At 72.5% G+C, this 57,253-nt stretch carries 46 protein-coding genes (2 of these 46 cut by a window edge); 27 read left to right on the top strand and 19 right to left on the bottom strand.

Annotated features, from left to right (window positions below):
* Both ACGWYJ_RS11345 and ACGWYJ_RS11350 read right to left on the bottom strand, forming a co-directional pair.
* On the bottom strand, positions 1 to 101 hold the start of the coding sequence (locus tag ACGWYJ_RS11345) for a GntR family transcriptional regulator (RefSeq protein WP_395105846.1). The gene continues 676 nt to the left of window position 1, outside the view; 101 of the gene's 777 nt are visible here — the first part of the coding sequence; the start codon lies at positions 99 to 101; the stop codon falls past the left edge of the window.
* Positions 98 to 673, bottom strand: coding sequence for a VOC family protein (locus ACGWYJ_RS11350; protein WP_395105847.1), 576 nt, complete (start codon positions 671 to 673; stop codon positions 98 to 100). The genes ACGWYJ_RS11345 and ACGWYJ_RS11350 overlap by 4 nt, the downstream gene beginning before the upstream one ends.
* Before the next feature lie 166 nt (positions 674 to 839).
* Between ACGWYJ_RS11350 and ACGWYJ_RS11355 the strand changes: the two genes are divergently transcribed.
* On the top strand, positions 840 to 3,011 hold the full coding sequence (locus ACGWYJ_RS11355) for a thiamine pyrophosphate-dependent enzyme (protein ID WP_395105848.1): 2,172 nt from the start codon (positions 840 to 842) through the stop codon (positions 3,009 to 3,011).
* A 1-nt stretch (position 3,012) separates the two neighbouring features.
* Positions 3,013 to 3,795 (top strand): 2-oxo acid dehydrogenase subunit E2, encoded by a 783-nt coding sequence (locus tag ACGWYJ_RS11360; RefSeq protein ID WP_395105849.1) that lies wholly within the window; start codon positions 3,013 to 3,015, stop codon positions 3,793 to 3,795.
* A gap of 59 nt (positions 3,796 to 3,854) precedes the next feature.
* Here ACGWYJ_RS11360 and ACGWYJ_RS11365 read toward each other — a convergent pair whose 3' ends face one another.
* From ACGWYJ_RS11365 to ACGWYJ_RS11375, 3 genes are read right to left on the bottom strand one after another with little or no spacing between them, the layout of a single operon-like run.
* Positions 3,855 to 5,288 carry an SLC13 family permease gene (locus ACGWYJ_RS11365; RefSeq protein WP_395105850.1) on the bottom strand — a complete coding sequence of 478 codons (1,434 nt, stop codon included), beginning with the start codon at positions 5,286 to 5,288 and terminating at the stop codon, positions 3,855 to 3,857.
* Between the two features lie 42 nt (positions 5,289 to 5,330).
* Positions 5,331 to 8,240: an FAD-binding and (Fe-S)-binding domain-containing protein gene (locus ACGWYJ_RS11370; RefSeq protein WP_395105851.1), complete on the bottom strand. Its 2,910-nt coding sequence runs from the start codon at positions 8,238 to 8,240 to the stop codon at positions 5,331 to 5,333.
* Positions 8,237 to 9,397, bottom strand: coding sequence for a pyridoxal-phosphate-dependent aminotransferase family protein (locus ACGWYJ_RS11375; protein ID WP_395105852.1), 1,161 nt, complete (start codon positions 9,395 to 9,397; stop codon positions 8,237 to 8,239). Before ACGWYJ_RS11375 ends, ACGWYJ_RS11370 begins: the two co-directional genes overlap by 4 nt.
* 138 nt (positions 9,398 to 9,535) lie before the next feature.
* Here ACGWYJ_RS11375 and ACGWYJ_RS11380 point away from each other — a divergent pair, with 138 nt between their 5' ends.
* The gene (locus ACGWYJ_RS11380; RefSeq protein ID WP_395105853.1) at positions 9,536 to 10,279 is read left to right on the top strand and encodes an IclR family transcriptional regulator; all 744 of its coding nucleotides are present in this window, start codon (positions 9,536 to 9,538) and stop codon (positions 10,277 to 10,279) included.
* Between the two features lie 87 nt (positions 10,280 to 10,366).
* Positions 10,367 to 11,338 (top strand): substrate-binding periplasmic protein, encoded by a 972-nt coding sequence (locus ACGWYJ_RS11385; RefSeq protein WP_395105854.1) that lies wholly within the window; start codon positions 10,367 to 10,369, stop codon positions 11,336 to 11,338.
* 33 nt (positions 11,339 to 11,371) lie between these two features.
* On the opposite strand, the gene ACGWYJ_RS11390 is transcribed toward ACGWYJ_RS11385, so the two are convergent.
* The 5 genes from ACGWYJ_RS11390 to ACGWYJ_RS11410 are packed head-to-tail and all read right to left on the bottom strand — an operon-like array spanning position 11,372 to position 18,328.
* Complete coding sequence (locus tag ACGWYJ_RS11390; protein ID WP_395105855.1) at positions 11,372 to 12,235, bottom strand: glutamate ABC transporter substrate-binding protein; 864 nt, start codon at positions 12,233 to 12,235, stop codon at positions 11,372 to 11,374.
* Position 12,236: 1 nt separating this feature from the next.
* Positions 12,237 to 13,772: a hypothetical protein gene (locus ACGWYJ_RS11395; protein WP_395105856.1), complete on the bottom strand. Its 1,536-nt coding sequence runs from the start codon at positions 13,770 to 13,772 to the stop codon at positions 12,237 to 12,239.
* A 2-nt stretch (positions 13,773 to 13,774) separates the two neighbouring features.
* Positions 13,775 to 15,127 (bottom strand): VWA domain-containing protein, encoded by a 1,353-nt coding sequence (locus ACGWYJ_RS11400; protein WP_395105857.1) that lies wholly within the window; start codon positions 15,125 to 15,127, stop codon positions 13,775 to 13,777.
* A gap of 7 nt (positions 15,128 to 15,134) precedes the next feature.
* Positions 15,135 to 17,258 carry a tetratricopeptide repeat protein gene (locus tag ACGWYJ_RS11405; protein WP_395105858.1) on the bottom strand — a complete coding sequence of 708 codons (2,124 nt, stop codon included), beginning with the start codon at positions 17,256 to 17,258 and terminating at the stop codon, positions 15,135 to 15,137.
* Positions 17,255 to 18,328, bottom strand: coding sequence for a hypothetical protein (locus tag ACGWYJ_RS11410; RefSeq protein ID WP_395105859.1), 1,074 nt, complete (start codon positions 18,326 to 18,328; stop codon positions 17,255 to 17,257). The genes ACGWYJ_RS11405 and ACGWYJ_RS11410 overlap by 4 nt, the downstream gene beginning before the upstream one ends.
* A gap of 179 nt (positions 18,329 to 18,507) precedes the next feature.
* On the opposite strand from ACGWYJ_RS11410, the gene polA reads away from it, so the two are divergent.
* The gene (gene polA, locus ACGWYJ_RS11415) at positions 18,508 to 21,180 is read left to right on the top strand and encodes a DNA polymerase I (RefSeq protein ID WP_395105860.1); all 2,673 of its coding nucleotides are present in this window, start codon (positions 18,508 to 18,510) and stop codon (positions 21,178 to 21,180) included.
* Positions 21,181 to 21,187: 7 nt separating this feature from the next.
* On the opposite strand, the gene ACGWYJ_RS11420 is transcribed toward polA, so the two are convergent.
* Positions 21,188 to 21,820, bottom strand: a complete 633-nt coding sequence (locus ACGWYJ_RS11420) for a uridine kinase (protein ID WP_395105861.1) — start codon at positions 21,818 to 21,820, stop codon at positions 21,188 to 21,190.
* 80 nt (positions 21,821 to 21,900) lie between these two features.
* A complete protein-coding gene (locus ACGWYJ_RS11425) occupies positions 21,901 to 23,475 on the bottom strand; it encodes a sulfatase (protein WP_395105862.1) in 1,575 nt (524 codons plus the stop codon).
* A gap of 423 nt (positions 23,476 to 23,898) precedes the next feature.
* Here ACGWYJ_RS11425 and fdhA point away from each other — a divergent pair, with 423 nt between their 5' ends.
* The 4 genes from fdhA (at position 23,899) to ACGWYJ_RS11445 (ending at position 28,655) form a co-directional block, all read left to right on the top strand.
* On the top strand, positions 23,899 to 25,107 hold the full coding sequence (gene fdhA, locus ACGWYJ_RS11430; protein ID WP_395105863.1) for a formaldehyde dehydrogenase, glutathione-independent: 1,209 nt from the start codon (positions 23,899 to 23,901) through the stop codon (positions 25,105 to 25,107).
* Positions 25,108 to 25,189: 82 nt separating this feature from the next.
* Entirely contained in the window at positions 25,190 to 25,609 is a 420-nt protein-coding gene (locus ACGWYJ_RS11435; RefSeq protein ID WP_395105864.1) for a hypothetical protein, read from the top strand.
* A 91-nt stretch (positions 25,610 to 25,700) separates the two neighbouring features.
* Positions 25,701 to 27,332: an ABC transporter permease gene (locus ACGWYJ_RS11440; protein WP_395105865.1), complete on the top strand. Its 1,632-nt coding sequence runs from the start codon at positions 25,701 to 25,703 to the stop codon at positions 27,330 to 27,332.
* A 105-nt stretch (positions 27,333 to 27,437) separates the two neighbouring features.
* The gene (locus ACGWYJ_RS11445) at positions 27,438 to 28,655 is read left to right on the top strand and encodes a zinc-dependent alcohol dehydrogenase (protein ID WP_395105866.1); all 1,218 of its coding nucleotides are present in this window, start codon (positions 27,438 to 27,440) and stop codon (positions 28,653 to 28,655) included.
* Positions 28,656 to 28,663: 8 nt separating this feature from the next.
* On the opposite strand, the gene ACGWYJ_RS11450 is transcribed toward ACGWYJ_RS11445, so the two are convergent.
* Positions 28,664 to 29,410: an SDR family NAD(P)-dependent oxidoreductase gene (locus ACGWYJ_RS11450; protein ID WP_395105867.1), complete on the bottom strand. Its 747-nt coding sequence runs from the start codon at positions 29,408 to 29,410 to the stop codon at positions 28,664 to 28,666.
* 700 nt (positions 29,411 to 30,110) lie between these two features.
* Here ACGWYJ_RS11450 and ACGWYJ_RS11455 point away from each other — a divergent pair.
* The 3 genes from ACGWYJ_RS11455 to ACGWYJ_RS11465 all read left to right on the top strand — a co-directional run bounded on the left by ACGWYJ_RS11455 (position 30,111) and on the right by ACGWYJ_RS11465 (position 33,913).
* Positions 30,111 to 31,337, top strand: a complete 1,227-nt coding sequence (locus tag ACGWYJ_RS11455) for a DegT/DnrJ/EryC1/StrS family aminotransferase (RefSeq protein ID WP_395105868.1) — start codon at positions 30,111 to 30,113, stop codon at positions 31,335 to 31,337.
* 145 nt (positions 31,338 to 31,482) lie between these two features.
* Positions 31,483 to 32,484, top strand: coding sequence for an NAD-dependent epimerase/dehydratase family protein (locus ACGWYJ_RS11460; protein ID WP_395105869.1), 1,002 nt, complete (start codon positions 31,483 to 31,485; stop codon positions 32,482 to 32,484).
* A gap of 154 nt (positions 32,485 to 32,638) precedes the next feature.
* On the top strand, positions 32,639 to 33,913 hold the full coding sequence (locus tag ACGWYJ_RS11465) for an MFS transporter (RefSeq protein WP_395105870.1): 1,275 nt from the start codon (positions 32,639 to 32,641) through the stop codon (positions 33,911 to 33,913).
* A 25-nt stretch (positions 33,914 to 33,938) separates the two neighbouring features.
* Here the strand turns inward: ACGWYJ_RS11465 and ACGWYJ_RS11470 are convergent, their stop codons facing one another.
* Together ACGWYJ_RS11470 and ACGWYJ_RS11475 are read right to left on the bottom strand one after the other, a co-directional pair.
* A complete protein-coding gene (locus ACGWYJ_RS11470; protein WP_395105871.1) occupies positions 33,939 to 34,943 on the bottom strand; it encodes an amidohydrolase family protein in 1,005 nt (334 codons plus the stop codon).
* Between the two features lie 13 nt (positions 34,944 to 34,956).
* Positions 34,957 to 36,063 carry a zinc-binding dehydrogenase gene (locus ACGWYJ_RS11475; protein WP_395105872.1) on the bottom strand — a complete coding sequence of 369 codons (1,107 nt, stop codon included), beginning with the start codon at positions 36,061 to 36,063 and terminating at the stop codon, positions 34,957 to 34,959.
* 360 nt (positions 36,064 to 36,423) lie between these two features.
* On the opposite strand from ACGWYJ_RS11475, the gene ACGWYJ_RS11480 reads away from it, so the two are divergent.
* The 11 genes from ACGWYJ_RS11480 (at position 36,424) to ACGWYJ_RS11530 (ending at position 49,433) form a co-directional block, all read left to right on the top strand.
* Positions 36,424 to 38,028: an ABC transporter substrate-binding protein gene (locus ACGWYJ_RS11480; protein ID WP_395105873.1), complete on the top strand. Its 1,605-nt coding sequence runs from the start codon at positions 36,424 to 36,426 to the stop codon at positions 38,026 to 38,028.
* A gap of 40 nt (positions 38,029 to 38,068) precedes the next feature.
* Positions 38,069 to 39,091, top strand: a complete 1,023-nt coding sequence (locus ACGWYJ_RS11485; RefSeq protein WP_395105874.1) for an ABC transporter permease — start codon at positions 38,069 to 38,071, stop codon at positions 39,089 to 39,091.
* Positions 39,078 to 39,947 carry an ABC transporter permease gene (locus tag ACGWYJ_RS11490; RefSeq protein WP_395105875.1) on the top strand — a complete coding sequence of 290 codons (870 nt, stop codon included), beginning with the start codon at positions 39,078 to 39,080 and terminating at the stop codon, positions 39,945 to 39,947. Before ACGWYJ_RS11485 ends, ACGWYJ_RS11490 begins: the two co-directional genes overlap by 14 nt.
* 16 nt (positions 39,948 to 39,963) lie before the next feature.
* A complete protein-coding gene (locus ACGWYJ_RS11495) occupies positions 39,964 to 41,118 on the top strand; it encodes an ABC transporter ATP-binding protein (protein WP_395105876.1) in 1,155 nt (384 codons plus the stop codon).
* A complete protein-coding gene (locus ACGWYJ_RS11500; RefSeq protein WP_395105877.1) occupies positions 41,115 to 42,230 on the top strand; it encodes an ABC transporter ATP-binding protein in 1,116 nt (371 codons plus the stop codon). Before ACGWYJ_RS11495 ends, ACGWYJ_RS11500 begins: the two co-directional genes overlap by 4 nt.
* Positions 42,231 to 42,321: 91 nt before the next feature.
* Positions 42,322 to 43,431 carry an NDMA-dependent alcohol dehydrogenase gene (locus ACGWYJ_RS11505; RefSeq protein WP_395105878.1) on the top strand — a complete coding sequence of 370 codons (1,110 nt, stop codon included), beginning with the start codon at positions 42,322 to 42,324 and terminating at the stop codon, positions 43,429 to 43,431.
* A gap of 184 nt (positions 43,432 to 43,615) precedes the next feature.
* Complete coding sequence (locus ACGWYJ_RS11510; protein WP_395105879.1) at positions 43,616 to 45,091, top strand: aldehyde dehydrogenase family protein; 1,476 nt, start codon at positions 43,616 to 43,618, stop codon at positions 45,089 to 45,091.
* Positions 45,075 to 46,094, top strand: a complete 1,020-nt coding sequence (locus ACGWYJ_RS11515; protein WP_395105880.1) for an LLM class F420-dependent oxidoreductase — start codon at positions 45,075 to 45,077, stop codon at positions 46,092 to 46,094. Before ACGWYJ_RS11510 ends, ACGWYJ_RS11515 begins: the two co-directional genes overlap by 17 nt.
* Before the next feature lie 31 nt (positions 46,095 to 46,125).
* Positions 46,126 to 47,247 (top strand): NDMA-dependent alcohol dehydrogenase, encoded by a 1,122-nt coding sequence (locus tag ACGWYJ_RS11520; RefSeq protein ID WP_395105881.1) that lies wholly within the window; start codon positions 46,126 to 46,128, stop codon positions 47,245 to 47,247.
* Between the two features lie 34 nt (positions 47,248 to 47,281).
* Positions 47,282 to 48,574, top strand: coding sequence for a phenylacetate--CoA ligase family protein (locus tag ACGWYJ_RS11525; RefSeq protein ID WP_395105882.1), 1,293 nt, complete (start codon positions 47,282 to 47,284; stop codon positions 48,572 to 48,574).
* 25 nt (positions 48,575 to 48,599) lie between these two features.
* Entirely contained in the window at positions 48,600 to 49,433 is an 834-nt protein-coding gene (locus ACGWYJ_RS11530) for an SDR family NAD(P)-dependent oxidoreductase (RefSeq protein WP_395105883.1), read from the top strand.
* Positions 49,434 to 49,555: 122 nt separating this feature from the next.
* Here the strand turns inward: ACGWYJ_RS11530 and ACGWYJ_RS11535 are convergent, their stop codons facing one another.
* Positions 49,556 to 50,479, bottom strand: a complete 924-nt coding sequence (locus ACGWYJ_RS11535; RefSeq protein WP_395105884.1) for an IclR family transcriptional regulator — start codon at positions 50,477 to 50,479, stop codon at positions 49,556 to 49,558.
* Between the two features lie 315 nt (positions 50,480 to 50,794).
* On the opposite strand from ACGWYJ_RS11535, the gene ACGWYJ_RS11540 reads away from it, so the two are divergent.
* Both ACGWYJ_RS11540 and ACGWYJ_RS11545 read left to right on the top strand, forming a co-directional pair.
* Positions 50,795 to 51,340 (top strand): UGSC family (seleno)protein, encoded by a 546-nt coding sequence (locus ACGWYJ_RS11540; protein ID WP_395105885.1) that lies wholly within the window; start codon positions 50,795 to 50,797, stop codon positions 51,338 to 51,340.
* Complete coding sequence (locus tag ACGWYJ_RS11545; RefSeq protein WP_395105886.1) at positions 51,337 to 52,419, top strand: hypothetical protein; 1,083 nt, start codon at positions 51,337 to 51,339, stop codon at positions 52,417 to 52,419. Before ACGWYJ_RS11540 ends, ACGWYJ_RS11545 begins: the two co-directional genes overlap by 4 nt.
* Here the strand turns inward: ACGWYJ_RS11545 and ACGWYJ_RS11550 are convergent.
* From ACGWYJ_RS11550 to ACGWYJ_RS11560, 3 genes are read right to left on the bottom strand one after another with little or no spacing between them, the layout of a single operon-like run.
* Complete coding sequence (locus ACGWYJ_RS11550; RefSeq protein ID WP_395105887.1) at positions 52,416 to 53,093, bottom strand: DUF305 domain-containing protein; 678 nt, start codon at positions 53,091 to 53,093, stop codon at positions 52,416 to 52,418. The genes ACGWYJ_RS11545 and ACGWYJ_RS11550 overlap by 4 nt on opposite strands.
* Positions 53,090 to 54,397 (bottom strand): copper amine oxidase, encoded by a 1,308-nt coding sequence (locus tag ACGWYJ_RS11555; protein WP_395105888.1) that lies wholly within the window; start codon positions 54,395 to 54,397, stop codon positions 53,090 to 53,092. Before ACGWYJ_RS11555 ends, ACGWYJ_RS11550 begins: the two co-directional genes overlap by 4 nt.
* Positions 54,398 to 54,404: 7 nt before the next feature.
* Entirely contained in the window at positions 54,405 to 55,199 is a 795-nt protein-coding gene (locus ACGWYJ_RS11560; RefSeq protein ID WP_395105889.1) for a hypothetical protein, read from the bottom strand.
* Between the two features lie 210 nt (positions 55,200 to 55,409).
* Between ACGWYJ_RS11560 and ACGWYJ_RS11565 the strand changes: the two genes are divergently transcribed.
* Positions 55,410 to 56,891: an APC family permease gene (locus tag ACGWYJ_RS11565; RefSeq protein ID WP_395105890.1), complete on the top strand. Its 1,482-nt coding sequence runs from the start codon at positions 55,410 to 55,412 to the stop codon at positions 56,889 to 56,891.
* Positions 56,878 to 57,253 carry the 5' portion of an IclR family transcriptional regulator gene (locus ACGWYJ_RS11570; RefSeq protein ID WP_395105891.1) on the top strand. It continues 380 nt past the right edge of the window, so 376 of the gene's 756 nt are visible here — the first part of the coding sequence; it begins with the start codon at positions 56,878 to 56,880; its stop codon lies beyond the right edge, outside the window. Before ACGWYJ_RS11565 ends, ACGWYJ_RS11570 begins: the two co-directional genes overlap by 14 nt.

Consider the following 57,253-nt stretch of genomic DNA (forward strand, 5'->3'; position numbering starts at 1 on the left):
GCCTGCTTCGGGGACGCCGGTCTCCGCGCGGCCTGCTTCTGCGCGCTCTGCTTCTGCGCCGGCTCCCGGTCCGGCGTCTCGCGGGCCGCGTCCGGCGTCATGACCCGCCCGCCCGATCCCGGCCGGGGGCGCCGCGCGTCCAGGCGGCCGGGCGGTCCCGCGCGGGCAGGCGGTCGAACGCCTTGCCGCCCGGGTAGGAGACGAGCTCGAACTGCATCCCCCACGGGGCGAGGAAGTACACCCAGCGCTGCCCCTCGCTCGGCCCCTTGCTGACGGTCGGCTCGCCCAGGATCGTGACGTCCCGCTCACGCAGGTACGCGACGGCGGCGTCCAGGTCCTCCACGTACAGCGCGACGTGGTGCCCGCCGATGTCGCTGTTCCTGGGGACGGCGGTCCGCTGGTCCGGCGAGGCGTACTCGAACACCTCGAAGATCGCCTGGCCGCCGCAGCGGAAGAAGTGCAGCTCCCGCATCACCGCCCGGGGATGGACGCCCAGACGCTCGGCCATCCACTCGCCCTCGTCGTCGCGGAACGGCCCGAGCGTGTACAGGTACTCGCAGCCCAGGACGTCGACCAGGAACCGGGTGGCCTCCTCCAGGTCGGGCACGGTGAACCCGATGTGGTCGAGGCCGGTCAGTCCGGGCAGCCCCGGCGCCCCGGAACCAGCGTCCATCACGCACCCCTCCCCGCCCTGCCACGGTAACCGTATTGGATCCAGGTATCGTATGCAGCCGCTCACCACCGGTCCAGGCTCCCGATCGGTCTGGATTTTGGATCCAGCGCATGTCACGCTGAAAGCACTACAAACGATTGCACCACAGCGAAACGCGGGAGCGGCCATGCCCCGGCATCAGCGGCTCGATCCTCACGCGCCCTGGGTGGAGATCGGCGCGACCGACTCCGACTGGGACGTGGCCGATCCGTCACTGCTCACCTCGATGCTCGCGCACCTGGTCCTCATCAGGACGTTCGAGGAGTACGTCCTCGACCTCGCCAAGAACGGGCTCGTCCACGGCCCGGCGCACTCCAGCATCGGGCAGGAGGGCGGGGCGGTCGGCTCGATCCTTCCCCTCACCAGCCAGGACACCGTGAACGGCTCGCACCGGGGGCATCACCAGTTCCTCGCCAAGGCCCTCGCCCATGTCGAGCCCAAGGGCATCGACCCGGCACGCGAGTTCTCCCCCGAGGTGCGCGCCGTCCTGCTGAGGACGCTCGCCGAGATCTGCGGGCTGGACCGCGGGTTCTCGCACGGGCGCGGCGGCTCCATGCATCTGCGGTGGCCGGAGGCGGGCGCGATCGGCACCAACGCCATCGTCGGCGGCGGGGTGCCGCTGGCAGCCGGTTCGGCCTGGGCGCACCAACGGGCCGGGACCGACAACGTGGCGGTCACCTACTTCGGGGACGGCGCCGCCAACATCGGGTCGACGCTGGAGACGTTCAACCTCGCCGCCGCCTGGCGGCTGCCGCTGTGCTTCTTCATCGAGAACAACCAGTACGCCGTCTCCACCAGCGTCCGGGAGGCCACGGGCGAGCCGCGGCTGTCCGGGCGCGGCCCGGGCTTCGGCATCCCCAGCTGGAAGGTGGACGGGATGGACCCCCTGGCCGTCCACCTGGCCATGGAGGAGGCCCTGGCGCACCTGCGCGGCGGCCACGGCCCGGCGGTGATCGAGGCGGACGTGTACCGCTACTTCCACCAGAACGGCCCCTTCCCCGGCAGCGCGTTCGGCTACCGCAGCAAGGAGGAGGAGCGCGAGTGGCGGGCGCGCGACCCGATCGAGCGGGTGCGCGGGCACCTGGCCCGGCGCGGCGTCCTGGCGCGCGAGGACGGCGAGGCGTTCATCGGACGGGCGCGGGCGCTGATGGCGGAGATCGGCGACGAGCTGGTCGAACAGATCCCGGGCGAGCGCCCGGGACGCCGCCGGATCAAGGCCGCGGAGTGGCCCTCGCCGGACTTCGCGCATGTCGGCGTGCGCGGCGACCTGAGCGAGTTCGAGGGGGCGCGGTTCGCCGAGCGCGAGACGTTCACCGGGGCGCTGGCCGAGCAGAAGTTCATCGACGCCGTGTCGGGCGTGATGGCGCGGCGGATGGCCACCGACGACCGGATCATCGTGCTGGGCGAGGACGTGCACCGGCTCAACGGCGGCACCAACGGCGCCACCCGCGGCCTCGCCGCCGCCCACCCCGACCGCGTCCTGGGCACGCCCATCAGCGAGAACGCGTTCACCGGGCTCGCCGGAGGCATGGCGCTGGACGGCCGGTACCGGCCCGTCGTGGAGCTGATGTACGCCGACTTCATGTGGGTCGCGGCCGACCAGATCTTCAACCAGATCGGCAAGGCCCGGCACATGTTCGGCGGCGAGGACGGCGTGCCGCTCGTGCTGCGCAGCAAGGTCGCCATGGGCACCGGGTACGGCTCGCAGCACTCCATGGACCCGGCGGGGATCTTCGCCACCGCCCCCGGCTGGCGGATCGCCGCCCCCACCACGCCGTTCGACTACGTCGGGATGATGAACAGCGCGCTGCGCTGCGAGGACCCGGTGGTCGTCCTCGAACACGTGGACCTGTACACCTCCACGGGCCCCGGCCCCGTGGACGACCTGGACTACTGCATCCCCATCGGCCGCGCCGCCGTCAGACGGACGGGGTCACGGGTGACCGTCCTGACCTATCTGGCGATGACGCCCATCGTGCTGCAGGTCGCGGACGAGGTGGACGCCGAGGTGATCGACCTGCGCTGGCTGGACCGCGCCGGCGTGGACTGGGAGACGATCGGCGCCAGCGTCCGCAAGACCAACAACGTCCTGATCGCCGAGCAGGGGCCGGTGGGCGCCTCCTACGGCGGCTGGCTGGCCGACGAGCTCCAGCGCCGCCTCTTCGACTGGCTCGACCAGCCGGTGCAGCGGGTGACCGGGGGCGAGGCGTCCCCGAGCATCAGCAAGGTGCTGGAACGCGCGGCGATCGCCGGGGCCGAGGAGGTCAGGGCCAAGCTCGCCGAGATGACGGCGTACTGACATGGCCGCGCGCGTCTTCGCCAGCCCGAATGCCCGCCGCCTGGCGCGGGAGGCGGGCCTGCGCATCGACGACCTCACCGGGACGGGTCCGGGCGGCCGCATCATCGGCCGTGACGTGCGGGCCGCGCTCCGTGCCCCTGTGCCTACCTCTGTGCCCGCTGTGCCCGCCACCGCCCCTGCACGCACGGGCGGCCCGCAGATCTCCGTGCGGGCCACGGTGCGGGTCCGCCGGTTGCTGAAGTTGCGCGACCGGCTGAACGACGACGGCGAGCCGGAGCGGATCTCGCTGGACGATCTGCTGGTCAGGGCCGCCGCCCGCGCGCACCGCCTCACCCGTGCGATGAACCCGTCCGCCGAGCCGGACGTGAACATGGACATGGACGTGGCCGTCGCGATCCCCACCGCCCGCGGCCTGGTGACGCCCGTGCTGAAGGGCGCCGACGGGATGCCGCTGTCCGCCCTCGCCGCCGCGCTCCGCGACCTCTCGGCACGTGCGGACGAACTGCGCGCGGACGAGACGGGCGGCGGCTCCCTCACCGTGATCGATCTGGGCTCGTACGGGACGGAGGAGGTCGACGCGGCCGTGTCGCCCTCCCGTCCGGCGGTCCTGGCGGTCGGCGCCGTCCACGAGGAGCCGGTCGTGAGAAAGGGACGTGTGAAGCCGGCCCAGGTCATGAAGGTGACGCTCTCCGTCGATCCCCGTGTCATCGAGGTCACCGCCGCGGCCGACTGGATGCGGACGTTCGTCGGGCTCCTCCGCGATCCCGTCCGCGTCCTCCTCTGACCCCGTGGGGGCGGGAGGGCGCGCCGGCCCCGCATCGCGCGGGGCCGGCGCGCCCGGTCTCAGTCGAGCCAGCCGGGGGCGATGAGGAAGAGCCAGGCGGCGGTCGGGGCGAGGACGACGATCCCCGCGCCGTAGACCAGCAGCCTGCGGTAGAAGACCTCGCGCGCCATGCCGCGCACGTTGGCGACCAGCAGCGCGCCGGTGGTGGAGAACGGGCTGATGTCCACGATCGACGAGGAGATCGCCAGCGCCACGATCACGCCGACCACGCCGATCTCCCCGGTCTGCAGGAACGGCACGGCCAGCGGGATCAGCGCGCCCAGGATCCCGACCGTGGAGGCGAACGCCGACACCACGCCGCCGACGTAGCAGATCAGCAGCCCGGCCAGCAGCGGGGCGCCGATGCCCGCCACCGCGTCGCCGACGTAGTCGATGGTGCCCATCTCCTCCATCACCCCGACATAGGTGACCACCCCGCCGATCAGCAGCACGGTCGGCCAGGCGATCTTCTCCACCGCGCCCTTGTGCGCCTTCGGCGAGGTGATCGCCAGGACGACGGCGATGGTGATGGCGACCAGGCCCACGTCCAGCTCGAACGCCAGGGTGGCGACGCAGAGGACGAGGATCCCGGTGAGGGTGAGGATCTGGTGGGGCGTCAGCCGCAGGTCGCGCGCCGGGGCGGACTCCGGCCCGCCCGTCCCCGCGGGCTCCTTGCCGGTCTTGGTGGCGGTGGTCGCCGCCCTGCCGTCGGTGCTGGTGCCGGTGTCGGCGCCGGTGTCGGTCACGCCTTCCCTGGACGGGTCGACTCCGGACGCGGGCTTCCCGCCGCCGGGTACGGACACGGCCGTCCCGCCGTCCGCTCCGTCCGTGGGCTGGATGCGGCGCTGGTGCACGAGGGCGAAACCGCCGAAGATCACGAAGGCGATCGCGCCGCAGACCACGTTGAACACCAGGCTGCCGAGGAACAGCGCGAGATCGTTGCCCTCCAGCCCGGCCTCGTCCAGGACGCCGTTGACGATGCCGCCCAGCACGCTGATGGGGGAGAACGCCCCCGCGTTGGTGCCGTGCGCGACCAGGACGCCGATCAGCATGGCGTTGATGCCGTACTCGGCGGCGAACCCGAAGGCGATGGGCGCGAGAATCGCGGCGACCGCCGGGGCGGGCGCGCCGATGGCCGTGAAGAGGGCGGCGAGCAGGAACATCACGATGGGGATGGCGACGATCCTGCCGCGCACCGCCCGCACGGACGCGCGGACGACCCAGTCGATGGTCCCGTTGTTGGTGGCGATCGCGAACAGGTACGTGACGCCGACCAGGATCGCGAACAGGCCGCCGGGGAAGGCGCCGACGATGTCGTCCTCGGACATCTCCGCGACCAGCGTCCCGACGAGGAACGCGCCGGCCAGGGCCAGCGCGCCCAGATTGATGGGCAGGACGGTGGCGATGACGAACATCGCCACCAAGGCGAGGATCGATATCAGTTCGGGTGACACGGTGGGGCGTCTCCGTTCTCCCCCGAATGGCGGTAGGGCGGATCAGGGCGGGGCGAGCGCGCGGTGCACGAGCTCGACGGGATGGGCGGCGGCGCGGCCGCAGCCGTGCTCGATCTGCTGGCGGCAGGACACGCCGGTCGCGGCGATCAGGGTCTCCGGGGGCTCGGCGGCCACGGCGGGGAACAGCCGCAGCCCTCCGATCCGCATGGACAGGTCGTAGTGCTCGGACTCGAACCCGAACGAGCCGGCCATCCCGCAGCACCCGGCGTCCAGCTCGTGGACGTCGGCGCCGGGGATGCGTTCGAGCAGGGCACGGGTGGACGCGGTGCCGGTGACGGCCTTCTCGTGGCAGTGGCCGTGGAAGAGGATCCTCCGGCCGGCGGGTTCCGCGTCCGGATCGAGGCGCAGGGAGCCGTCGTCGACGGCCTCGACGAGCAGGTCCTGGACGAGCCGCGCCGCGCCCGACACGACGCCGACACGGTCGTCGCCGGGGAGCAGCGCGGCGTACTCGTCCCGCAGCGTGAGCAGGCAGGACGGTTCGACGCCCGCGATGGGGACGCCGGCGGCCGCCGCGGGCGTCAGCGCGTCCAGCATCGCGGCGGCCTGCTCGCGGGCGCGGTCCAGCAGGCCCTTGGACAGCGCGGGTCGTCCGCAGCAGGCGCGGCCCCCGGTCAGCCGCACCCGCCAGCCCGCGCGTTCGAGCAGCTCGACGGCGGCGCGTCCGGTGCCGGGGCCGGTGTAGGCGGTGAAGGAGTCGGCGAGCAGGATCACCTCCCCTCGCGGGAACGGGCCTTCGGGTGCGGGCCGCCGCGCGAACCAGCGCGGCAGGGTGTCGCGGCGGAACGCGGGCAGCGGGCGGTGCCGGCTGATGCCGAGCCCCCGGTCCAGGACGGCGCGCGCGGCGCCCGCCCGTCCCGCCAGGTTGGACAGCGGGGCGAGCAGCGCGCCGAGCCTGTTGAGCCGCCGGATCGACCCGAACGCGCGGGCGCGCAGCGGCGTGCCGTGCGCGGCGTGGTAGTGGTACAGCGCCTCGCTCTTGAGCGAGGCCATGTCGACGCCCAGCGGGCATTCGGACTTGCACGCCTTGCACTCCAGGCACAGGTCCAGCACCTCGTGCAGCCGCTCGTCCCCGAGCGCGGCCTTCGGGTCCGGCTGGGACAGCGCCTTGACCAGCGCGTTGGCGCGCCCGCGCGTGGAGTGCTCCTCCTCGCGGGTGGCCATGTAGGAGGGGCACATCACCCCGGTCGCGTCCTTGCGGCAGGCGCCGATGTTCTGGCAGCGGTCGGCGGCGTCCCGCATCCCGCCCGCGGGGAAGGCGAGCCGGGTGGCCAGCGGGACGGCGGCGGGCAGCGCGCGGTCGCGCAGGTTGCCGGTCATCGGCGGGGCGTCGACGACCTTGCCGGGATTCAGCCGCCCCTCGGGGTCGAACAGCCGCTTGACCGCCCGCATCGCCTCGTACCGGTCCGCGCCGAACAGCCGCCGGTTGAACTCCGAGCGGGCCAGGCCGTCGCCGTGCTCGCTGGAGTTGACCCCGCCGTACCGGGCGACCAGCTCGGAGATCTCCCCGGCGACCGCGCGCATCGTCTCGACCTGGCCGGGTTCCCGCACGTCCACGAACGGGCGGATGTGCAGGCAGCCGACCGAGCAGTGCCCGTAGAACCCGGCGTGCAGCCCGTGCCGGTCCAGCACGTCCGCGAACTCGCGGACGTAGGGTTCGAGCCGGTCGGGCGGGACGGCGGTGTCCTCGACGAACGCCAGCGGCCTGCGGGTGCCCGTGCTGGACGCCATCAGCAGCCCGAGCCCGGCCCTGCGCACCTTCCGCACGGCCGCCTGCGTCCCGGGCGTCAGCGCGCGGAGCGTGTGGTAGCCGTGCCCGCCGCGCTCCCACGCCGCCGCCAGCCTCTCGACCCGCGCGGCGACCTCGCCGTCGTCGTCGCCGAAGAACTCCACGAACAGCAGGGCGCGCGGCTCGCCCTCCAGGATCCCCGACAGGCCCGCGTACTCGACCCGCTGCCGGGACAGCCGCAGGATCGTGTCGTCCATCAGCTCGACGGACGCGGCGTTCAGGGCCAGCGCGTCCCCGGTCGCGGCGATCGCCGCCGGGGTGGACGTGAAGTGCCCGACCGCGATCGCCCGCGCCTTGGGCCGCTCCACCAGCCGCACCTCGGCCTCGGTCACGACGGCGAGGGTGCCCTCCGACCCGACGATGAGCTTCGCCGGGTCGAGGCGGGTGCCGTCCCACGCCCGGTCGAGCCGGTACCCGCCCGAGTGCCGCCAGTACGGCGGGAACCCGTCCGGCTTGGCGGCCCGCTCCAGCAGGCCGGGCAGCACCCGGTAGATGCGCCCTTCGAGGCCGCCGCGGGCGCGTCCACGGGCGCGCGCCTCGTCCAGCGCGACCGGTTCGAGCCGCGCCCGCGAGGCGTCGGACAGGACGACCTCCAGCCGCTCCACGTGGTCGATCGTCGACCCGTACAGCACCGAGTGGCTGCCTGCGGAATTGTTGCCGATCATCCCGCCGAGGGTGGCGCGGTCGCTGGTGGAGGTGTCCGGGCCGAACACCAGCCCGTGCGCCGCCGCGGCCCGGTTGAGCTGGTCCTGCACGACCCCCGGCTGGACGACGGCGCGCCGCGACCCCGGGTCGATCTCCACGATCCGGTTCAGGTGCCGGGAGCAGTCGAACACGATGGCCCGCCCGACCGTCTGCCCGGCCAGGCTCGTGCCGCCGCCGCGCGGCAGGACGGGGACGCCCAGCGCCCCCGCGGTCTCCACGATCGCGGCGATGTCCGCGGCGTGCCGGGGGAACGCGACCGCGAGCGGCTCGATCGCGTACATGCTGGCGTCGGCCGAGTACAGGTGGCGGGTGTAGTCGTCGATCCGTACCGAGCCCTCCAGGACGGGCGCGAGCGCCGCGCGGATCTCCTCGGGAGCCGGGGAGTCCGCGGGGGCCGTCATGCCCGCTCCAGGACGGACAGCGCGGCCGTCACGCCGCCGCGCTCGATCGGGACGCCCGCGGCGGCGAGGCCCAGCTCGACCCCCGCCAGCGTCCCGGCCAGCGACAGGTCGTCGAACCGCCCGAGATGGCCGATCCGGAAGACCCGCCCGGCGAGCCTCCCGAGCCCGGTGCCGAGCGACATGTCGAAGCGTTCCAGGATGATCCGGCGGACCTTGTCGGCGTCGTGGGGCTCCGGCAGCAGCACGGCGGTCAGCGAGCTGGAGTACTCGCGGGGGTCGGCGCACAGCACCTCCAGGCCCCACGCGCGCACCGCCGCACGCGTCGCCTCGGCGTGCCGGTCATGCCGGGCGAACACCGCGGGCAGCCCCTCCTCTTCGAGCATCGTCAGCGCCTCGCGCAGCCCGTACAGCAGGTTCGTGGGCGGCGTGTAGGGGTAGAAGCCGTCCCGGTTGGCGGCCAGGATCGGCTCCCAGTCCCAGTACGAGCGGGGGAGCCGCGCGGACCGTGACGCCTCCAGGGCCTTCTCGCTCACGGCGTTCAGGCCCAGCCCCGGCGGCAGCATCAGCCCCTTCTGCGAGCAGCCGACCGTGACGTCCGCGCCCCATGCGTCGTGCCGGTAGTCCATCGAGCCCAGCGACGAGATCGTGTCGACCAGCAGCAGCGCCGGATGACCGGCCCGGTCGAGGGCCGCGCGCACCTCCGGGACGCGGCTGCGCACCCCGGTCGAGGTCTCGTTGTGGACGACCATGACCGCCTTGATCTCGTGCGCGGGGTCGGCGGCGAGCCGTTCGGCGATGGCGTCCGGGTCGGCGCCGTGCCGCCAGTCCCCGGGCAGGAACTCCACCGGCAGCCCCAGCCGCTCGGCCATGTCCCGCCACAGCGTGGCGAAGTGCCCGGTCTCGCAGGCCAGCACGCGGTCACCCGGGGAGAGGGTGTTGACCAGCGCGGCCTCCCACGCGCCGGTGCCCGAGGACGGATAGATGATCACCGGGCCGCCGGTGCCGAACACCGGTTTCAGCCGCTCCAGCAGGTCGAGGGCCAAGGCGGCGAACGCGGGCCCGCGATGGTCGATGGTCGGCGCCGCGATGGCCCGCAGCACTCGATCGGGGACGTTGGTCGGTCCGGGGATCTGAAGGTGATGCCGCCCACCGGCCACGCTTCTCCGCCTCTCCGCTCACCGATGCCGTACCGTGACACGGCACACGTTCCGTACAGAGGTACAGGGAGAGTAAATTCGTCGTTGGATGCCGTCAATGCGTGCCGCCGTCCGGCGGAATCCTGTCTGGGAGGGCGCGTGCAGAACGTGGTGAACACCCTCCGGATCCTGGAGGAGGTGGCGGTCCGGCAGCCGGTCGGCGTGGGGGAGCTGTCCCGCGTCCTGGACCTGCCCAAGAGCACCGTCCAGCGGGCGCTGCGCACGCTCGCCACCGCGGGCTGGATCCGCCCGGCGGGAGGCGAGGTCACCCGCTGGGTGCTGACCGCCAAGGCGCTGCACGTGGGACGGCACGCCACCGGCGAGCTGAGCCTGCGCGACGCGGCCGTGCCGGTGATGGAGGACCTGCGCCGGACCACCGAGGAGACCATCCACCTGGCGGTGCCCGAAGGCGACAGCGCCGTGCTGATCGAACGGCTGGAGACGCCCAAGGTGCTGCGGATCATCCTGCCGCTCGGCAAAACGCTTCCAGTGCACGCCTCCGCCAACGGCAAGGCGATCCTCGCGCACAGCCCGCCCGAGGTGATCGAACGGCACCTGACGGGCGGACTGGTCCGGCACACCGCCACCACCATCACCGACCCCGGCAGGTTGCGCGCGGAACTGGCGCTGATCCGCGAACGCGGGTACTCGACCAACGGCGGCGAGTGGCGCGACGACATCGCGGCGGTCGCGGCGCCGGTGCTGGGCCGGGACGGCAGGCCGGTGGCCGCGATCAGCGTCTCCGTCCCGTCCATGCGGATGACCGCGGACCTCTACCCCGAGTACGGGCGGCTGGTCATCGAGGCCGCGGCGACCCTCGCCGAGCGCCTGTCCACAAGATGAGCACCCGGATGAGAGCTCTGAGTGCGCGATTCATGCCGAATAGGTGATCCATCCCGGACCGGAACCGGCCCCTGGCAGCATTGGCGCATGATCGATCGACTCTGGGGCGTCCGGCCCGCGGCCGTGGCGGCGGTGGTGGCCGTGGCGGCGCTGGGCCTCTCCGGATGCCTCGTCCCCAAAACCTTCCGGAACGACGGTGGCGGCGACGCCGGAGCCAAAGCCACGTCGGCGTCGTCCGTGCCCGCCTCTCCGCGCCTGCCGCCCGTGACGGGACCGATGGAGAAGATGCCGTCCGGCACCAAGGTGCCGCTCGTCCGCCCCGGACGGCTGACGATCTGCGAGGGCTTCGCGGGATCCCCGTACATCGCGCCGAAGGGCGGCACGACCGTTCCCGGGCGGCAGGGCGGGGGCACCGCGGAGGGCTTCGACGTCGACCTGCTGATCCTGGTGGCCGAGCGGCTCGGGGTCACCCCGCTGGTGACGCCCGTCCAGTCGCTCGACCTGGTGCAGGGGACGGCGATGAGGCAGGGCCGGTGCGACCTGGCCGCCGGCGCCTTCCCGGACAACGCCTACACCAGGAAGCTGTTCCTGCCCAGCGCCCCGTACCTGCGGCGCGGACCGGCCATCCTCACCGGCGCCGGGGCGCGCCACACCTCGCTGGCGTCCCTCGCCGGCAAGCGCGTCGGCGTCATCGAGGGCGACGTCGTGGGCGACGAGGCGATCAAGCGGCACAACGCCCAGGGAGGCACGCCCATCCTGGTGCAGAGGACCGAGCGGGCGATCATCGAGTACATGCTGCTGAGCGGCCGGTTGGACGCGGCCGTGGTCGACGGCGGCCTGGCCCTGTACCTGGTGAACAGGCGCGTGCGGGACGGCAGGCTGCGCATCGGCGCGGAACTCGGCCCGATGGAGAACGTGGTGTTCGGCATCCGTCCCGGCAACAAGGCGCTGGCCCGGCAGGTCAACGCGGCCCTCGCGGACGCGGCGCGCAACGGCCGGTACGCCAGGGCGTACGCGAACTGGTTCGGGACCGCCCCGAAATGGGTGCCCACCGGCTGAGACCGCCCGGCACGGCCCTTCGCGCCCGGCGGCTCAGGAGCAGCCGACGAACTCGGGAACGGTGGTGACGACCTCCAGGTCCACCGAACCGAACCGCTGCTGGAGCAGGGTCTCGGCGGCGCCGCTCTGGTACATCTCGGTGAGGATCCGGTTGACCCTCTGGCAGCCCTTCACATCGCCCTTCCTCAGGCCCACCCCGTACCGCTCGCTGGTGAAGGGGGCGTTGACCATCTTGACGTCCGTGCGGTCGGGGCCGACGAACCCCGCCAGGATCAGGTCGTCGGTGGAGACCGCGTCGACCTGCCCCTTGACCAGCAGATCGACGCACGCGCTGTAGGACGGGGACGGCACCAGCCGGGCGTCCACCCCGCGCTCCTCGGTGACCCGCCGCCACGAATGCGACCCGTCGACCGCGCAGAGCCGCCTGCCCTCCAGGTCCTGGACGGACGCGATCTCGGTCTCGGCGCCGCGGACGAGGATGTCCTGGCGCGCGACGTAGTACGGCCCGGCGAAGGTGACCAGCTGCTGCCGCTCGGGCGTGATCGAGTAGGTGGCGAACACCAGGTCGACGACGCCGTTCCGCAGCACCGCCTCCCGCTCGCTGGACGGCGTCGGATGGAACCTGACGCGGTCGGGCGGCACCCCGAGCCGTCCGGCGACGTACCCGGCGACGTCGACGTCGAAGCCCCTGAACGTGCCGTCGGGCAGGCGCAGGCCCAGTCCGGGCTGGTCCGGCTTGACCCCGATCACCAGCGAGTCGGCGTCCAGGATCGACGAGCCCGCCGTCATCCGGCCGGGCGGGTGGCCGGGCAGGGCCACCACGACCGCCACCGTGACCAGGACGGCCAGGGCGACGGCGTTCCACGCGGCGCGCGCCGCCCGCTGTCTCCCGCACATGTCAGCCGTGCTCCTCTCCGCCCGTGGGAGGCGTGCCCAGGTACTCGCGCAGGCGCGGCCACACCCCGGCGACCAGCAGCGCGGCGATCACCAGGGCGGACACGGGCAGCGCCCACCTCCAGACCGCCAGCGCCGACTCGCCACCGCGCACGGTCCGCTCGGTCACGACCCGGTGGCGCCCGGAGGTGGCGTCCAGTTCCTGGTCGTGCTGCCGGAACGCGGGATGCGGCAGATGGGTCAGGCCGGGATCCAGATGTGTCCTCGCCGCCTGGTCGGCGCGCTCGGCGGCGGCCAGCCGCCGGACGGCCCGGTCGTTCCTCTGGTACGCCCGGTAGTACGACAGCAGCCGGACGAGCACCCGATGCTCGGCGGGCGTCGCGACCCTCCGCGCGCGGGCTCCGTAGAAGCCGCCGAAGCCGATCGCCCGCGGGTCGCGGGCATAGCGCGCGAGCCGCTGCTCCAGTTGCGTGTAGTATTCCTCCAGGTCGCTCACTCCGGCGATGTAGAGGATCGCCTGGGACTTCTCCAGGTACGTCTGGTCGTAGCGGTCGGCCTCACCCGGGTCCAGCAGGGCGCGGTTGCGGTCGGCGTCCAGGCTCTTGGCCAGCGACTGCATGCGGGACAGCGCGAGCACGGGATCGAAGCCGTCCTCCTTGGCCACGCGCAGCCGGTCCGCCTCGGTGGCCAGTGCGGACCCGCCCACCACCGCCAGCCCGGCCAGCGCCACCGTCGCCGCCGCCAGCAGCGGGCTGACCAGCCGCCGGAACCGCACCGCCAGGTAGATCTGCAACGTCACCAGCGCCAGGATCCCCGCGGTGCCCAGGGCGATCACCCTGCCCCGTTCCCACCGGATGGCCGAGCGCTCCTCCTTGTAGGTGGAGTCGACGATCGCCGCTCCGTCCAGCGTGAGGTTGCCGGCCTTCGGCAGCAGGTCCTGGGTCATCAGCGCGGTCGCCGCCCGGTACTCCGCCGCCGCGCTCGCCGGGAGCGCCCCGTAGGCGTGCTCGCTGCGGCTGCCCAGCTCCATGGCGGCCTGCACCCGCCGGTCGTACTGGTGCAGCCCGTCCAGCACCGCCTGGACGGTGCGCAGCCGGACGGGGTCGTCCTCGGCCAGCCGCGCCGCCTGGAGCATGGCGCGCTGGGCGTCCTCGCGGCGCAGGTCGTAGTAGTAGCGGGGCGGGTTGCGCCGGCAGTCGCCGCCGTCCCCGCCGGGCTCGCACAGCCAGCCCTCCTCGTCGCCCGTCATCAGCACGTTGGCGACCTGCGCGTCCATGTCGCTGAGCGCCAGGGCGACGTCGCCGGTCGCGACGACCATCGGGCCCTCGTCGTGCCCGACGGCCCGCAGCGCCTCGCGCGCGTCCGCGATGCCGAGGCCGATGACGGAGCACAGGGCGGTGAGCGAGAGCAGCACGAGCGCGGTCAGCGCCCGCACGCGCCCCGGCGTGGTGCCGACGCGGAAGAGCCGGAGCGCGCGGGAGATCCGCGTGCCCCCGGGCAGCCGCAGGACCCGGGGGAGCCGCACCACCTTGGACGCCACGCTCAGCCCTCGGCCCCGCCCTCGCGCCAGGACGGTTGCTCCGGCGGCGGGCGCATGGACTCGCTCGAATGGGTGTCGAGGCCGACGATGTCGGCCCTGCGGACCTGGCCGGGCGGCTTGAGGATCCCGCTCTCCGGGTCGGCGAACCGGTCCAGCCGGATCGAGATCTCCTCGCTGCCGGTCTCCGCCGCCAGCCTGCGCGCCCGCGAGTGCGCCACCGCCGCGGCCCTCGCGTCGCCCGCCTCGTGCGACCTGAGCAGCCGCTGCGAGGCGTCCGCCAGCTCCTCCAGCTTCCGGTAGTGCACGACCGACGGGTCGTGCAGGGACGACAGCGCCTCGTCGCCGGTCCAGGTGGCCAGCACCTGACCGGTGGCCCGCGGCCGGTCCGGCGGCTCTCCGGGCAGCACCGCGGAGACGCGGGCGGCCAGCATGGTCTGGTCCGGCTCGCCGGGCGGCACCGTCACGCACAGGTGGTACTCGCGGTCCTCCACGCCCCAGATGCCGGTCGGGAACTCGGCGGTCTTCGGCCCGGGGGCGTTCGAGCCCGTCTCGGCCCAGCCACCGGCCAGATCGCGCAGCGCCGGGTACACCTGCTTGAAGAAACGCAGCGTGGCGTTGTGCGGCGTCCACACCCGCAGCGTCACGTCGGCGACCGCCTTGCCCATCGCCTGCTCGATCATCTCGGCGAAGTCGGCGGCCAGGTCCCCGGGGTCGGCGACCATGCCGAACCGGCCGAGCAGCCGGGCCGACACCCGGCGCAGCTCCGCGGGCTCCCAGTCGGCGCCCACCCCGCGGCTGTCGCACACGAACCGGCCGGCGCAGCGGTCCAGCGCGGCGTCCAGATCCTCGGGGGTCTCGTGCTCGTTCTTGCCGTCGGTCAGCAGCACGGCGTGCCTGATCGGGTGGTCGTCCTCGGCGAACAGCTCCGCGGCCAGGCTCAGCCAGCGGCCGATCCTGGTGCCGCCGCCCGCCGACAGCCGGGAGATCGCCAGATGCGCGTCCCGCCTGGTCGTCTCGGTGAACCGGGCCAGCAGCCGGTCGCGGGGGTACACCATCGCCGCGTCCGCGGCGCCCGCGATCACGGCGAAGTCGACGCCCGGCCGCAGCGCGTCCACGGCCGCCCGCGCCGCGCGCTTGGCCGCCACCAGCCGCGCGCCCAGCATCGACCCGGAGGTGTCGACGATGATGACCTCGGCGGCGGGGCGCGGGGCGCCGCGGATGGCCGAGGCGTCGCCCATCGCCCGGACCTTCGCGATGGCGTGGACCTCCGTCTCGGCCACGGCGAGATACGGGTTCTGATGGATCTCGATCGTGAGCTCGGGAGGGTCGCCGGACGGTCCGCTCATCGTCTGCATGCCGCCTTCACAGGAGGGTCATGGGCCGTACCGCGTTGGCCTTGTCCACCAGCGCGTGCTTGGCGTCGGTGTCGGTGGCGAGCCAGGCAAGCTCGCGGTAGGTGCGTTCCAGCCTGCGCCGCAGGCTGCGCAGGGTCAGCTTGGTGCCGATCAGGTCCGTGTCGGGATGCTCGTCCTGGCCGGTCTGGATCCAGGCGAGCCCGCCTTCCAGCACCTCGGCCTCCAGCCGCCTGCGCAGCACGCCGTCGATGCGGGAGTGGCCGAGCCGCCGGGCCGCCGCCAGCAGCGCCTCCCTGGACAGGTCCGAGGACGGGCGCCCGCGCAGGCCCGCCGCCATGGCCGCCAACTGCGCGGCGCCGTAGTGCCGGGACAGCGACGGCACCTCGTCCAGGGCGCGCACCGCGCCGTCCCGGTCGCCCATGGCCAGGCGGACGCGGGCCAAGCCGAAGGCCGCGCTGAGGTAGCCGTGGTCGGTGCGCCACACACTCTCGTAGTGCCGGGCCGCCCCGGCGAAGTCACCGGCGTCCTCGCGGCAGAACGCCAGCGCCAGCTTGGGCGCGGCCTCGCCCGGCATCCGCGTGTAGAGGTAATCGAACATCCGCCCTGCGGCCCGGTGCCGTCCCGCCGCCAGGGTGGCGACCGCCCGGTACCAGTCGACACGCCAGTCCTTGTGCGGGCTCTCGCCGAGCAGGGCGAGCAGCGCCTCCGCCTCCGCCTGGCGACCCAGGTCGAGGTACGCCCCCGCCAGGACGAGCCGTTCCTCCAGCGAGGAGATCCGCGGGCCGCGCGGCGCCGTCAGCTTCTCGACGATCTCCCGCGGCTCGTGCCCGGCCAGGTCCGGCAGGCCGGGCGCCCCGTCCGACCCGGACACCACGGGCACGGGCAGCGCGGTCACCGCCGACCTGGGCGTGAGCGGCGCGGGCGCGGGCGCCGCCGCGCCGGTCGCGATGATGCCCGCGCCGACCACCGCCCGTTCCCGTCCGAACAGGGTGGACGGCACCGGCCAGGGCTCGGAGTTGCGGGGCGCCGACACGGCCTCGCGCAGCACCCCGAACAGCTGCTCCTCCATCTCGGCCGCGTCGGCGAACCGATCCGCCGGGTCGTCGGCGGTGGCGCGCCGCAGCAGCCGGTGGTAGGAGTCGAACCGCTCCAGCAGCGGCGCCGACTCGCGCTCCGGCAGGCCGTACTCGGCGTCCTGCATGGGCCCCGGCGGCAGGCTGAGCATGGCCATGGTGCGGCCCACCGTGTACAGGTCCGAGCGGATCGACGGCTGCTCGCCGCGGATCGCCACCTCGGGCGCCATGAACCTGGGCGTCCCGACACCGTGCGCGGTGCCGTCCATCGGCTGCGCGCCGCCCAGGTCGATCAGGGTGAGCCGCCGCTCGCACTGCATGACGTTCGACGGCTTGAGGTCGCAGTACAGCAGCCCCTGGGAGTGCAGGTAGGCCAGCGCCCGCAGCATCTCGATCCCGTAGGCGATGACGTGCTCGACGGGGAGCACCGCGTCCTTGTCCGCCCTGCGCCTCTCGTTCAGCAGGGCCTGCAAGGTGCGTCCGCCGACGTACTCCATCACGATGTAGCGCTGGACGTCCGCGGGGCCGGTGCCGGGCTCCGGCGCGGGATGCTGGACGAAGTTGTGGATCTTCACGATGTTCGGGTAGTTCACCGCGGCGAGCGCGGCGCGCTCGGCCTCCGGGACGTCCGCGACGTCGGGGTCGGTCCCGCGCAGGCCCTTCAGCGCCACCCAGTGGCCCACGTTGTTGTCGTAGGCCAGGTAGACCCAGCCCATCCCGCCGCGCCCCAGGCAGCCCTCGACGCGGTACTGCCCGCCGACCAGCTCGCCCGGCCGCAGCCGCGCGCCCTCGCCCGAGGTCGGGGTGAGCTTGAGCCTCTTCGGGTCCTGGTACGGGACGGAGTCCACCCCGGCCATCTCCAGCGGGCCGTAACGCGCGAAACGCAGCGGTGCCGGAGCCGGGGACTCCGGTTGCGGTGCCGGCACGGCCGGACGCGGCGTCCCGGTGCCGTACCCGCCCGAGCCTCCACGGTCGGTGAGCGGTGGCGGCGCGAACCCGCAGTAGTCGCAGAAGCCGTTGGTGATGGTGCCTTGGCCGCAACGGGTGCATTCGTTCATCGGCCGCCTCCGTGCAAGCCGCTGACGTAGCGCTCCAGTGCCGCCTCGGCCTCCACCAGGTCGCATGGCTTCGCCTTGAGCAGGTCCCGGACCCGTTCCCGGAGCCGGTCCAGATGCTTGTCCTCGGCGCGGCCCAGATCGTGGGCCATCGCCTCGTACGAGGTCAGCCTGCCCCGCAGCTCCTTGTGGTGACGCATCGGCGCCTTGACCGCGCGCAAAGCCTCCCGGGCCTCGCCGAGGGCGGTCTCGGAGGCGCCCTCGGCCTCGGCGAGACGCACGGGGACGTCCTTCCAGAGGCGGTTCAGGCGCGCCTCGTCCAGCGAGGCGAGGCGGTCGCGCAGCACGGCGGTCGGATCGGGCACCTCGGGCACGGGGGAGCAGATCGCCCGGACTGTCTTCGCCCGCACCCGCCGTGCCTCGGCCAGGGTCTCCTCCACCTCGGCGAGGCGCTCCTCGACCGCGCCGATCCTCTCCCCGTAGTCCCGGCCCGCCCCGATCTGCGCCGGGCACATGCAGATCCACGCCTCGCAGTCGGTCGCCTTCACCACGACCTGGACCCGCCGGTAGTCGCCCGGCAGGTAGCCGCGCCGCTGCTGGATGACCGAGCGGTGGAACTCGGCGGAGCTGATGAACGCCAGGTCGCCGGTCGCCGTCCGCAGCTCCTCCCGCAGGGCGGGCGCGTCCAGTAGCCGGAACACCAGGTTGAGCTCGGTTCCGACGACGCCCTCGGTGTCGTGCCGCACGTACCCCGCGTGCAGCGCCACCCGGAGCCTGATGCGGCAGCGCGCGTCCGCCGACCGGTTGTAGCGGCCCAGCTCGGCGGCCAGCTCGAACGGCAGCGGCTCCACCAGCCGGGCCTGCGGGCCGTCCACCGGGACGAGGAAGAACCCCCCGTCCCCGCGGTCCTCGTGGTAGGCGGCGGGGACGTCGGACGCGGCGAAGGCGCGCTCCAGCGCCGCGTACATCCCCTTCCGCATCCGCATCTGGTCGGGGTCGCGGCGGTCGGGACGGGTGAAGCCCTCGATGTCGACGCAGACGATCGCCCGGTACGTGGCGTGGGGGGAACTCATCGCATCTCCGACTCGCGCGAGCGGCGTGACGGCACGCGGGCGCGACCCCGCTCGCGCCGCCGCGCCCAGGCGAATCACCGGTCATGATAGGGGCGGCATGTCACACAGAGTAGGTCGAACGACACAACCGGGATCCGGGAGCACCGCGGACTGTCGGTGGGACCTGCGAAGATGTGGCCATGACCGAAAGGCCCCGGCTGCTCCTCCTCGACGGACACTCGCTGGCCTACCGGGCCTACCACGCGCTCCCCGTGGAGAACTTCAGCACCACCGGCGGCCAGCCCACCAACGTGATCTACGGCTTCGCCAACATGCTGGCGAACGTGCTGCGCGACGAGCGGCCGACGCACGCCGCGGTCGCCTTCGACGTGTCCAGGCAGACGTTCCGCACCGAGGCGTTCCCCGAGTACAAGGCCACCAGGGCGCGGTCGCCGGAGGGCTTCGGCGACCAGCTGAAGATCCTCGACGAGCTGCTGGCCGCCGTGGGCATCACCACGCTGCGGGTCCCGGGGTACGAGGCCGACGACATCATCGCCACCCTCGCCACGCGGGCCGTGCCGGCGGGTCACGAGGTGCTGATCATGACCGGCGACCGGGACGTGCTGCAACTGGTCGGCCCCCAGGTCACGGTCCTGTACTTCTACCGGACGGCCTCGGAGCTGATCCGCTACACGCCCCAGCGGGTCGAGGAGAAGTACGGGCTCACCCCCGCGCAGTACCCCGACTTCGCGGCGCTGCGCGGCGATCCGTCCGACAACCTGCCGAGCATCCCCGGCATCGGGGAGAAGACCGCGGCCAAGTGGATCCGCGAGCACGGCTCGCTCGCCGCACTGCTCGACTCGGCCGACCAGGTGAAGGGCAAGGCCGGCGAGAGGCTGCGGGCCGCCGCCGGCACGGTGCGGCTGAACCGGCGGCTGACCGAGCTGGTGCGCGACGTCGACCTGCCGGTGAGCCTGGACGATCTGCGGCGCCGCCCCTACGACCTGCGGACGTTCAGCTCGCTGCTGGACGACCTGGAGTTCCGCAACGCCAGCATCCGGCAGCGGCTGTTCGCCGCTGATCCGGGCGGGGGAGCGGCCCCTTCCGCGCCCGAGCGCGCGGGGATCAAGGGCGAGCCGCTGAAGGGCCGCGAGCTGGGGCCGGGCGAGCTTCCCGAGTGGTTCCGGACGCGGGCCTTCCCGGCGGGGGCCGGCGCCGCCGCGATCCCCGTCGCGCTGGCCGCCGAATGGACCTGGGCGCGGGGTGAGGGCGACATCGCCCGCATCGCCCTGGCCACCGCCGACGGATTCGCCGCGTGCTTCGAGCCCGCGAGGATGACCGAGTCCGACGAGCGCGCGTTCACCGCGTGGCTCGCCGACCCGGGGCGTCCCAAGGCCCTGCACGATGTGAAGTCGCTGCTGCGCGTGTTCGGGGAGCGCGGGTGGCGCCTTGACGGCGTCGCCACCGACACGGCGGTCGCGGCCTACCTGCTGCTGCCCGGCCTCGCCGCGTACGGCATCCCCGACCTGGCCTCCCGTTACCTCGGGCGGCGCCCGCCCGGCGAAGGGGCCGCGGGGTGCATGTTGCAGGCGCGGGCCGTCCTGGAGCTGGCCGACAGGTTCACCGCCGAGCTGGACGGCACCGGCATGGAGGACGTCCTGAACGACGTCGAGCTGCCGCTGGCCGATCTGCTGGCCCGGATGGAACGCGCCGGGGTGTGCGTGGACGCGCCGCTGCTGCGCGAGCTGGAACGGCACTTCGAGGGCGAGATGGAACGGGCCGCGGAAGAGGCCGCCGCGATCGCCGGGCACCCGTTCAACCCGGGCTCCACCAAGCAGGTGCAGGAAGTGCTGTTCGGAGAGCTGGGCCTGCCCAAGACCAAGAAGATCAAGTCCGGATACTCGACCGACGTGGACGCGCTGACCTGGCTCGCCACCCAGACCGACAACGGGCTCCCGGAGATCCTGCTGCGCCATCGCGACCAGTCCAGGCTGCGGATGACCGTGGCCGGGCTGCTCCGGGAGATCGGCGCGGACGGCCGGGTGCACACCACGTTCCAGCAGACCGTCGCGGCCACCGGGCGCCTCACCTCCACCGAGCCCAACCTCCAGGTGATCCCGATCCGCACCGAGGAGGGGCGGCGGATCCGGCGGGCGTTCGTGCCGGGGGAGGGCTACGAGTCGCTGCTGACCGCCGACTACGGCCAGCTCGAACTGCGCGTCATGGCCCACCTCTCCCAGGACCCGACGCTCATCGCCGCGTTCGCCTCCGGCGAGGACCTGCACACCACCATGGCCGCGCGGGTCTTCGGGGTCGCGCCGGGCGCCGTCACCGCCGACCAGCGCCGCAAGATCAAGGCGATGTCGTACGGGCTCGCCTACGGCCTGTCGGCGTTCGGGCTCGCCCGGCAGCTGGGCATCGCCGTGGGCGAGGCGCGCCCGCTGATGGACGCCTACTTCGAGCGCCTCGGCGGCGTCCGCGACTACCTCGACCACACCGTCCAGGAGGCCCGCCACACCGGCTACACGCGCACGATCCTCGGCCGCCGCCGCTACCTTCCGCACCTGACCAGCGAGAACCGGCAGCGCCGCGAGACCGCCGAGCGGATGGCGCTGAACGCCCCCATCCAGGGCTCGGCCGCCGACATCGTCAAGATCGCGATGCTCCGGGTGGACGCGGCGCTCGCCGAGGCGGGGCTCCGCAGCCGGCTGCTGCTCCAGGTCCACGACGAGCTGGTGCTGGAGGTGGCGCCCGGCGAGGGCGACGCGGTGCGCGAGCTGGTCCACGACCGGATGGCCACCGCCTACCCGATCTCCGTCGGCCTGGAGGTCGCCACCGGCATCGGCCCGGACTGGAACACCGCGGCCCACTGAGGGCGGGTCAGTCCGCGGCGAGGATCAGGGCCGGGTGGCCGGGGTCGTCCATCTTGATCGCCATGTCGGCCCGCGCGGTGGGACGCGCCTCGTTCTCGTAACGGGTGTAGGCGGGCAGCGTCCAGCGTTCGTCGTCGGGCGTGCGGCGGGCCAGGGCGGCGGGGGACATGCTCAGATGGACGGTCAGGTCGAACGGGAGGCCGCGGCCGAGGAGCAGCGACCCGTCCAGCAGCAGCACGCCGCCCGCGGGAAGGGTCACGTAGCGGGCCCGGGTCGCCCTGTCGCGGACGCTGTCCCACAGGCTGGGCAGCACCTTCCCCGTGCCGCCGGGCTCCAGCGGTCCCAGGACCTCACGGACGAGGCCGTTCTCGTCGAGCCATGCGTCGTAGAAGACATCGGGGTCGTACCGTCCGAACTCGTACCTGAGCGAGGCCGGGCGCAGGAAGTCGCGCGCCGACACCCGCAGGACGTCCCGTCCCCGGGCGCGCACCGGCTCGACCAGGGAGTCGGCGAGGCGGCCGGGGCCGGCGGGCGGGGCGCCGTCCACCGCGACCCGCAGCCATTGGCCGGGCGAGGCCGCCGCGATGCGCTCGCACAGCTCCTCCACGACGAGGCCGGGCGAGATCGGGCGTGCGCGCATCCTCTCATCCTGCAACACGCGCCGGTCCGGCCACGCCCACGCCCGCCTATGAGCCGCCGGCCGGGGCCTGCCCGTGCCCGCTACTGGGCGTCCTGCCGTCCGAAGGCGGTCAGGAACCTGTCGCGGAAGTCGTTCATCCGCCAGACGGGGGAGTCCGGGGCGGGCTTGAGGCCGTCCTGCCAGCCCCAGCCGGAGATCCTGTCCAGCACGGCCCGGTCCTTGGCCACGATCGTGATCGGCACGTCGTGGCTCGCGCCCGCGCCGGTGATCAGCGGGGCGGGCTGGTGGTCGCCGAGGAACACCAGCACCAGGTTCTCGTCGCCGTGCCTCTCCACGTAGCCGATGAGGGCGTTCAGCGAGTACTCGATGGAACGCCGGTACTCGCCGCGCATCTTGTCGCGCGACGGCCAGGCCGCGTTGTAGCCCTTGCCCATGCCGTTGAACGCCGAGCCGTCCCCGACCGCGTTCCAGTCGATGAGGCTCGGGATCGACGCCCACGGGGCGTGGCTGGACACCAGCGGGATCGTCGCCATGACGGGCGCGCGGCCACGCCGGTCGCGTTCGAGGCGCTCGAACGCCGCCAGGGTGTACTGGTCGGGCATGGTGGCGTAGCTGAACCGCGGGCCGCGGTATCCGAGGTCGGACGCGCCGTACACGCGGTCGAAGCCGTAGAAGCGCCCCTCGGGCCAGGCGCGGGTGATGCCCGGCATGACGGCGACCGTGCGCCAGTCCGCGCGGTGGAAGGCGGCGTTCAGGGTGAAGCGGTCACTGGCGACCAGGTCGCTGTAGCGCCGCGGGTTGTCGATCCAGAGTCCCGACAACAGCGTCGCGTGCGCGAGCCAGCTTCCGCCGCCCGCCGTGGAGGAGGTGAGCCACGCGCTGCGCGAACCGTACCCGGCCGCGCGCAGCCTGCGGGTCCCCTCATCGAGCACCCCGCCGACTCCGGGGGCGTACTCGGGGTCCTCGACGGCGCTGCGCCCGTAGCTCTCGATGAACGCGACGACCACGTCCTTGCCGCGCAGCCCGGTCAGCAACCGGTCGCCGGGGACGCCGCGGAACCGGTCGACGCGTGCCTCCTTGGCGAACGCCGCCCGGTCGCGCAGACCCTCGTACACCCGGTGCCCCTGGTCGTAGGCGAGCTGGGCGGCGCCGCCCGTCGCGACCGGCACGCCCGGGACGATCTGCGCCCCGAGCAGCGCGCAGACGGCCCAGAGCGCGCCCAGCACGCCCACGGCGCCGGTCGCGGCGCTCCCGTGCCGGAGCGCGACCCCCGCCAGGCGCCGTACCGACAGCGTCATGACGGCGATCATCCCGGCGGCGAGCAGCACGACCAGCACCACGACGCCGACCCGGCCCGCCGTGCCGTACGAGCTCTTCACGAAGTCCAGGCCCGCGCCGAGCAGGCTCCAGTCGTGCACCGGGTCGAAGGGCCGCGCCAGCACCCCGCCGAACCCCAGGTCGAAGATCTTCAGGATGGCCAGCAGGCCGAGCGCCGTGCCCGCCGCTGTGCCTACCACTGTGCCCACCACGCGCCGTGGCCGCCACCGCGGGATCAGGAGGAGGCCGGCGGCCAGGACGGCGTCCGCCGGGATCCGCAGGAACGCCGCGGGGGTGACGTGGCCGAGGTCGTCGGGGACGACCAGCACGAACAGCACGGGCAGCGAGGCCAGGACGGTGAGGGCGCGCCTGACGACGGTGCCGCGCCGGGAGCGGGCGGGACGCTCCGCGTCCTGTGCCGTGCCCTCGGCGGTGTCCTCGGTCGTGCGCTCGGCCGTCGTGCCATCGGTGCCGGGATCCTTGAGGGCGGTGGCCGGGGCGTCCTCGCGGGACTCGCTCCCAAGGAGATTCTCGGTGGTCAGGGCGTCCTCCGCGGCGGTACATGGCTCGGTCGGGGTCTAGAACCTCGTACGTTCGTCCCGCCACCGGCGGTTCACGCGCGGCCACGTCCCGCCGCGCGAAGCGGCGGCCGCCCCCTCACCGCCAATCGTTTACCCGATGATCACGTGTCGCCGGTGTTGACGTGCGCGCGGCCGGGCATGCGCCGACCGAGATCCTAACGATGGGCGGAAAGGTCGGCCATGGCGAACAACCGAGGCGTCGTCTTCATGGGACCGAACAACGTGGAGGTCCAGGAGTTGCCCTATCCGAAGCTGGAGCTGCCCGAGCAGAACGGGCGCAAGCTGGAGCACGGGGTGATCCTGAAGACCGTCGCCACCAACATCTGCGGGTCCGACCAGCACATGGTGCGCGGCCGGACCACCGCCCCGCGCGGGCTCACCCTCGGTCACGAGATCACCGGAGAGGTGGTCGAGACGGGCCGGGACGTGGAGTTCATCAAGGAGGGCGACATCGTCAGCGTGCCGTTCAACATCGCGTGCGGGCGCTGCCGCAACTGCAAGGAGCGCAACACCGGGGTCTGCCTGAACGTCAACCCGGCCAGGGCCGGCGCCGCCTACGGCTACGTCGACATGGGCGGCTGGCACGGCGGCCAGGCCGACTACGCCGTCGTGCCCTGGGCCGACTTCAACGCCCTGAAGATCCCGGCCGACCGGGACACGATCATGGCGAAGATGCGCGACCTGACCATGCTGTCGGACATCTTCCCGACCGGCTACCACGGCGCCTACACCGCGGGCGTCACCACCGGGTCGACCGTGTACGTGGCGGGCGCCGGGCCGGTCGGCCTGGCCTGCGCCACCGCCTGCTTCCTGCTCGGCGCGGCCGTGGTGATCGTGGGCGACCTGAACGCCGACCGGCTGGCCCAGGCCCGCAGCTTCGGCTGCGAGACCGTCGACCTGTCGGAGCACGCCGACGTGGCCGATCAGATCGAGCAGATCCTCGGCGTTCCCGAGGTGGACGCCGCCGTCGACTGCGTGGGCTTCGAGGCGCGCGGGCACGGCCGGCAGTCCACGGTGGAGCAGCCCGCGACCGTCCTGAACTCGGTGATGGGGATCACCCGGGCGGCGGGCGCCGTGGGCATCCCCGGCCTGTACGTCACCGGCGACCCCGGCGCCCCCGACGAGCACGCCCGAGAGGGCACGCTGGGGATCCAGATCGGGCTCGGCTGGGCCAAGTCCCTCACGTTCACCACCGGCCAATGCCCGGTCATGCGCTACAACCGGCAGCTCATGATGGCGATCCTGCACGACAGGGTGGAGATCGCGAAGAACGTCAACGCGACCGTCATCCCGCTGGAGCGGGCGCCCGAGGGCTATGAGGAGTTCGACCGGGGCGCGGCCCGGAAGTACGTGATCGACCCGCACGGGATGCTGCCCGCGGCGAGCTGACGACCTGCGGCGGAACCGGTTCGGCCGCTCACCACGGGTATGGGGGGCGGATCGACCGCATACGAGGGGGAGGGTTGGTCCCATGCGTCTGTCCATCAGGCCGCGGCACGTGCCGGGCCGGGTCACCACCGGCGCGTTCATCCTGAACTCCGGGCTGGAGAAGTGGGGAGCCGCGGAGGAGGCCGCACAGGGATACCACGGCATGGCCGTCGGCGCGTTCCCGTTCCTGGAGAAGGTGCCGCCGGCCCGGTTCCTGCGGCTGCTGTCGATCACGGAGATCGTGGTGGGGTCGGTGGTGCTGGCGCCGTTCGTCCCCTCGGCCGTCGCGGGCGCCGCGCTGACCGGCTTCTCCGGTGGCCTGGTCGGCCTTTACCTGCGGGCGCCCGGCCTGCGCAAGCCGGGCAGCATCTTCCCGACGCAGTCCGGCGTCCCCATCTTCAAGGACTTCTGGATGCTCGGCATCGGCCTGAACCTCATCGCCGACGCCATCGAGCACCGTTGATCATGGCCTGACGCCATGGCCCGCCGGCGGGCCAAGGGCTACCGTGGTGTTGATCGCACTTTCCAGGGGACGCGGCAACCACGAGGAAACCATGAGCACCACCGAGCGGCCCGCCGTGGCGCACGACGACCACAGGGTTCCGGGTACGTTCGCGGGGACCGGCGCGATGCTGCGGTTCCTGCTGCGCCGTGAGCGGTTCCTGCTGCCGTGGTGGCTGCTCGGCGGCACGTTCCTGTTCGCGTACCAGTCGGTGGGCAGCCAGAGCGTCTACGACACGCCGCAGGACCTGGCGAACCTGCGGGAGACACTGGGCGCCAACGCGGCGGTCGTCGCGATGAGCGGGCCGCCCGAACTGCTGGAGACCATCGGCGGCGAGGTGGTCTTCGAGATCTTCGCGTTCCTGTCGATCATCGTGGCGCTGATGAACATGTTCCTGGTCGGGCGGCACACCCGTACCGAGGAGGAGACGGGACGGGCCGAGCTGATCCGCTCGGCGCGGGTGGGGCGGCGCGCCCAGGCGACCGCCGCGCTGTGCCTGGCGGCGATCGCCGACCTCGGGATCGGGCTGCTGGTCGTCCTGGCCGGGATCGGCACCGGCCTGCCCGCGGGCGGATCGCTGGTCCTCGGCGCCGCCGTGGCCGTGGTCGGCCTGTTCTTCGCGGGACTGGCGACGGCGGCGATGCAGGTGTTCCAGGGCGTGCGGGCGGCCTACGGCTCCGTCGCCCTCGTCCTCGGGGCGGCGTTCGCGCTGCGCGCCATCGGTGACGCCGGTGGCGGGGCGGTGTCGTGGGCGTCCCCGATCGGGTGGGGGCAGCGCACGTTCCCCTACGTCGAGAACCGGTGGTGGCCCCTGCTGTTCCCGCTGGCCGGGGCGGCGCTGCTGGCGGCGGCCGGGTTCGCGCTGCTCGACCGGCGCGACTTCGGCGCCGGGCTGGTGGCGCAGCGGGACGGGCGGGCCGCCGCACCCAGGTCGCTGGGGTCCCCGCTCGGGCTGGCCTGGCGGCTGCAGCGCGGAACGCTCGCGGGATGGACGGCCGGGCTTCTGCTGCTGGGTGTGGGCTTCGGGTCGATCGGCGACACCGTCACCGAGTTCGCGCAGGACAACCCGGAGTTCGCCGACTTCCTCGGCGGGCGGGCGAATCTGATCGACTCCTTCTTCGCCTTCAGCTTCGTGGCGGTGGCCCTGCTCGCCGCGGCCTACGGCGTGGTGAGCGCGATGCGGCTGCGGGCCGAGGAGACCTCGGGACGTGCCGAGCCGATCCTCGCGACCAAGGTCAGCAGGCTGTCGTGGCTCTCGGGGCACCTGGTGGTGACGCTGGCGGGGGCGCTGGCGCTGCTGGTGGTGTCCGGGCTCGGCATGGGCGTGGCCTACGCGCTGGCCGCCTCCGACCCCGGGCAGATCCCGCGGCTGGTGGGGGCCTCGCTCGTCCACGTCCCGGCGGTCTGGCTGCTCGTCGGCCTCGCCGTGCTGGGCCTGGGCTGGCTGCCCAGGGCCGCCGCCGCCGTGGCCTGGGCGGTGTTCGCGTACTGCGCGTTCATCGCGATGTTCTCCGACGCGATCGACCTTCCCGGCTGGACCGAGGCCGTCTCGCCCTTCGCCCACACCCCCGAGCTGCCCTTGGAGAGCCTCACCGCCACGCCCCTGGCCGTCACGGCGGCCGTGCTGGCGGCGTCGCTGGCGGGCGGCTATCTGGGCCTGCGGCGCCGCGATCTCGGCTACTGACCCGCGGCCCGCCGATTCGTACATAAGTGTCAGACCCCTTCTTACGGGCACGAACGCGAACAAAGCACTGCGATCGCGATCGACCAACGCTTGGGGGATGGGGTCATGAAGGCTGTGGTGTGGCGCGGTGTCGGGGACATCGCGATGGAGGACGTGCCGGACCCGCGGATCGAGGACGACGCGGACGCCATCGTGCGGATCACGGCGAGCGCGATCTGCGGGACGGACCTGCACGTCGTCCGGGGCACGGTGCCGGGGATGCGGCCCGGCACGATCCTCGGCCACGAGGCGGTCGGCGTGATCGAGCAGATGGGCCCGCAGGTCCGCAACTTCGCGGTGGGCGACCGGGTGGTGGTCTGCTCCACGATCGCGTGCGGCCGCTGTGTCTACTGCCGGGCCGGCTACTACGCGCAGTGCGACGTGGCCAACCCCAACGGCCCGGCCGCGGGGACGTCCTTCTACGGCGGCCCCGAGCAGACCGGGCCTTTCGATGGGCTACAGGCGGAGTACGCGCGCATCCCGTACGCGCATACCAATCTGGTGCCGATCCCTCCGGGGGTCACCGACGAGCAGGCCCTGATGGTCAGCGACATCTTCCCGACCGCCTGGTTCGGCGCGCGGCTGGCCGAGGTGGCGCCCGGTGACGTGGTGATGGTGATGGGCGCGGGGCCGGTCGGGCAGCTGGCCGCGCTGTCGGCCCGGATCCAGGGCGCCGGGCGCGTCCTGATCGCGGACGGCAACGCCGACCGGCTGGAGGACGCGCGGCTGCAGAACGCCGAGACCATCGACGTCAACATCGAGGACCCGGTCGCCGCCGCCCGTGAGCTGACCGGCGGCATCGGCCCCGACCGGGTGATCGAGGCCGTGGGGGTGGACGCCGAGACCGCGGAGGCCGGTCCGGCGGCGCCCGCCGACGACGACCCGGCCACCAGGAGGTTCGCCGAGGAGGTGAGGCAGGTGGCGCCCGAGACCAACCCCCGTGACGGGCAGTGGAAGCCGGGCGACGCTCCGAGCCAGGCGCTGCGCTGGGCGGTGGACGCGGTCGCCAAGGCCGGGACGATCGGGATCGTCGGCGTCTACCCGCCCTCCTTCGAGTCGTTCCCGATGGGCAAGGCGATGCAGCGCAACCTCACGATCAAGTCGGGCAACTGCAATCACCGCCGGTACGTCCCCGGGCTGCTCAGCAGGATCGCCGCGGGCCGCGCCGACCCCACCACCGTGGTCGCCCAGGAGGAGCCGATGTCCGACGTCATGCGGGCCTACGAGGCGTTCGACCGCCGCGAGCCCGGCTGGACGAAGGTCGTGCTGGAGGTGGCGGGCTGAGAAGCGGATCACGAGAGGGTCGTGCCGCCGTTGACGGTGAGGGTCTGGCCGGTGATGAACGCGGCGCGGTCGGAGGCCAGGAACGCCACCGCCTCGCCGATGTCGGAGGGGGAGCCCAGGCGCCCCAGCGGGACGTCGCGGGCGTACTCCTCCATCAGCGAGGCGGGGATGCCATGGTGCCGGTCGGTGGGGATCCACCCCGGCGCGACGAAGTTGACGGTGATGCCGTGCGGGCCGAATTCGCGCGCCCAGCTGTGGGCGAGCCCGAGCTGGGCCGACTTCGCCGCGACGTAGGCGCTGGATTTCGGCGGGCCGAGATGGACCACGTCGGACCCGATGTGGACGATGCGGCCGTAGCCGCGCTCCTTCATTCCGGGCACGACCTTCCGGACGAGCAGGAGCGGGCTCTTGACAAAGAACTCCAGCTGGGCGAGAACGTCCGCCCAGCGCAGTTCCTCGACGGGGATATCCGGCTGCGGCCCGGTGGCGTTGAGCACCAGGACGTCGATCGCGCCGAAGGTCTCCCGCACGCTGTCGCACAGGCGGCCGACGTCGTCCTCGTCGGTGATGTCGGCGCGGAAGAGCTCGGCGCGTCCGCCGGCGGCGGTGACGCGCTCGCGCAGGGACGTGGCGGCGGCGCTGTCACGCCGGTAATTCAGCGCGACGTTCAGTCCGTCGCGGGCGAGCGCGGCCGAGACCGCGGCGCCGAGGCCGCGCGAGGCGCCGGTCACCAAGGCCGTCCTTGGACGGGTCATGAGCCCAGATTAACAGGCGGTTTCCAAGGGAACGCAATGCCCCTTCGCCGTCCCTTTCATCGGGCCCGGTAGCTGATCGATAAATGGCCATTGTTTTGCTCGGCAGACGCTTTTCTGACGGTGTCGTTGCCGACATTTCCAGGGGCTATTGCCGTTCCGGCTCATGGTGTCTCGGGGTGAGACCGTGCTCACCCGGGCGGGGGTGGGAACCGCGCCCGCCGGTCAAGTCTTCGCAGGACATGGGAGGACGTCAGCGGTGATATCCCGCGATTGGACCGGCTGGTGACATTTCCTGATCTTGCCTGACATGTCCTGGTATGGGGGTGTGGCCGGTAATATCGCGCCCTCACCGGGGAAGAACGTCGAACGCATTCGATCGGCGACCTCCGGAACATCGTTTCTTTACGGTGTCCTGGATGAGTGGCGCCGACCGCGGGACCGGGGTTACTATTTTCTTCCCCGCGATCGATACCGGTAGACATGACAGTCCTCTTAACATCGAGGTGCGGGAGTGGTCGGGGCCGGGAATGAATGATCTCGGCCGCGGCCGTAACTACAGATTGGATTTGCCTTCACAGGTCCGGCGCCGGTCGCGTTGGGCGGGCGCGCCCTCGGGGTTCACGCGGCTGCGCATTCGACCCGCGACACCCATATCGCGCACTGGATTACAGCTGTCAGATCAAGGGAGAGGAGTGCCGGCATGACCTACGTGGTCCCCTACAGCGGGATCTCCAACAGGCCGGGCGACGAGGAGATCAAGGCCGTGACCCAGGCGCTGACCCAGGACACCCTGGCGATGGGTCCCTGCGGCAAGGAGTTCGAGGCGCGGCTGGGCGACTTCCTGGGCGCCCGCCATGTCCAGGCCACCAGTTCCTGCACCACGGCGCTGTTCCTGGCCGCGCAGGTGCTGGAGCTCCAGCCGGGCGACGAGGTGATCACCACGCCGCAGACGTTCTGGGTGACCACCTGGCCGCTCCAGGCCCGCGGCTGCGTGATCAAGTTCGCCGACATCGACCCCGACAGCCTGAACATCGACCCCGCCACGATCGAGCCGCTGGTGACCGAGCGCACCAAGTCGATCTGGGTTGTCCACTACGGCGGCCAGGCCGTCGACATGGACCCGGTGATGGAGATCGCCAGGCGGCACGGGCTGACCGTGGTCGAGGACTGCGCCCATGTCGCCGGCGGCACCTACAAGGGCAGGGCGCTGGGCACCATCGGCGACATCGGCTGCTTCAGCTTCCACTCGCTCAAGAACATGACCACCGGCGAGGGCGGGGCGTTCGTCACCCGTGACGACCGGTACGCCGAGATGGCCCGCGCGCTGGGCACCATCCACGTGTGGGGCCCGATGCGCGAGCGCGAGGAGCCCGCCATCGGCCCGTACCGGCAGCCCGCGTACTACCGCGACGCGCACGTGCTGCGGTCCTACACCCACGACTACGTGGACGGGCGCTACCTGGTCGGCAACAACTTCCGGATGAGCGAGCTGAGCGCCGCGCTGGGCATCGTCCAGCTCGGCAAGCTGGACCGGCTCAACGGGCGCCGCCGCGAGATCGCCCACCGGCTGGACGAGGGGATCCGGGACGTCCCGGGCATCCGCGTCCAGAACGAGAAGCCCTACGCCCGCCACGTCTACCACCTGTACACGCTGTTCTACGATCCCGAGACCGTCGGCGCGCCCAAGGACGACTTCATCAAACACCTGCAGGAAGAGGAGGGCATCGAGATCGTCGTCCGGTACTTCCCGATCCACCTGCTGCCCGAGTTCCGGTCCCTGGGACACCGCTACGGCGAGTGCCCGGTCGCCGAGCGGACCTACTTCGAGCACCAGATCCAGCTCCCCATCTATGACCACCTGACCGACGCGCAGGTGGAACACATGATCGGCGCGGTGCACCGCGGGGTCGCCGCACTGCGCAGCTGAGACGGGCCGCCCGGGCCCGTCAGGGCCCGGCGCGCGCGGCCGTCCCGAAGAGCGGCCGCCGATCGACGAGGGTCCCGTCTTCTCCCAATCCTGTCTTCGTACCCCCGTGCGCCCTGAAACGGGCGCACAGACCAGGAGTCTCATCATGGACACAACATCGCCGGACGCCGCCCGGAACGACACCGTCGCCGTCACCGGAGGGTCGGGCTTCGTCGGCGGCCATCTGGTCTCGGCGCTGGCCGGCCAGGGCAAGAAGGTGGTCGTCGTCGACCTGGACGAGCCCTCGCCCGAGCTGGCCGCCCTGCCCGGCGTCTCGTACCGGCGGGCCGACCTGCGCGACTACGGGGAGACGCTGCTCGCGCTGCGCGGCGTCGACACCGTCTTCCACCTGGCGGGCAACGCCAGCGGGACGCGCTCGGTCCAGTACCCCAGGTTCGACTTCCAGATCAACGGACTTGGAACGTGCCATGTCGGCAACGCCTGCGTCGAGATGGGCGTGCGGCGGCTGGTCTACATGTCCTCCGCCATCGTGTACGGAACGCCGCAGCGCTACCCCATCGACGAGGAGCACCCGACCCGCCCGTTCCTGCCGTACGGGGCCTCGAAGTTCTCCGGCGAGCTGACCCTGCGCAGCCTGCACGAGGCCGTCGGCCTGTCCGTGGTGATGGGCCGCTGCTTCGTCATCTACGGGCCCGGCGAGGACCCGCGCACCGCCGGCGGCGAGGTCTCCCAGTTCATGCGCTGGCAGCTCAACGACCTGCCGATCCCGGTCGTCGGCGACATCGACCGCAAGACCCGCGACTTCGTGCACGTCTCCGACGTCTGCGCCGCGCTCATCGCCATGGCCGAGAACGGGGTGCCGGGCGAGGCGTACAACATCGGCAGCGGGACGGAGACGTCCATGCGCCAGCTCGCGGACGCCGTCGCCACCGCCACCGGCCGCCCGGCCCGGCTGAAGGCCGACACCTCCCAGATGGAGGACAGCTTCCGCCTGGTGGCCGACATCTCCAAGCTCCGCGGCATCGGCTACCGGCCCGCCGTCACGCTGGCGCAGGGCCTGGAGTCCCTCGCCGGCGCGCTCGGCCCCTTCCCCGAGCTCCCGACCGCGACGGTCGCCTTCCGCCGCGAGGCCGTCGAGCAGACCTGAGCGCCGCGCGCTCGACACCCCGCCCGGCGGGCCCGGACCAGGACTTGCTGAGCGGGCTCCGACGCCGCCCGGCAGGATCCGGATCCTGCCGGGCGGACCCGGCCCTCGGGGCGGCTCCGGATCCATTCCGAGACTCGATCACCAGGGGTACACCATGCTCGAACGCAGGGCCGACGGCGGCGCGCGCACCGCGGACGACGGCGCGACCGGCGACCAACCCCCCGGGACGGGCGCCGTCCCGTCCCCGTCCGGCAAGAGGTCGGTGCGGGCCTCCGTCGGCGCCGTCTTCTTCGCCAACGGCGCCGCGTTCTCCACCTGGGCGGCCCGCGTCCCCGCGGTGCGGGACGGCCTCGGCCTGTCGCCCGGTGACCTGTCGGTGGCGCTGACCGGCCTGGCCGTGGGCGCCGTCGTGGGCCTGCCGCTGGCGGGCGCGCTGGTCGCGCGGTTCGGGAGCAGGCGGGTGCTGGCCGGTGCCGTGCTGTACCTCGGGGCGCTGCCGCTGGTGGCGATGGCGCCCCAGCTCGTCTACCTCACCGCGATGCTGGCGCTGTTCGCGATCGGCAACAGCGCCCTCGACGTCGTCATGAACACGCAGGGCGCCCTGGCCGAGCGGGCGTTCCAGCGTCCCCTCATGGGCGGCTTCCACGCCATGTTCAGCCTGGGCGGTGTCACCGGCGCGGGGATCGGCGGCCTGGCCGCGCACATGGGGGTGGACGTCCACCTGCACTTCCTGGCGGCCACGGTCGTGCTGCTGGCGGTGTGCCTGGTCGCCGCGAGGCTCCTGCCGCCCGACCCGCCCTCGGGCCGGTCCGCGGACCGGCAGATCGCGCTGCCCGTGCGCGGACTGTGGGCGCCCGGCGCCATCGCCTTCTGCGCGCTGATGGCCGAGGGGCTGATGAACGACTGGGGGTCGGTGTACCTGCACGACGTCGCCCACGTCACGCACTTCACGGCGGCGGCGGGCGTCGCGGTCTTCTCCGCGGGGATGGTGACGGGCCGGCTGGCGGCCGACCGGATCCGCGCGCAGATGCGTCCCGACCGGTTCCTGCGCGGGTGCGCCCTGGTCGCCGCGTCCGGCGCCGCCCTCGCCGTCACCCTGCCCTGGGCCTGGACGGGCCTGGCCGGCTACATCCTGATCGGGCTGGGGCTGGCGGCCATCATCCCGGTGACCTTCAGCCACACCGCCGGGCGCTTCCCGGACAAGCCGGGCGCCTCGATCGCCGCCGTCTCGACGGTCGGCTATGTCGGCTTCCTGGTCGGCCCGCCGGTGATCGGCCTGGCCGCCGAGTCGGCCGGGCTGCGCGCGGTCATGGCCGTCTTCCTGGCCCTCATGGTGTCGCTGATGTGCATGACCCCCGCGGTGCGTCCCGCCGTGCCGGGGGACGCACCGGAAAAAGAGCGGGTCAGGACGCGCGGGAACGGGCGGTGAGCCCGTCCGGCGGGCGCGCCGGCTCTCAGGCCGGCGGCTCCACGCCCAGGAAGCGGAAGGCGTTGTGCCAGGTGATGTCCTCCAGTACGGCGTCGGGAAGGTCCATGGTGCGGAGCGAGCGGCCGGCGGGCTCCTCGCGCGGCATCGCGGGGAAGTCCGAGCCCACCAGGATCCGGTCGTGCCCGAGCAGGTCGATGATGTACCGCAGCGCCCGCCTGTCGAACACCATCGAGTCGTAGTAGAACCGGCGCGCGTACTCCAGCGGTGACGGGCCGTCGTCCGGCATGACGGCGCGCTCCTTGACGGGCGGCTCCTCGTTCCACGTGCCGCCCCAGAAGTACTGGGCGCGCGGCACCATCAGCGGGAAGCCGCCCGCCGCGTGGCTGAACGAGATCCGCAGGTTCGGGCATCGGGCCGCCGTGCCGCCGATGATCAGCGACGCGGCGGCCAGCGCGCCCTCCAGGCCCACCACGTAGGTGCCCATCGCGGCCCTGGGCAGCCGGTCGGTCGGGGTCGGCAGCGCGTGCACGAAGATCGGCAGGTCGAGCCGCTCGGCCTCCTCGAAGAACGGCAGGAACCGTTCGTCGCCGATGGACGCGCCGTTCACGTTGGAGGCGATCTCGACGCCGCGCAGCCCCGTCTCGCGGATCGCGGTCAGCTCCTTGGCCGCCGCCTCCGGGTCCTGCATCGGCACCAGCCCGAACCCGATCAGCTTGGACGGGTCGGCCGAGCACAGGGCGGCGGTGGCCTCGTTGATGTGCCGGGCCAGCGACAGCGCGTCCGGCAGCGGCAGGTCGTAGCGCAGCAGCGGCGGCATGGGCGTCAGCACCTCGACGTCCACCCCGGACGCGGCCATCTCCTCGATCCTGCGCTCGGCCTCGAAGAACACGTCCCGCGCTTTGAACCGCACGGCGCCGAACAGCAGCGTGCGCGCGGTGTCCCCGTCGATCGGCTCCATCCTCGGGAAGCACTCGGGGGCGTCCGCCGGGTAGTCGCGGGGCAGCAGGTGGGCGTGCGCGTCGACGAGCATTCGGGGCCTCCGGTCAGCCGTTGGGGTGGACGGAGACGTGGATCGCCTCCTCGCCGGGCACCTCGCCGGCCAGCGTCTCGATGGCCCGCGCGCAGTCGTCCAGCCCGAAGGTGTGGGTGTGCATCCGCTCCAGCGGGAACCGGCCGGACTCGATGATCGCGATCGCCTCCTCGTTGGCGCGGGCGTCCACCCCGAACGCGCCGACCACGTTCAGCGCCCGGTTGATGATGAGGTCGGTGCGCAGCGGGATCTCCTTGCCGCCCTTGAGCCCGGCCAGCACCACCCGGCCGCCGTGCCGGGCGGCCAGCAGCGCGTCGGTCACCGGCTGCTCGGCCATCGGGGTCAGCTCCAGGACGACGTCGGCCATCGCGCCGTCGGTGATCTCGCGGACCCGCTCGACGGTGTCCTCCGCGCCGTCGCCGTCCACCGTGATCGTGTGGTCGGCGCCGAACTCGCGGGCCAGCGCCAGCTTGTGCGCGTCCGCCTCCAGCCCGGTGACGATGATCGTCCCGGCGCCGGCGGCGCGCGCCGCGACGACGCAGGCCAGGCCGCGCTGCCCGGTGCCCAGCACCAGCACGGTGTCGCCGAGGCCGACGCCGCCGAGGTGCGCCGCCCAGCGCACCCCCGCGCCGAGCGGGTTGTACATGGCCGCGACCTCGGCCGGCAGATTCTTGTCGATCTTGTGGACGACCGTGCCGGGCGACAGGTACAGGTACTCGGCGAACCCGCCCCACAGCGCCGGCTCCAGGTCGATGGGGCTCACGCCGTGCCCGGCCCTGCGGTTGGGACAGGACTGGTAGCGGCCGGTGAGGCAGTGCTGGCAGTAGTGGCACGGCACGATGACCTCCAGCGCCACCCGGTCGCCCGGCTGCACGCCCCACCGCGCCGCGGCCTCGTCGCCGATCTCCTCGATGATGCCCAGCGGCTCGTGCCCGGGGATCGTCGGCTTGGTGCGGTCACGGCCCAGATGGCCCCGGTAGATCTCGACGTCGCTGCCGCAGATGCCGTTGGCCTCGACGCGCAGCAGCCCGTCGTCCGCTCCGATCGTGGGACGGGGGAACTCGCGTATCTCGATCTTTCCCGGGCCCACCTGGACGGCGGCGCGGACGGTGTCTCCCATGGCAGGCGGCCTTTCTTCGGGGGTGGAACTCGGGCGGCGGCTCGGGGCGCGCGGCGCGGGTGCGAACCGGCCGGCCGTCCCCACCCTGTCCCGCTCCCGCGGCCGGACGCGACGGGGGTTTCGCGTCACGGAAACCGAGGCCGCCGCCCGGGTGGCGGCCGGGCGCTTGTCTTCCGTCCCACGAAAGGCCGCTATGCCGGCCAGGGGGCGTGTGGTGACCTCGCCCTAAGCGCATCAGTGAGCCAGGCCACATTGGGGGGTGGGCGGGCTCCATCTCCGAGGTCCCCGGCCCTCCGCCCGGGCCCTCCGCGGAACCGACAACGGTCATTGCGTCTCGGTCACTGAAGCAGGAGGACGCAGGTGAGAAGAAAGATCCAGCTGATGGCTGGACTCCTGGCGGTGGTGCTCGCCGCCACCGCGTGCAGCCAGCAGGGAGCCTCCACCGAGGGCTCCCCGTCCGCCGGACCCCCACAGCGGGGCGGCCAGATCACGGTCCTCAAGGACGCCTCCTTCGACGGCAGCTGGCCGTCGGGGCTCGACCCCGCCACCAACACCACGGGCGGGGCCAACATCGCCCAGATGGCGGCGATCTACGGCGGGCTGTTCGTCATCTCCGCCAACCCGGACGGCACCGGCGCGAAGGTGGTGCCCCACCAGGCCGAGAGCTACCAGATCCTGGACGGGGGCAAGACCCTCAAGATCAAGATCCGGCAGGGCATCACGTTCACCGACGGCACCCCGTTCGACGCCGAGGCGGTGCGGTTCAACATCGACCGCAACATGAAGTCCACCTGCACCTGCCGGCCGATCTGGCAGCTTGCCAAGAACGGCATCAGCACCGAGGGCAACGACACCGTGGTGCTGCGCTTCACCCAGCCCACCGCGTCGGCGATCAACAACATCCCGATCGCCAACGTCAACTGGATCGCCTCGCCGGCCGCGCTGAAGCAAATGGGCGAGGCCAAGTTCCGCGTCAACCCGGTCGGCGCGGGACCGTTCAAGGTCGTGTCCAACCGGCTCAGCTCGGAGCTGGTGCTGGAGCGCAACCCCAACTACTTCAAGAAGGGCCTTCCCTACCTCGACCGGCTGACCTTCAAGTCGATCGGCGGGGACCAGGCCGCCTACCAGGCGCTGCTGGCCGGCCAGGCGGACGCGTTCGAGGGGATGACCACCACCCCGCTGCTGGACCAGGCGACCAAGAACGACAAGCTCACCGTGACGGTGCAGCCGCCCACCTCGCCGTACGTCATCCAGCTCAACACCCAGATCGCGCCGTTCGACAACGAGAAGGCGCGGCAGGCGATCTACTACGCGACGGACTTCCAGGCGATCGCGCGGGGCGTGTTCAAGGACAAGTTCCCGGTGAGCCAGACCTTCACCGCGCCCGGCGGGCTCTTCCACCACAAGGAGGGCGTGCCCGGCTACCGCACCTACAACCTGAACGAGGCCAAGCGGCTCGTGCAGGAGGTCGGCGGCATCAACGTCACGCTGGGCACACTCGGCGACTACGTCGCGCGGCAGGTGAACATCGCGCTGCAGACCCAGTGGCGGCAGGCCGGCATCAACGTCAAGATCGAGGACTACCAGCTGAACCGGCTGGTCGAGGCGTTCAACAGCGGCAAGTGGCAGGCGATGCTGCAGACCGCCGGGGCGTGGGATCCGGCCGCGGGCGTCGGCGTCGCGTTCCGGTTCGCCTCCACCTCGCCGTTCACCGGCGTCAAGGACCCGAAGCTGGACCAGATGCTGAACCAGGCGGCGGCCGAGGTCGACCCGGCCACGCGGGACAAGCTGTACGCCGACGCCGGCAAGTACATCAGCGACAAGGCGTACGCGCCGTTCGGCCTCGCCTTCGCCCCGGCCAACCTGGCGGTCAAGGGCGTGTACGGCCCGGGTCTCACCACCAAGATCCCGCCGCTGGTCGTCAACTCCGGCATCCTCTGGGACGAGGTCTGGAGGGCCAAGTGACCGTGCCGGCGACGCACCGGGCGACCGGGCGGGAGGCGCAGTGACGGCGGTCGTCGCCAAGCGGCGGACGGGCGACCGGGGCATCTGGGCCCGGATACCCCGGTCGCCCGCCGTACGGCTGGTGGTCAAGAGGCTCCTGCTCGCGATCCCCATCATGCTGGGGGTCACCATCCTGACCTTCTGGGTGATCAACCTGATCCCCGGCAACCCGGCCCAGGCGCTGCTGGGCCCGGAGGCCACCCCGGACCAGATCCGGGCGATGGAGATCCAGATGGGGCTCGACCGCCCGGCCCACGAGAGGTATCTGGACTGGCTCGGCGGCGCGGTCCAGGGCGACCTGGGCACGTCCCTGATCAACCGGCAGCCGGTGGCCACGCAGATCATCGACCGGGTGGCGGTGACCGGTGAGCTGGTCACGCTGACGCTGGCCGGCGCGCTGGCGTGCGCGGTGCCGCTGGCGCTGGTCGCGGCGCGCAGGCCCGGCGGCCCGTTCGACCGGCTGGTCACCGTCGTCAACGTGACCGGCCTGTCGATGGCCAACTATGTGCTCGCCCTGCTGCTGGTGCTGGTGTTCTCCGTCACGCTCGGGGTGCTTCCGGCCATCGGGTTCGTGCCGCTGACGGAGAGCGTCGGGCGCAACCTCGGCTCGCTGGTCCTGCCGTCCGTCGCGCTCGGCTTCCCGCTCATGTGCGTCTACACCCGCTTCCTGCGCGCCGACCTGGTGGACCAGATGCAGGGCCAGGACTACGTCGTCACCGCACGGGCCAAGGGCGTCAACCCCTGGCAGGTCCTGGTGCGGCACGCCCTGCGCAACTCCTCCTACGGCCTGATCGCGCTGGTCGGGCTGAACATGGGCACGCTGATCGGCGTCACCGTGATCATCGAGCAGATCTTCGCGCTGCCCGGGACCGGGCAGCTGCTGCTGTCGGCCATCAACTCCCGCGACATCGTGCTCATCCAGGGTGTGGTCGTGTTCTTCGCGGTGGTGACCGTGCTCGGGAACCTCGCGGCCGACCTGCTCCAGACCGTTCTCGACCCGAGGATCCGCTATGGCGATCGCTGAGACCGCGCCGGCCGTCACCGCGCCGGCCGCGGAGGCGCCGCGGCGCGCCTGGGCGCAGCGGCTGGGCGTCATCGTCCCCGCCGGGCTGGTCGCGCTGGTGGCCCTGGCCTGCTTCCTGGGGCCGCTGGTGCTGCCGATCCCGCAGCCGACCGGCGGCAACATCGTGGACGCCTACCTGCCGTCCTTCTCCGCAGGGCACCTGCTCGGCACCGACCCCAACGGCAACGACATCCTGGCGCGCATCCTGTACGGCGGGCGCAACTCGCTGACCGTGGCGATCGCGGTGAACGTGATCGGCATGGCGATCGGCGGCTCGTTCGGCGCGCTGTCGGCCTACTTCGGCGGCACCACCGACATGCTGATCATGCGCGTGTTCGACGTGCTCATCGCGTTCCCCTCCCTGGTGCTGATCCTGGCGGTGGCGCAGAGCCTCGGCCCGAGCCGGATCAACACGATCCTGGCGCTGGGGTTCTTCAGCATCCCCGCGATGGCCCGCATCGCGCGGGCCGCCACGCTCAGCCTGTGCGAGCAGCCGTTCATGGCGGCGGCGAAGCTGTGCGGCACGCCCACCCGGCGGATGCTGCTGCGACACATCGCGCCGAACGTGGCGCCGCAGCTCCTCACGTTCAGCATCCTCGGCATGGGACTGATCATCGTGATCGAGGGGGCGCTGAGCTTCCTCGGCCTGGGCATCGCGCCGCCCGCGCCGAGCTGGGGGAACATGATCTCCGAAGGCCAGGCGAGCCTGTCGGCGACGCCGATGCTGGTGATCTGGCCCAGCCTGATGCTCTTCGTCACCGTGCTGGCCTTCAACCTGCTGGGCGACGCCCTGCGCTCGCGATGGAGTTCCCGATGAACCGAGGGAGTCGCCCATGAGCTCCGCCCCAGACGCCGTCCCCGCCACCGGCCGGCGACTGCTGGAGGTGCGGGACCTGCGGGTCACCTTCACCCAGGGCGCCCGCCTGGTGCACGCCGTGAACGGGCTGTCGTACACGCTGGACGAGGGCGAGATCCTCGCGATCATCGGTGAGTCGGGGTCGGGCAAGACCGTCGCGTCCCGCACGCTGATGGGGCTGCTGCCGCCGTCCGCGCGGATCTCCGGATCGGTGCGGTTCGACGGCGACGAGCTGGTCGGACTGCCGGAGCAGGCCATCCGGCGCTACCGCGGGTCGGAGATCGCGATGGTGTTCCAGGACCCCGCGCGCTCGCTGAACCCGACCATGAAGATCGGCACGCAGATCACCGAGGCGATCCGCCAGCACTCGGACCTGGACCGGGACGCGGCGAAGAAGCGCGCGATCGAGCTGCTCAAGCTGGTGCACCTCCCGGCGGCCGAGCGCCGCTTCCACGAGTACCCGCACCAGATGTCCGGCGGCATGCGGCAGCGGGTGGTGATCGCGATCGCGCTGGCCGGTGAGCCCCGGCTGCTGATCGCCGACGAGGCCACCACCGCGCTGGACGTGACCACCCAGGCGCAGATCATGGAGCTGCTGCTGGACCTGCGCGAGCGGCTCGGCATGGCGATCGTCCTGATCAGCCACGACCTGGGCCTGGCGGCCAGCTACGCGCAGCGCGTGGTGGTGATGTACGCGGGCCGCGCGGTCGAGTACGCCTCCGCCGAGCTGCTGTTCGCCGACGTGCGGATGCCGTACACGCGGGCGCTGCTCGGCGCCATCCCGCTGCTGGACCGCCCGCCGCACGGGGAGCTGCCGGTGATCTCCGGCCAGCCGCCGGACCCGGCCGCGCTGCCGGAGGGCTGCCCGTTCCGGCCGCGCTGCGATCTGGCGACCGACAGGTGCGCCGAGGCGCCGCCGTTCCAGGAGCACGAGCCCGACCACTGGTGGGCGTGCTGGAACACCGCGGAGGCCGTCCCGGCGTCGGTGACCACCAACTCTGGCGGCGGAGCCGTTCGGGGGGTCTGGGGGACCGCCCCCAGGAATGACACCAACTCTGGCGGCGGAGCCGTTCGGGGGGTCTGGGGGACCGCCCCCAGAAATGACACGAGCGAGGACGGAGCAGGCCGATGACCGCCCCCGTGAACGTCTCCAAGGGCGTCTCGAAGGAGAGGGACGACGCCAAGGCTCCCGCGGACCTTGAGCGGATGGAGCCGCGCGCCCCCGGTGAGCCGCTGCTGGAGGTGCGCGACGTCGTCCAGGAGTTCGCCGTACGCGGCCCCGGCGGCGTCAAGGGAGCCGTGGTGCACGCGGTGTCGAACGTGTCGTTCGACATCGCCAGTGGGGAGACCCTGGGCATCGTCGGCGAGACGGGCTCGGGCAAGTCCACGCTGGCTCGGTCCATCATCCAGGAGCCGCGCCCGAAATCGGGCGAGGTGCACCTGCTCGGCACGGACCTGATGCGGTTGCGCCGCAAGGCCCTCACCCGGGCGCGGCGGCACGTCCAGATGGTCTACCAGGACCCGTTCGGCTCCCTGAACCCCAAGTGGCGCGTCACCGAGCTGGTCGAGGAACCGCTGGTCGGGTACGGCGTCAAGCCGGCGGAGAAGCGCCGCCGGCGGGTCGCCGAACTGCTCGACCTGGTCGGCCTCGACCCGTCGGTGTACGGCAGGCGGCGCCCGCACGAGCTGTCGGGCGGGCAGTGCCAGCGCGTCGCCATCGCCCGCGCCATCGCGCTGAACCCGGCGCTGGTCGTCTGCGACGAGCCGGTGGCCTCGCTGGACGTGCTGATCCAGGCGCAGGTGCTCAACCTGTTCGAGCGGCTGCGCTCGGAGCTGGGCCTGTCGTACCTGTTCATCTCGCACGACATGGCGCTGGTCAAGCAGGTCAGCGACCGGGTGGCGGTGATGCACCTCGGGCAGATCGCCGAGATCGGCCCGTCCGAGGACCTGTACCACAAGCCCCTGCACCCCTACACCTCGGCGCTGCTCAACTCCATTCCCGGGCTCGACCCGGCCACCGGGAAGGTGCGCCGCCCGGCGCCGCCGCCCGGCGAGCCGCCGTCGCCGATCGACCCGCCCAGCGGCTGCCGGTTCCGCACCCGCTGCCCGTTCGCGCAGGACCGGTGCGCCACCGAGACGCCGCCGCTGCGTGAGGTCGGCACCCGGCGGCAGGTCGCCTGCCATTTCCCGCTCGACGGGAAGGCCGGCGACGCCGCGCCGCCCCCCGCGGCTTCCGTGTCATGAAAGAGATATCGATCCCGTGGTCGCCCGCTCTGCATAGTCATGGTGAGGACGGCGAACTGGCCGGCGACCGGAACAATGGAACGAGGCTCCAATGGGAATGATCACCCGAGCCGCGATCTGCCGGGCGCCCGGCAGGCCGTGGGAGATCGCCGACGTCGAGCTGGACGAGCCGAAGGCCAACGAGATCCGCATCAAATTCATGGCGGCCGGGCTATGCCATTCCGACGACCATATCCAGAAGGGCGACGCGCCCATGCGGATGCCCGTCGTGGGTGGTCACGAGGGTGCCGGCATCGTGGACGCGGTCGGCGAAGGGGTGACCAGGGTCGCGGTCGGTGATCATGTCACCTGCTCCTTCATTCCGGCCTGCGGCTCGTGCCGTTACTGCTCGACCGGACGGCAGAATCTGTGCGACGCCGGATTGAACGCGGGCACCGGAATGTTCCCCGACGGCACGTTCCGCTTCCATCTCGACGGCGAGGACCTGGGCGGGCTGTGCGTTCTTGGAACGTTCTCCCAGTACGCGGTCGTCTCCGAATTCTCCGCCATCAGGATTCCCGATGACATTCCGTTCGACGTGGCCGCGCTGGTGGCCTGCGGGGTGCCGACCGGCTGGGGCTCGGCGGTGTACGCCGCGGGCGTCCGGCCGGGCGACACGGTGGTGATCTACGGCGCCGGGGGAGTGGGCAGCAACGCGGTGCAGGGCGCCCGGTTCGCCGGGGCCAAGAACGTGATCGTGGTGGACCCCGTCCCGTTCAAGCGGGAGATGGCCGAGGTGTTCGGCGCCACCCACACCTTCGCCGACGCCGCCAAGGCGCACGACTTCGTCGTCGAGACCACCTGGGGCGAGCTGGCCGACCACGCGATCATCACGGTCGGGGTGCTGCACGACGAGGTGATCCACAACGCGCTCAACGTGGTCGGCAAGAGCGGCCAGGTGACCATCACCGCGGTCGGCGGCGGCACGCTGGACGTCCACCCCGGCATGCTGATCGGCTACCAGCGCCGGGTGCAGGGCGCCATCTACGGCGGGTGCCGCCCGCTGCACGACGTGCCCCGCCTGCTGGGCCTGTACCGCTCGGGCGACCTCAAGCTCGACGAGCTGATCACCCGCCGCTACCGGCTGGACGAGGTCAACCAGGGCTACCAGGACATGCTGGACGGCAAGAACGTCCGCGGCGTGATCATCCATGACCACTGACGGCGGAGCCGTTCGGGGGGTCTGGGGGACCGCCCCCAGAGATGGCACGGGCACTGACGGCGGAGCCGTTCGGGGGGTCTGGGGGATCGCCCCCAGGGATGGCACGGGCACGAGCGGGGCCGTCCGGAACGTCTGGGGGATCGCCCCAGGAATGACACGAGCATTGAGGGCCTAGGGAGCAGGCATGACGACCGTGCTATCCGATGCGGCGAAGGACGCGCTGCGGGTGGACAACGCCCATCTGATCGGCGGCGAGTGGGTTCCCGCCAGGAGCGGTGAGACCATCGAGGTGATCAACCCGGCGACCGGGGAGACGCTGGCGCAGGTGCCGCGGGGCACCGCGGAGGACGTGGACGACGCCGTGCGCGCGGCCACGGCCGCGTTCCCCGCGTGGCGCGACACCAGCGCCACCGCGCGGGCCGAGCTCATCATGAAATGGGTGCGGCTCATCCAGGAGCATGAGACCGAGCTGGACCGGTTGGAGTCGCAGGACGTCGGCAGGCCGCACTGGGGCCCGATCGCGCCGATCAGGATCCTGACGTTCATCGCCGGGCAGGCCGACAAGGTGCTCGGCACCTCGATGCCGACGCACTCGCCGGACGTGATCGGGCTGACGCTGCGCGAGCCGTACGGCGTGGTCGGCAGCGTCATCCCGTGGAACGCGCCCGCGGCGATGTTCTCCAACGACGTCGGCGCGGCCATCGCGGCCGGCAACACCATCGTGATCAAGCCCGCGGAGGACGCGCCGCTGGCCCCGCTGGCGCTGGCCAAGCTGGCGATGGAGGCCGGCATCCCGGCCGGGGTCGTCAACGTCGTCACCGGGTACGGGCCCGAGGCCGGCGCCGCCATCCCCGCGCACCCCGGCGTCCACCGGATGAGCTTCACCGGCTCGCCGCAGACCGGCCAGGCGGTGATGGAGGCGTGCGCCAAGAACCTCACCCCGCTGCACCTGGAGCTGGGCGGCAAGTCCCCGCAGGTCGTCTTCGACGACGCCGACCTGGACGCCGCGATCCCCGCGATCGTCGCGGGCATCACGCTGAACACCGGCCAGGTGTGCGCCGCCGGGTCCCGCGTCGTGGTGGACCGGAGCGTCCACCAGGAGGTCGTGCGCCGGCTGGCCGAGCGGATGAGGCAGGTCAAGGTGGGGCCGTGGCATCAGCCGGTGCAGATGGGCCCGCTGATCAACGCCAAGCAGCACGACCGCGTGATGGGCTACGTGCGGCTGGGCCAGGAGGAGGGCGCCGAGCTGGTGCTGGGCGGCGGCGTGCCGTCCGGCGAGGAGTTCGAGCGCGGCTACTTCGTGGAGGCCACGCTGTTCGACCAGGTGCGGCCGGACATGCGGATCGCCCAGGAGGAGATCTTCGGCCCGGTCCTCGCGGTGATCCCGTTCGACGGCGAGACCGAGGCGCTGGAGGTGGCCAACGGCACCGAGTACGGGCTGGTCGCCTCCGTGTGGACGCGGGACGTCGGGCGCGCGGTGCGGATGTCGCGGGGCATCCAGGCGGGCCAGGTGGCGGTGAACGCGGCGCTCGGGCCCGGTGTGATCGGCGCGCCGTTCGGCGGCTACAAGCGCAGCGGCTTCGGCCGGACCATGAGCGCGGACGCGGTCAAGGAGTACACGCGCGTGAAGGCGGTGTCGCTTCGTGGCACCGCGCTCTGACGACAACGGCGCGGGGGAGGCCCGCGAGGCCGGGGCCACCACGGGGGTCCGGCTCCGTGTCCTGATGGAGCCCCGGCACGGGGCCCGGTACGACGAGATCCTCGCGCTCGCCCTGGCCGTCGAGGAGGCCGGGTTCGACGCGTTCTTCCGCTCCGACCACCTGTTCGGCGTGGACCCCGAGGATCGCGCGTTCCGCCCGACCGACTGCTGGACGACGATCGGCGGGCTGGCCAGGGACACCCGGCGGGTGCGGCTCGGCGCGCTGATGGGCGCGGCCACGTTCCGCCACCCGGGCCTGCTCGCCAACATCGTCGCGTCCGCGGACGAGATGAGCGGCGGGCGGGTCGAGCTGGGCCTGGGCACCGGCTGGTACGAGCGCGAGCACGAGGCGTTCGGCATCCCGTTCCCCCCGACGGCCCGCGAGCGGTTCGACCGGTTCGAGGAGCAACTGGCCATCATCAAGGGGCTGTGGACCGTCCCGGAGGACGACACGGCGGGCTTCTCCTTCGACGGCGTCCACTGGCAGGTGAAGAACAACCACGCGCCGCCCCGTCCCACGCAGTCGCCGCACCCCCCGATCCTGATCGGAGGGTCGGGACCCAAGCGCACCCCCGCGCTGGCCGCCCGCTACGCCGACGAGTTCAACACGGCGCTGGGCGACGACGACGCGGTACGGGAGCGGCACGAGCGCTTCTCCCGGGCCTGCGAGGCGATCGGCCGCGACCCCGCCGAGGCGCGCCGGTCCTCGGTGGTGCCGGTCGCCTGCGGGACCACCGAGGACGAGGTGGACCGGCGGGCGGAGATCATCGGCTCGGACTTCATGCGGAGGCACGCGGCGATCGGCTCCCCCGAGCTGGTCACCGAGCGTATCGCGGCCCTGGCCGCTCTCGGCGCGGACACCGTCTACCTGCACATCTACGACATCCACGATCTGGACCACATCGCGCTGATCGGCGCCGAGGTCCTGCCGCACACGGCGTCCATGAAGGTCGGAGCGCCATGAGCACTGCGCTACTACGAGCAGGGAGGACGCGATGAGCACGCTCACCACCCACGCCGCCATCGCCCGCGAGCCGCACCTCGGCTGGGAGCTGGCCGACCTCCGGCTCGACCCGCCCAAGGAACACGAGGTGCGGGTCAGGTTCCACGCGTCGGGGCTGTGCCACTCCGACCATCACATCACCAAGGGCGACGCCCGGGTGCGGCTGCCGGTCGTCGGCGGGCACGAGGGCGCCGGTGTCGTGGAGTCCGTCGGCCCGCACGTGCGGCGGGTGAAGCCGGGCGACCGCATCGTCTGCTCCTACATCCCCGCGTGCGGCGCGTGCCGGCCCTGCTCGACCGGGCATCAGAACATGTGCGTCAAGGGCCTGAACGCGGGCACCGGCATGTTCCTCGACGGCACGTTCCGGTTCCACCTGGATGGCGAGGACCTGGGCGGGTTCTGCACCCTGGGCACGTTCTCGCAGTACGCGGTGGTGTCCGAATGGGCGTGCATCCCGCTGCCCGACGACATCCCGTTCGAGATCGGCGCGCTCGTCGGGTGCGGCGTGCCGACCGGCTGGGGCTCCGCGGTGTACGCGGCCGGCGTCCGCGCCGGCGACACCGTGGTGATCTTCGGTGCGGGCGGCGTGGGCAGCAACGCCGTGCAGGGCGCGCGGTACGCGGGCGCCAAGAACGTGGTGGTCGTGGACCCCGTCGCGTTCAAGCGGGACATGGCCAAGACGTTCGGGGCCACGCACGCCTTCGCCACGGCGAGCGAGGCGCACGACTTCGTCGTCGAGACCACCTGGGGGCAGCTGGCCGACCACGTCATCTGCACCCCCGGCGTGGTCACCCAGGAGATCGTCGAGGCGGCCGTGCTGATGACCGGCAAGGGCGGCAAGGTCACCATCACCGCCGTCGGCAAGGCCACCGAGACGGCCGTCCACATGCGCGCCGGCCTGCTCATCAGCTACCAGCGGCAGGTGCGCGGCGCCCTGTTCGGCGACTGCAACCCGCTGTACGACGTCCCGAAACTGCTCGGCCTCTACCGGGCCGGCGACCTCAAGCTCAACGAGCTGATCACCCGCAGGTACCGGCTCGACCAGGTCAACGACGCCTACCGGGACCTGGAGGAAGGCAAGAACATCCGCGGCGTCATCGTCCACGAGCACTGAACGTCGGCGCTCCCACCGTCCGGAAGGAACTCTCGTGAGCAAGCCTGGCTTCGTCGCCGATGAGGACAGGGACGCCGTGACGGCGATGCTCCGCGCGCAGCTGGAGGGACTGCCCGCGCGCTCCCCGTTCTACGCCGACCTGTTCGCCGCGCACGGAGTGGACGCCGGCGCGCTGGAGTCCCTGGACGACCTGCGCAAACTACCGTTCACCGGCAAACAGGAACTGCGCGAGTCGCAGGCGGCGGCGCCCCCGCTCGGCCGGCACGCCGGCGTGGACCTCACCGAGGTGATCCGGGTGCACGCCTCCACCGGCACCACCGGAACGCCGAGCTGGGTCGGGGTCACCCGGCGCGACTCGGAGGCGTGGACGGAAATGGTGGCGCGGGCGTTCCGCACCATGGGCGCCACACGCGAGGACGTGGTGCTGCACGGCGCGGGCCTGACGCTGTTCGTCGGCGGGCTGCCGATCCGGGACGCCATCGAACGGATCGGCAGCACGATGGTCCCGATCGGGACGGGCGCCTCGGAGAAGGCCGTGCTGGCGCTGGAGACCCTCGGGATCACGGCGCTGCACGCCACCCCCTCCTACGTCCGTTACCTCGCCGAGTACATCCGGGAGCGCAAGGGCCGCGACCCGCGCGAGTTCGGCATCCGGAAGATCTTCGTGGGCGGAGAGCCCGGCGGCGGCGAACCCGCGTTCCGCGCCCACGTGGAACGCGAGTGGGGCGGCAAGGTCACCGAGGGTCTGGGCAACGCCGACATGGCACCCGTGCTGTTCGGCGAAGCTCCGGGCACCGACGGGATGCGCTTCACCGGCGGCCGCCACGTGGTCGTGGAGCTCATCGACCCGGACACCGGTGAACCCGTCGACCCCGAACCCGGCGCCACCGGCGAACTCGTCTACACCTCCGTGGACCGCGAATGCTGCCCGCTGGTCCGGTTCCGCACCAGGGACCGGATCGTGGTCACCGGCCTCGCGCACGACGGGGCCCCGCTGATCCGCTGCGTGGGACGCACCGACGACATGCTCATCGTCCTGGGCGTCAACGTGTTCCCCACGGCGGTCCGCGACCTCGTCCAGACCCTCCACCCCCGCACCAGCGGAGTCGTGCAGATCATCCGGCCCGACCGCGGCGGCCACCGCGTCGACCCGCCGCTCCGGGTCGAAGCGGAATGGGGCGCCGAACCCGGCGACCACGACACGCTCCGCCGCGACATCGAGGACCTGATCAGAACGCGGCTGACGGTGCCCGCGGCGGTGACGCTCGTCCCGCCCGGCACCATCGCCCGCTCGGAGATGAAGTCCCAGCTGACCCGCGTCGAATGACCGGGGCGACCAGAAAGGCACACCGATGACGGACGACCCGCTGATCGATCCGTTCGCCGACGCGGGACCGCGCTGGATGGAGGGCCGCACCGCCCTCGTCGCGGGAGGCGGCCAGAACACCGCCTTTCCCGGCGTCGGCTACGCCATCTGCATGCTCCTCGCCGCCCACGGCGCCCGGGTGGCCGTGCTCGACCGCGACAAGGACGCCGCCGCCCGCACCGTCGACCGCATCGCCGCGGACGGCGGCGAGGCCATCCCCGTGATCGCCGACGTCACCTCCGACCGGGCCTGCGCCGACGCCGTCGCCGAAACCGTCTCCCGCTTCGGACGGCTCGACACCCTCGTCCACACCGTCGCCGTCGGCGACCGCGCCGGGGTCTTCGACGTGACCCCCGAGCGGTTCGACGAACTCATGGACGCCAACTTCAAATCGGCGTGGAGCATCACCCGGCACGCGGTACCCGTACTTCCCCGCGGAAGCTCCATCGTCACCATTTCATCGGTCGGCGCCCGCTACCGGGGCCCAGGAATGGTCTACTGCGTCGCCAAAGCCGCGCTGGAGAACTTCACCGAAGGCGCGGCCACCACACTCGGCCCCCAAGGCATCCGCGTCAACTGTGTCCAAGTCGGCGCCATCTACGGCGCGTTCGCCGCCCGCGGCGGAATGCCACAGGAAATGCGCAAACCGCGCCTGGAAGCGACCTCGCTGAAGACCGAGGGCACCTCCTGGGACATCGCCTACGCCGCACTGTTCCTGTTGAGCGACCGGGCCAAGTGGATCTCCGGCCACATCCTCACCGTGGAAGGCGGCCCCCCACACCGCTACCCGGTAGGAGAACCCATCACCTCTGTGCCCTAACGCTGTGGGGGCTGTGACTTATGTGGGGGGCGGCCCCCCACACCCCCGTAGGGCCTCGCCCCTACGACCCCGGCAGGGGGCTCCGCCCCCTGCACCCCCTTGGGGCTTTGCCCCTTGTCTGTTCAGGGGGTTTGTCTGGCGGTGCGGGGTTGGCGGGGGCGGGTTGAGACGGTGCGGCGGGCTTCTGTGGGGACGGTGCGCCGGGTCTCGGGTGGGACGGGGCGTCCCAGGCCGCGGGTGTGGCGGGGGGTGGCGACGGTGCGGCCCTGGGTTCCGCCGGCGGAGGGGGCGCCCAGGGTTCTTGAGATGCCTCGGGCGGTCGCGGCCAGGGCGGGGACCAGCGCGTGCGGTGGCATGTCGGTGGGGGTGGTGAGGCCCACGGCGGCGATCACGCGGTCGCGGTGGCCGCGGATCGGGACGGCGATGGCGCGGGCGTCGTAGGTCAGCTGGTTCTCGATGATGGCCACGCCGGACCTGCGGATCTCGGCGAGCCGGTGCCGCAGCGCGTCCGGATCGGTCGGGGTGTACTCGGTGAAGCGGCGCAGCTTGGAGGACAGGACCTCCTCCTGGAACTCCTGTGGCGCGAACGCCAGCAGGACCAGTCCGGTGCCGGTGGCGTGCATCGGCCAGCGCCCGCCCAGGCGGCTGGGTACGGGGACGCCCTCGCGGGCCCGCAGTGACTCGATGTAGATGACATCGTGGCCGTCGGCCACCGCCAGATGGATGTTGGCCCGGACGGCGTGCTGGAGGTCTTCGAGGAAGGGCAGCGCGACCTCGCGCAGGCGCAGGCCCTGCGACGTGGTGCCCAGTTCGAGGATGCGGAGCCCGATGCTGTATTTGCCGTCGGCGTCACGGTCCAGCGCACCCCATACGCGTAGCTCGTTGACGAGCCGGTGGGTGGTGCTGAGCGTGAGGCCCGTGCGTCTGCTGATCTCGCTGAGAGAAAGCGCGGCATTGTCGATATCGAAGACCCCGAGGATCGAGAGCACCCGCTGCGCAGCGGTGAGGCGATTCGGTCCCGCGGGGCCGGTTGCCTGGACGGTCATACCCACTCACCCACTTGTCCCGCCCATGTGACCCAGGTTACACATGTGTGAACGAGGCTACATAAATCGCTGGGCTTGGGGAAGTCATGAAAAAGGTCGGGAAAAGTCTTCCATCCATCGGAAATGGTATTTTCGGTGCCCTTCCTTCTGTGGTTGGGGGGTGAATTGCCGGTTTCCTTCCGCGTCGCGAAAGGGGCGGTCCGCGTGGGGGCGGTGCCGACCTACAGTGCTGTGACAGGGCCGGAGCCCGCCCGCTCCCCAGCGCGGCCTCGCCCCGGCCGTCGGAACTGCGGGACACGAATGAGGCGGTGAGGGATGTTCGACCACATCCTCGACCCCACCGGACAGTCGCAGCGGACCGCCGTGCAGGAGCGGGCGGTCGCGCGCCGGCTGCCGAGCCTGGCGGGCGCCCGGGTGGGACTGCTGGACAACACCAAGAAGAACGCGGCGCCGCTGCTGGCCGAGCTGGGCCGGCTGCTGGAACGCGAACACGGCGCCACGGTGACGATCCAGCGCACCAAGCACGCGTTCGCCTTCCCGGTGGACGACCCGCTGCTGAAGGAGATCGCGGCCGTCAGCGACGTGGTGGTCACCGGGGTGGGCGACTGCGGGTCGTGCAGCGCCTCCGCGGCGGCGGACGGCATCGCGTTCGAGCGCGCGGGCCTGCCCACCGCGGTCATCTGCAGCGACGCCTTCGAGGTGACCGCGCGGGCGATGGCGGACGTGCACGGTGACGCGGAGTTCGAGTTCCTGCTGACGCCGCACCCGGTGGCCGTGCTGAACCCCGACCAGGTGAAGGCGCGCGCCAAGGAGCTGCTGCCGGTGGTGGTGGCGCGGGTCACCGAGCAGGCGTCCCGATGACCGAGCAGGCCCTGGACGGGGCGGACGCCGCGGAGCTCACCGAGCTCGCGTGCAAGTCGATCGAGTACGTCTACGAGCGGGGCTGGACCGACGGCCTGCCCGTGGTACCGCCGACGCGCGCGCGGGCCGACGAGTTCCTGGCCACCACGTCCCGTCCCGCCGATGAGGTGATCGGCCGGCTCGACCATCTCAAGCGGGAGGTGACCGTCGAGCTGGCCGCCATCAACGCGATCATGGCGGGCTGCCTTCCGGAGCACTTCCCGGTGGTGCTGGCCGCCTGGGACGCGCTGATGCTGGAACGCGCGGTGGTGGGGGGCGGCTGGCAGAGCACCAGCGGCCCCGCGCCGCTGATCGTGGTGAACGGCCCGGTGCGGCAGCGGCTGGGGTTCAACAGCACCGGCGGCGTGTTCGGCCCCGGGTTCCGCGCCAACGCCACCGTGGCCCGCGCCATCGGCCTGATCGTCCGCAACGCGCTCGGCGTCGTCCCGCACGTCCTGGAGCAGGCCACGCAGGGCATCCCCGGACGGTGGGCGCAGTGCATCGCCGAGAACGAGGAGGAGAGCCCCTGGGAGCCGCTGTCGGTGGACGGCGGCGTCACGGCGGGCTGCGACGCGGTGTCCACGACGCTGCTGCGCACCAGCGAGTACATCGACAACCGGCACACCGACGACCCGGAGAAGGTGCTCGCCGACTTCGCCGACACCCTGTCGCGCACCGGAAGCTGGATCTTCCGCAACGCCGGCGCCGGGGTGGTGTTCTGCCCCGAGCACGCGCAGCTGCTGGCCAAGGCGGGCATGTCCAAGGAGGACGTGCGGACCTGGCTGGTGGAGCGCTGCGGGCGGCCGAAGGCCGACTTCCACCGCGTCGGCAAGAGCCTGAACGCGCAGGGCCGCAGGGGCGACCACGAGGACGCCGAGCTGGAGGGCTTCGACCCGATGTTCTCCGAGGACTCGCCCAAGCACCTGCCGATCGTCGTGGCGGGCGCCCGCAACGCCGGCATCTCGATGGTGGTCCGGTTGTTCTCCGGCACCGGCTGGTCGGGCATCTCCGCCCGGGTGGAGAAGCCCCGGAACGGTTAGGCCGGGTCCTCCAGCAGGCGGGTCATCGCCTCGATCTCGGCGCCCTGCTCGTTGATGATGTGCTTGGCCAGGTTGCGGATGTAGACGTTGCGGCCGACGCGCAGCACGGCGCGCGCCATGGTGATGGCGCCCCGGTGGTGTTCGATCATCCCGCGCAGGTAGAGGCGGGTCGCGTTCCTCCCGTCCGTGGCCGACTCCAGCGCGGACAGGCGGGCCTTGCCGAGCATCCCGTGGCCGTCTCCGTGGAGCTTGGCGGCACGCGGGTCGTCCTGCTCCACCACGGGCTTCTTCCAGGCGGCCAGCCACCGGTTCATCTCGTCGATCTCGCGCTGCTGGTCGGTCCGGATGAAGCCGGCGACGGCGGCGACCCGTTCGGGGACGTCCCGCTTGCCCAGAAGCGTCCGGCTCATCCACACCGCCTGGCCATGGTGGACGATCATCATGGCCGCGAACGTCACGTCCTGCGCGTTGGGCGGTGTGGCGGAGGCCGTCGCGGTGGGCGGCGCGGGCGCGGTCGCTCCGGCCGCGGCGGTCCGCCCGCCGGGGTCGCTTCCTGCGGGCGCCTCGGCCGCGCAGCCGGACAGGGCGACCGCCACGGCCGCGCACGCGGCCACGGCGGGGCCCGCCCCGCGCCGGAAGGAGGCGCGGGACGGGCGGTGGAGGAGAGGCGTCACGCCGTGCCGTTCCCGTCGACGCCGTCGCCGTTGACGGGAAGGCGGTCGTCGGGGATGAGCGGGTTCTGCGCGCTGAAGTCGCGCGGGACCAGCTCGAACCCCTGCCAGTGGACGGGCATCGGGCTCTGGTCCTCGTCCCGGGGGATGTGGTGGAAGCCGATCCGCACCCACGCCACCGGGTCGGTCATCGTCTCGCCGTCGGTGTAGTCGAGGATGGACGTGCCGGGGCACTCGGGGTCCTGGTTGAACGTGGCGAACTTCTCGCAGGGCTTGTACTGCGTGAAGGTCACGTCCGGCATGGTCTCCGGGTGCGCCTCGTAGGCGTCGGAGGCGCCCAGATCCAGCTCGTAGGAACGCGGGTGGTCGTCGGCGTTGCGGCTGTCCGGCGCCACGACCCGCCACCAGCGGCGCAGGGCGGTGTTGAGGTTCTCCTCGGTGGTGATGTCCTTCTTCTTCGTCTTGTAGATCGCGGAGCGGCGGCCCCGCTCGCCGGTCGGCGCGGTGTCGTACTGCTCCACCTTCTGGTTCGCGCCGATGCCGAAGTCCACCTTCCAGAACGCGCTGTGGTAGTGGTTCACCGAGTAGTCGCTCTGGCCGGGGCCGATCGGCCAGCCCTCGTCCGGGGTGGTGTAGTCGCGCGGCGCCAGGTCACCGGTCGCCCCCAGCCGGACGCTGATCTGCCCGTCGTCGGCCAGCCGGTACTCGGTCAGGTACTCGTACCAGCCCACCTTCGAGATCGTCTTCAGGACCAGGTCGTGGCCCATCTTGGCGTACGGCTTGGTGGGCGACGGGCCCTGCAGCCGGTACGCCAGGCCCGTCTCCTGCTTGCTGACGCACAGGACCTTCTTGGAGCCCTCACCGGCGCCCGTCCACGCGGCGCGCCGCTTGCCCTCGCAGTCGTCCCCGTCCATCGGCTCCATGTAGCTTCCGCCGAAGCCATAGGAGGTGATGTCGTTCCATTCGTTGTAGCCGGAGTCGTAGGGCACGTTGAGCTGCGCCAGCGTGATCGAGTCCAGGACGTTCAGCAGGGCCTTGTCCCGCTTGCCCCTGAACGCCACCTTCTCCAGCACCAGCCCGGTCTTCTCGTCCACGTGCCAGCACAGCTGCCACCGGCTGCCGTTCGGCAGCTTCTCCTCGACCATGGCGTTGTCGCCGCAGTACTCGGCGCGGTCGCGGTCGGGCGCCGCGGCGGCCGGGGCCGCCGCCGCGCCCGTGCCGGCCATGGCCAGCGCCACGGCCGCGGCGCCCCATCTCCATTTGCGCGGCCTCCGGGCCGCCGGTGTCTGTCGCGCGTTCGGATGCATCGGGCTCCTACCTCAGACGGGCCACCGTGCGACCGGACAGGTCGATCACGATGTCGGTGATGTCGATGAAGGGACCGTTCGGCACGCGCGTGAACAGCTGCACGCACCGGCTGGCGCCGCACTGGTCCGCGCCCGTGTCGGCGGGCCGCGCGGTGTAGGTGGTGGCGGTGGCCTGGACCTGCGAGGCCGAGGTGAACGCGCGGCCCGCCGCCCGTCCGAACCTGGCCTTGAAGTCGGCGCTGAGGGGGTGGGCCAGGAAGATGGCCACGGCCTCGGCGGTCTCCCGCTCCGAGGGCGGCGGCTGCATCCTGCCGCGGCTGAAGGTGCCCTCGACCGCGCCCGTGCGCAGGTTCACCACGCGCTTGATCAGCTTTTCGGACGTGTAGTCGTAGAAGTAGACGGCCGCGCGCCTGGGCGCGTCAGGGCCGTCCTCGCCCGGTTTGGGCGCGGCCAGCTCGAACGACAGGTACTCCGGTCCCGGAGCCCCCTTGACGTCGGTGCCGGTCAGCCCGTTCGCGGCGGCCGTCTTCGCCTGCCGCAGCTCGGCCGGTGTGAGCTGGTCGCGGCCGATCCCGCCGCCGGCCGGCGGCGCGGTGGCCGTCGGCTCCGCGACACCCGCGGTGGACGCGGGTGAGGCGGCTCCGCCGGTGTCCGGTGGCGCCGACGCGGTCGCGCCGACGATCCCGCTGAGGCCCAGCGCCACCACGGCGGTGGAGGCCGCCGCGACCAGCCCCCATCGCAGCCGCTGGGCCCTCGATCTCCAGGGCGGAGCGCGATGCTCGCGCTCGTCCGCCTCGTCCATGGCCCCTCCCGAAGGTGAGTAACGAACGGCCTCACCTTCGGCCGGGCCGGTTTCACCGCCGTTACCCGGCCGAGAAGAATCCGGCGCGGTGAACGGGAAAGCGCGGTGCCGTCCTTCTCACTCGCCGCGTCCCCTGCCGTAACACGGGTGCAACCCGGGGGTGACGCCGATCACCTAGCTTCATGATCGCTACGGCGCGGGGAGGATCATGTGAGCGCACTCGCCACCGCCATCGCCGAGGCCCTGAGCAGGAGCGATACCCCGGTCTCCGGGCCGCGGGGCGGGCGCGGCCTGGACCGTCGCCGGCTCGGCGCGCTGCCCGTCGCGGCGCAGGCCGTCGCCACGGTCGCGCCGTCCCCCGGGATGGTGTCGGCGACCGGCCTGGCCACCTCCCTGGGCGCCGCCGCGGTGCCCGTGCTCGGCCTCGCCACCCTGCTGATGGTGCTGGTCTCGCTGGCCATCGCCCAGTTCGCGCGGCGCATCACCGCGGCCGGGTCGCTCTACACCTACGCGGCCAAGGGGCTCGGCCCCGCCGGGGGCTTCCTCACCGGCTGCCTGCTGCTCCTCGCGTACGGCGCGCTGGTGGTGATGTGCCTGCTGGGCGCGGGCCGCCGGTCCGCCGCCTTCCTGACCGAGGCGGGCGTGCCGCTCCCGGCCGGAGGGGACGGTCCCGCCCTGCTCGCCGCGGCGCTCCTCGGGACGGTCATGACCGCCTGCGTCATCCGCGGCGTGCGGATCTCGGCGTCGCTGACGCTGGCGCTGGAGGCGTGCTCGGTCATCACCGTCCTCGCCGTCCTGCTGCTGACGGCGGCGACCGGGGCGCCCGGCCTCCCGGCCGCCTCCTACGCCTCCGGCACGGCGGCCTCCGCGCTGATCCTCTCGGTCACGGCGCTGGTCGGGTTCGAGAGCGGCTGCGGTCTGGGGGTGGAGACGCGCCGCCCGTTCGCCGTCGTCCCGCGCGTGGTGATCTGGACGCCGGCGGGCTGCGGGCTGCTCTTCGTCCTCGCGGGCGCGCTGCACCTGGCCGGGCCGGGAGGCGCCGGGCCGCCCGGTGAGGGACCGGCGCCGTTCCTGCCGGGGCTGCTGCACCTCGGGCTGGCCTCGTCGCTGTTCGCGTGCGCGATGGCGTCCGGGAACGCGGTCACCCGCGTCCTGTTCACCATGGGGCGCGAAGGGATGCTTCCGGCGGCGCTCAGCCGGACTCACCCGCGCCACCGCACCCCGCACGCCGCCGCGTACGCGATGACGCCGTTCGCGATCGCGCTGCCCGGCGCGCTGTGGGCGGTGGGCCTGCCGCCCGGGCCGCTGTCCGGCGCGCTGTCGGCGCTGACCGTTCTCGCGTTCCTGGCCGCCTACCTGCTGGTCTGCGCCGCCGCCCCGCTCTTCCTGCACCGGATCGGCGAGCACGTCCCGGCCACGACCGGCACGGCGGTGCTGGCGGCCTGCGCGTCCGCCGCCGTCCTGGCCGGTGTCGTGGTCACCATGGCGGGCGAGGGACGCGTCCGCCTGCTCGGCCTGTTCGGCCTGACGCTCGTCCTGGGCATGGCCTGGTTCCTGCGGGTCCGCCGCCGCGCGCCGCACCGGGCCGCGGCCATCGGGTACTTCGACCCTGCCGCGCCGGAGGACGTGCTGCCCGGAGCGCTGCCCGAAGGCCCGTCGTGGGGCGAGTGGAGCCGCCATGGCCGCCACTGACCTGCCGCCCGTCGGCCGCCAGCCGAACGCGATCCACAACGCCCTCAGCGTCCTGGAGGAGGTCGCGCGGGCGGGACCCGGCGTGACCGCCAAGGAGATCTCCACCGCGCTCGGGCTGCCGCCGGCCACCACGTACCGGCTGGTCAACCAGCTCGTGGCCGAGGAGTATCTGGTGCGGCTGCCCGACCTGCGCGGCTTCACGCTGGGCCGCAAGGTGATCGAGCTGGCCGGCGCGGTCGCGCCGCCCCGCCTGCCCGGCCCGGCCGCGGACGCGCTCGCCGGGCTGCGCTCGGAGGTCCGGCTGGCGATCAACCTGGTCTCCTACCGGCGGGGACGGCTGCGGATGCTGGACTCCGACCCCG

The organism is Actinomadura sp. SCN-SB (genome assembly GCF_043906805.1).
Lineage (GTDB): Bacteria > Actinomycetota > Actinomycetes > Streptosporangiales > Streptosporangiaceae > Spirillospora.

What these genes read in the sequence shown, in the direction of transcription:
- ACGWYJ_RS11350 (WP_395105847.1), bottom strand. Translation starts at nt 673, where the DNA reads ATGGACGCTGGTTCCGGGGCGCCGGGGCTGCCCGGACTGACCGGCCTC.
- ACGWYJ_RS11355 (WP_395105848.1), top strand. Translation starts at nt 840, where the DNA reads ATGCCCCGGCATCAGCGGCTCGATCCTCACGCGCCCTGGGTGGAGATC.
- ACGWYJ_RS11360 (WP_395105849.1), top strand. Translation starts at nt 3,013, where the DNA reads ATGGCCGCGCGCGTCTTCGCCAGCCCGAATGCCCGCCGCCTGGCGCGG.
- ACGWYJ_RS11370 (WP_395105851.1), bottom strand. Translation starts at nt 8,240, where the DNA reads ATGACGGCCCCCGCGGACTCCCCGGCTCCCGAGGAGATCCGCGCGGCG.
- ACGWYJ_RS11385 (WP_395105854.1), top strand. Translation starts at nt 10,367, where the DNA reads ATGATCGATCGACTCTGGGGCGTCCGGCCCGCGGCCGTGGCGGCGGTG.
- ACGWYJ_RS11390 (WP_395105855.1), bottom strand. Translation starts at nt 12,235, where the DNA reads ATGTGCGGGAGACAGCGGGCGGCGCGCGCCGCGTGGAACGCCGTCGCC.
- ACGWYJ_RS11400 (WP_395105857.1), bottom strand. Translation starts at nt 15,127, where the DNA reads ATGCAGACGATGAGCGGACCGTCCGGCGACCCTCCCGAGCTCACGATC.
- ACGWYJ_RS11405 (WP_395105858.1), bottom strand. Translation starts at nt 17,258, where the DNA reads ATGAACGAATGCACCCGTTGCGGCCAAGGCACCATCACCAACGGCTTC.
- ACGWYJ_RS11410 (WP_395105859.1), bottom strand. Translation starts at nt 18,328, where the DNA reads ATGAGTTCCCCCCACGCCACGTACCGGGCGATCGTCTGCGTCGACATC.
- polA (WP_395105860.1), top strand. Translation starts at nt 18,508, where the DNA reads ATGACCGAAAGGCCCCGGCTGCTCCTCCTCGACGGACACTCGCTGGCC.
- ACGWYJ_RS11420 (WP_395105861.1), bottom strand. Translation starts at nt 21,820, where the DNA reads ATGCGCGCACGCCCGATCTCGCCCGGCCTCGTCGTGGAGGAGCTGTGC.
- fdhA (WP_395105863.1), top strand. Translation starts at nt 23,899, where the DNA reads ATGGCGAACAACCGAGGCGTCGTCTTCATGGGACCGAACAACGTGGAG.
- ACGWYJ_RS11435 (WP_395105864.1), top strand. Translation starts at nt 25,190, where the DNA reads ATGCGTCTGTCCATCAGGCCGCGGCACGTGCCGGGCCGGGTCACCACC.
- ACGWYJ_RS11440 (WP_395105865.1), top strand. Translation starts at nt 25,701, where the DNA reads ATGAGCACCACCGAGCGGCCCGCCGTGGCGCACGACGACCACAGGGTT.
- ACGWYJ_RS11445 (WP_395105866.1), top strand. Translation starts at nt 27,438, where the DNA reads ATGAAGGCTGTGGTGTGGCGCGGTGTCGGGGACATCGCGATGGAGGAC.
- ACGWYJ_RS11450 (WP_395105867.1), bottom strand. Translation starts at nt 29,410, where the DNA reads ATGACCCGTCCAAGGACGGCCTTGGTGACCGGCGCCTCGCGCGGCCTC.
- ACGWYJ_RS11455 (WP_395105868.1), top strand. Translation starts at nt 30,111, where the DNA reads ATGACCTACGTGGTCCCCTACAGCGGGATCTCCAACAGGCCGGGCGAC.
- ACGWYJ_RS11460 (WP_395105869.1), top strand. Translation starts at nt 31,483, where the DNA reads ATGGACACAACATCGCCGGACGCCGCCCGGAACGACACCGTCGCCGTC.
- ACGWYJ_RS11465 (WP_395105870.1), top strand. Translation starts at nt 32,639, where the DNA reads ATGCTCGAACGCAGGGCCGACGGCGGCGCGCGCACCGCGGACGACGGC.
- ACGWYJ_RS11470 (WP_395105871.1), bottom strand. Translation starts at nt 34,943, where the DNA reads ATGCTCGTCGACGCGCACGCCCACCTGCTGCCCCGCGACTACCCGGCG.
- ACGWYJ_RS11475 (WP_395105872.1), bottom strand. Translation starts at nt 36,063, where the DNA reads ATGGGAGACACCGTCCGCGCCGCCGTCCAGGTGGGCCCGGGAAAGATC.
- ACGWYJ_RS11490 (WP_395105875.1), top strand. Translation starts at nt 39,078, where the DNA reads ATGGCGATCGCTGAGACCGCGCCGGCCGTCACCGCGCCGGCCGCGGAG.
- ACGWYJ_RS11495 (WP_395105876.1), top strand. Translation starts at nt 39,964, where the DNA reads ATGAGCTCCGCCCCAGACGCCGTCCCCGCCACCGGCCGGCGACTGCTG.
- ACGWYJ_RS11500 (WP_395105877.1), top strand. Translation starts at nt 41,115, where the DNA reads ATGACCGCCCCCGTGAACGTCTCCAAGGGCGTCTCGAAGGAGAGGGAC.
- ACGWYJ_RS11505 (WP_395105878.1), top strand. Translation starts at nt 42,322, where the DNA reads ATGGGAATGATCACCCGAGCCGCGATCTGCCGGGCGCCCGGCAGGCCG.
- ACGWYJ_RS11510 (WP_395105879.1), top strand. Translation starts at nt 43,616, where the DNA reads ATGACGACCGTGCTATCCGATGCGGCGAAGGACGCGCTGCGGGTGGAC.
- ACGWYJ_RS11520 (WP_395105881.1), top strand. Translation starts at nt 46,126, where the DNA reads ATGAGCACGCTCACCACCCACGCCGCCATCGCCCGCGAGCCGCACCTC.
- ACGWYJ_RS11530 (WP_395105883.1), top strand. Translation starts at nt 48,600, where the DNA reads ATGACGGACGACCCGCTGATCGATCCGTTCGCCGACGCGGGACCGCGC.
- ACGWYJ_RS11535 (WP_395105884.1), bottom strand. Translation starts at nt 50,479, where the DNA reads ATGACCGTCCAGGCAACCGGCCCCGCGGGACCGAATCGCCTCACCGCT.
- ACGWYJ_RS11540 (WP_395105885.1), top strand. Translation starts at nt 50,795, where the DNA reads ATGTTCGACCACATCCTCGACCCCACCGGACAGTCGCAGCGGACCGCC.
- ACGWYJ_RS11545 (WP_395105886.1), top strand. Translation starts at nt 51,337, where the DNA reads ATGACCGAGCAGGCCCTGGACGGGGCGGACGCCGCGGAGCTCACCGAG.
- ACGWYJ_RS11555 (WP_395105888.1), bottom strand. Translation starts at nt 54,397, where the DNA reads ATGCATCCGAACGCGCGACAGACACCGGCGGCCCGGAGGCCGCGCAAA.
- ACGWYJ_RS11560 (WP_395105889.1), bottom strand. Translation starts at nt 55,199, where the DNA reads ATGGACGAGGCGGACGAGCGCGAGCATCGCGCTCCGCCCTGGAGATCG.